Source organism: Burkholderia sp. MSMB0856 (genome assembly GCF_001524645.2).
GTDB classification, from domain to species: Bacteria; Pseudomonadota; Gammaproteobacteria; order Burkholderiales; family Burkholderiaceae; genus Burkholderia; species Burkholderia diffusa.
This window is the reverse complement of record NZ_CP013429.1, coordinates 57,672-115,342: the sequence shown is the minus strand read 5'-3', so window position 1 is coordinate 115,342 and position 57,671 is coordinate 57,672. Positions and strand designations below refer to the sequence as shown.

The 57,671-nt window shown below is 64.4% G+C and carries 49 protein-coding genes and 1 pseudogene (1 of these 50 only partly in view); 15 read left to right on the top strand and 35 right to left on the bottom strand.

The genetic code is table 11. The features are described from left to right. Positions 1–210 carry the start of an electron transfer flavoprotein-ubiquinone oxidoreductase gene (locus WS87_RS29200; protein ID WP_442861420.1) on the bottom strand. 1,419 nt of this gene lie to the left of the window's left edge, so the window shows 210 of its 1,629 coding nt (coding positions 1–210); it begins with the start codon at positions 208–210; its stop codon lies off the left edge, out of view. Between the two features lie 79 nt (positions 211–289). After that, complete coding sequence (locus tag WS87_RS29195; RefSeq protein WP_059817188.1) at positions 290–2,080, bottom strand: acyl-CoA dehydrogenase; 1,791 nt, start codon at positions 2,078–2,080, stop codon at positions 290–292. On the opposite strand from WS87_RS29195, the gene WS87_RS33775 reads away from it, so the two are divergent. The 4 genes from WS87_RS33775 (at position 2,079) to pntB (ending at position 6,580) form a co-directional block, all read left to right on the top strand. Further along, on the top strand, positions 2,079–2,480 hold the full coding sequence (locus WS87_RS33775) for a hypothetical protein (RefSeq protein WP_159085717.1): 402 nt from the start codon (positions 2,079–2,081) through the stop codon (positions 2,478–2,480). The genes WS87_RS29195 and WS87_RS33775 overlap by 2 nt on opposite strands. 45 nt (positions 2,481–2,525) lie before the next feature. Continuing rightward, positions 2,526–3,116 carry a dimethylsulfonioproprionate lyase family protein gene (locus WS87_RS29185; protein WP_059817193.1) on the top strand — a complete coding sequence of 197 codons (591 nt, stop codon included), beginning with the start codon at positions 2,526–2,528 and terminating at the stop codon, positions 3,114–3,116. A 433-nt stretch (positions 3,117–3,549) separates the two neighbouring features. Further along, the gene (locus WS87_RS29180) at positions 3,550–5,151 is read left to right on the top strand and encodes a Re/Si-specific NAD(P)(+) transhydrogenase subunit alpha (protein ID WP_059817196.1); all 1,602 of its coding nucleotides are present in this window, start codon (positions 3,550–3,552) and stop codon (positions 5,149–5,151) included. Between the two features lie 13 nt (positions 5,152–5,164). Beyond that, positions 5,165–6,580, top strand: a complete 1,416-nt coding sequence (pntB, locus tag WS87_RS29175; protein WP_059525900.1) for a Re/Si-specific NAD(P)(+) transhydrogenase subunit beta — start codon at positions 5,165–5,167, stop codon at positions 6,578–6,580. 211 nt (positions 6,581–6,791) lie between these two features. On the opposite strand, the gene WS87_RS29170 is transcribed toward pntB, so the two are convergent. Then, positions 6,792–7,694 (bottom strand): LysR family transcriptional regulator, encoded by a 903-nt coding sequence (locus WS87_RS29170; RefSeq protein ID WP_059817199.1) that lies wholly within the window; start codon positions 7,692–7,694, stop codon positions 6,792–6,794. Positions 7,695–7,793: 99 nt separating this feature from the next. On the opposite strand from WS87_RS29170, the gene WS87_RS29165 reads away from it, so the two are divergent. From WS87_RS29165 to WS87_RS29130, 8 genes are all read left to right on the top strand, one after another. After that, entirely contained in the window at positions 7,794–8,744 is a 951-nt protein-coding gene (locus tag WS87_RS29165; RefSeq protein ID WP_059817201.1) for a ketopantoate reductase family protein, read from the top strand. Continuing rightward, entirely contained in the window at positions 8,741–9,133 is a 393-nt protein-coding gene (locus tag WS87_RS29160) for a VOC family protein (protein WP_044848449.1), read from the top strand. The genes WS87_RS29165 and WS87_RS29160 overlap by 4 nt, the downstream gene beginning before the upstream one ends. Before the next feature lie 2 nt (positions 9,134–9,135). Beyond that, the gene (locus tag WS87_RS29155; protein WP_059692469.1) at positions 9,136–9,594 is read left to right on the top strand and encodes a MaoC family dehydratase; all 459 of its coding nucleotides are present in this window, start codon (positions 9,136–9,138) and stop codon (positions 9,592–9,594) included. Continuing rightward, a complete protein-coding gene (locus WS87_RS29150) occupies positions 9,594–10,814 on the top strand; it encodes a CaiB/BaiF CoA transferase family protein (RefSeq protein ID WP_059817203.1) in 1,221 nt (406 codons plus the stop codon). The genes WS87_RS29155 and WS87_RS29150 overlap by 1 nt, the downstream gene beginning before the upstream one ends. Continuing rightward, entirely contained in the window at positions 10,814–11,647 is an 834-nt protein-coding gene (gene aroE, locus WS87_RS29145) for a shikimate dehydrogenase (protein ID WP_059817373.1), read from the top strand. The genes WS87_RS29150 and aroE overlap by 1 nt, the downstream gene beginning before the upstream one ends. Positions 11,648–11,666: 19 nt before the next feature. After that, entirely contained in the window at positions 11,667–12,110 is a 444-nt protein-coding gene (gene aroQ / locus WS87_RS29140) for a type II 3-dehydroquinate dehydratase (RefSeq protein ID WP_059525932.1), read from the top strand. Positions 12,111–12,317: 207 nt separating this feature from the next. Then, entirely contained in the window at positions 12,318–13,745 is a 1,428-nt protein-coding gene (locus WS87_RS29135; protein WP_059817205.1) for an MFS transporter, read from the top strand. A gap of 136 nt (positions 13,746–13,881) precedes the next feature. Continuing rightward, complete coding sequence (locus WS87_RS29130; protein WP_059817207.1) at positions 13,882–15,114, top strand: MFS transporter; 1,233 nt, start codon at positions 13,882–13,884, stop codon at positions 15,112–15,114. Positions 15,115–15,271: 157 nt separating this feature from the next. Here the strand turns inward: WS87_RS29130 and WS87_RS29125 are convergent, their stop codons facing one another. Then, entirely contained in the window at positions 15,272–16,441 is a 1,170-nt protein-coding gene (locus WS87_RS29125) for an AraC family transcriptional regulator (protein WP_059817210.1), read from the bottom strand. Further along, positions 16,441–18,075, bottom strand: coding sequence for an AMP-binding protein (locus WS87_RS29120; RefSeq protein ID WP_059817375.1), 1,635 nt, complete (start codon positions 18,073–18,075; stop codon positions 16,441–16,443). Before WS87_RS29120 ends, WS87_RS29125 begins: the two co-directional genes overlap by 1 nt. Positions 18,076–18,395: 320 nt before the next feature. Between WS87_RS29120 and WS87_RS29115 the strand changes: the two genes are divergently transcribed. Next, the gene (locus WS87_RS29115) at positions 18,396–19,496 is read left to right on the top strand and encodes an AraC family transcriptional regulator (protein ID WP_059817212.1); all 1,101 of its coding nucleotides are present in this window, start codon (positions 18,396–18,398) and stop codon (positions 19,494–19,496) included. Positions 19,497–19,532: 36 nt separating this feature from the next. On the opposite strand, the gene WS87_RS29110 is transcribed toward WS87_RS29115, so the two are convergent. The 16 genes and pseudogenes from WS87_RS29110 to WS87_RS29040 form a co-directional block, all read right to left on the bottom strand. Further along, positions 19,533–21,026 (bottom strand): sensor histidine kinase, encoded by a 1,494-nt coding sequence (locus WS87_RS29110; RefSeq protein ID WP_059817214.1) that lies wholly within the window; start codon positions 21,024–21,026, stop codon positions 19,533–19,535. Then, positions 21,026–21,745 (bottom strand): response regulator transcription factor, encoded by a 720-nt coding sequence (locus WS87_RS29105; RefSeq protein WP_059525868.1) that lies wholly within the window; start codon positions 21,743–21,745, stop codon positions 21,026–21,028. The genes WS87_RS29110 and WS87_RS29105 overlap by 1 nt, the downstream gene beginning before the upstream one ends. A 294-nt stretch (positions 21,746–22,039) precedes the next feature. After that, positions 22,040–22,660, bottom strand: coding sequence for an HD domain-containing protein (locus WS87_RS29100; RefSeq protein ID WP_059817216.1), 621 nt, complete (start codon positions 22,658–22,660; stop codon positions 22,040–22,042). Between the two features lie 63 nt (positions 22,661–22,723). Then, positions 22,724–23,773 (bottom strand): patatin-like phospholipase family protein, encoded by a 1,050-nt coding sequence (locus WS87_RS29095; protein ID WP_059817219.1) that lies wholly within the window; start codon positions 23,771–23,773, stop codon positions 22,724–22,726. Between the two features lie 92 nt (positions 23,774–23,865). Then, positions 23,866–27,321 (bottom strand): adenylate/guanylate cyclase domain-containing protein, encoded by a 3,456-nt coding sequence (locus tag WS87_RS29090; RefSeq protein ID WP_059817222.1) that lies wholly within the window; start codon positions 27,319–27,321, stop codon positions 23,866–23,868. A gap of 128 nt (positions 27,322–27,449) precedes the next feature. Beyond that, the gene (gene hutC / locus WS87_RS29085; protein ID WP_059525795.1) at positions 27,450–28,205 is read right to left on the bottom strand and encodes a histidine utilization repressor; all 756 of its coding nucleotides are present in this window, start codon (positions 28,203–28,205) and stop codon (positions 27,450–27,452) included. A gap of 50 nt (positions 28,206–28,255) precedes the next feature. Next, entirely contained in the window at positions 28,256–29,749 is a 1,494-nt protein-coding gene (locus WS87_RS29080) for an HAL/PAL/TAL family ammonia-lyase (protein WP_059817224.1), read from the bottom strand. Between the two features lie 7 nt (positions 29,750–29,756). Then, positions 29,757–30,548: an ABC transporter ATP-binding protein gene (locus WS87_RS29075; protein ID WP_059817227.1), complete on the bottom strand. Its 792-nt coding sequence runs from the start codon at positions 30,546–30,548 to the stop codon at positions 29,757–29,759. A gap of 28 nt (positions 30,549–30,576) precedes the next feature. Next, positions 30,577–31,323, bottom strand: a complete 747-nt coding sequence (locus WS87_RS29070) for an ABC transporter permease (RefSeq protein ID WP_059525789.1) — start codon at positions 31,321–31,323, stop codon at positions 30,577–30,579. A 12-nt stretch (positions 31,324–31,335) separates the two neighbouring features. Beyond that, positions 31,336–32,058: an ABC transporter permease gene (locus WS87_RS29065; RefSeq protein WP_059817229.1), complete on the bottom strand. Its 723-nt coding sequence runs from the start codon at positions 32,056–32,058 to the stop codon at positions 31,336–31,338. Between the two features lie 92 nt (positions 32,059–32,150). Next, positions 32,151–33,011 carry a transporter substrate-binding domain-containing protein gene (locus tag WS87_RS29060; protein ID WP_059525785.1) on the bottom strand — a complete coding sequence of 287 codons (861 nt, stop codon included), beginning with the start codon at positions 33,009–33,011 and terminating at the stop codon, positions 32,151–32,153. Between the two features lie 295 nt (positions 33,012–33,306). Next, entirely contained in the window at positions 33,307–34,848 is a 1,542-nt protein-coding gene (locus tag WS87_RS29055) for a UxaA family hydrolase (RefSeq protein ID WP_059817231.1), read from the bottom strand. Between the two features lie 71 nt (positions 34,849–34,919). After that, positions 34,920–35,600 carry an MFS transporter gene (locus WS87_RS34360; RefSeq protein WP_059817233.1) on the bottom strand — a complete coding sequence of 227 codons (681 nt, stop codon included), beginning with the start codon at positions 35,598–35,600 and terminating at the stop codon, positions 34,920–34,922. Between the two features lie 82 nt (positions 35,601–35,682). Continuing rightward, a pseudogene (locus WS87_RS34355) lies at positions 35,683–35,925 on the bottom strand (MFS transporter); the annotation flags it as partial. Between the two features lie 244 nt (positions 35,926–36,169). Further along, complete coding sequence (locus WS87_RS29045) at positions 36,170–37,282, bottom strand: D-mannonate oxidoreductase (RefSeq protein WP_059817377.1); 1,113 nt, start codon at positions 37,280–37,282, stop codon at positions 36,170–36,172. A 17-nt stretch (positions 37,283–37,299) separates the two neighbouring features. Next, a complete protein-coding gene (locus WS87_RS29040) occupies positions 37,300–38,316 on the bottom strand; it encodes a zinc-binding alcohol dehydrogenase family protein (protein ID WP_059817235.1) in 1,017 nt (338 codons plus the stop codon). 378 nt (positions 38,317–38,694) lie between these two features. On the opposite strand from WS87_RS29040, the gene WS87_RS29035 reads away from it, so the two are divergent. After that, positions 38,695–39,396: a FadR/GntR family transcriptional regulator gene (locus WS87_RS29035; protein WP_059817238.1), complete on the top strand. Its 702-nt coding sequence runs from the start codon at positions 38,695–38,697 to the stop codon at positions 39,394–39,396. A 124-nt stretch (positions 39,397–39,520) separates the two neighbouring features. On the opposite strand, the gene WS87_RS29030 is transcribed toward WS87_RS29035, so the two are convergent. After that, positions 39,521–40,579: a porin gene (locus WS87_RS29030; protein ID WP_236873293.1), complete on the bottom strand. Its 1,059-nt coding sequence runs from the start codon at positions 40,577–40,579 to the stop codon at positions 39,521–39,523. A 460-nt stretch (positions 40,580–41,039) separates the two neighbouring features. On the opposite strand from WS87_RS29030, the gene WS87_RS29025 reads away from it, so the two are divergent. Then, on the top strand, positions 41,040–41,777 hold the full coding sequence (locus tag WS87_RS29025) for a helix-turn-helix transcriptional regulator (RefSeq protein WP_059817240.1): 738 nt from the start codon (positions 41,040–41,042) through the stop codon (positions 41,775–41,777). A 63-nt stretch (positions 41,778–41,840) separates the two neighbouring features. Here WS87_RS29025 and WS87_RS29020 read toward each other — a convergent pair whose 3' ends face one another. The 13 genes from WS87_RS29020 to mdlC all read right to left on the bottom strand — a co-directional run bounded on the left by WS87_RS29020 (position 41,841) and on the right by mdlC (position 57,485). Continuing rightward, positions 41,841–42,548 (bottom strand): ABC transporter ATP-binding protein, encoded by a 708-nt coding sequence (locus WS87_RS29020; protein WP_059817242.1) that lies wholly within the window; start codon positions 42,546–42,548, stop codon positions 41,841–41,843. After that, positions 42,545–44,320, bottom strand: coding sequence for a branched-chain amino acid ABC transporter ATP-binding protein/permease (locus tag WS87_RS29015; protein ID WP_059817244.1), 1,776 nt, complete (start codon positions 44,318–44,320; stop codon positions 42,545–42,547). The genes WS87_RS29020 and WS87_RS29015 overlap by 4 nt, the downstream gene beginning before the upstream one ends. Next, positions 44,298–45,143, bottom strand: a complete 846-nt coding sequence (locus tag WS87_RS29010) for a branched-chain amino acid ABC transporter permease (protein ID WP_059817246.1) — start codon at positions 45,141–45,143, stop codon at positions 44,298–44,300. Before WS87_RS29010 ends, WS87_RS29015 begins: the two co-directional genes overlap by 23 nt. Positions 45,144–45,147: 4 nt before the next feature. Beyond that, entirely contained in the window at positions 45,148–46,332 is a 1,185-nt protein-coding gene (locus WS87_RS29005) for a substrate-binding domain-containing protein (RefSeq protein ID WP_059817248.1), read from the bottom strand. 36 nt (positions 46,333–46,368) lie between these two features. Beyond that, a complete protein-coding gene (gene iaaH / locus WS87_RS29000; RefSeq protein ID WP_082750579.1) occupies positions 46,369–47,790 on the bottom strand; it encodes an indoleacetamide hydrolase in 1,422 nt (473 codons plus the stop codon). A gap of 172 nt (positions 47,791–47,962) precedes the next feature. Then, on the bottom strand, positions 47,963–49,195 hold the full coding sequence (locus WS87_RS28995; protein WP_218929489.1) for an MFS transporter: 1,233 nt from the start codon (positions 49,193–49,195) through the stop codon (positions 47,963–47,965). 96 nt (positions 49,196–49,291) lie between these two features. Continuing rightward, positions 49,292–50,344 carry a carbon-nitrogen hydrolase family protein gene (locus WS87_RS28990; RefSeq protein ID WP_059817251.1) on the bottom strand — a complete coding sequence of 351 codons (1,053 nt, stop codon included), beginning with the start codon at positions 50,342–50,344 and terminating at the stop codon, positions 49,292–49,294. Between the two features lie 152 nt (positions 50,345–50,496). Then, on the bottom strand, positions 50,497–51,456 hold the full coding sequence (locus WS87_RS28985; RefSeq protein ID WP_059817253.1) for a helix-turn-helix domain-containing protein: 960 nt from the start codon (positions 51,454–51,456) through the stop codon (positions 50,497–50,499). 83 nt (positions 51,457–51,539) lie between these two features. Beyond that, a complete protein-coding gene (locus tag WS87_RS28980; protein ID WP_082750581.1) occupies positions 51,540–52,685 on the bottom strand; it encodes an alpha-hydroxy-acid oxidizing protein in 1,146 nt (381 codons plus the stop codon). A 93-nt stretch (positions 52,686–52,778) separates the two neighbouring features. Further along, on the bottom strand, positions 52,779–54,125 hold the full coding sequence (locus WS87_RS28975; RefSeq protein ID WP_059817257.1) for an MFS transporter: 1,347 nt from the start codon (positions 54,123–54,125) through the stop codon (positions 52,779–52,781). Then, entirely contained in the window at positions 54,122–54,364 is a 243-nt protein-coding gene (locus tag WS87_RS28970; RefSeq protein ID WP_059817259.1) for a hypothetical protein, read from the bottom strand. Before WS87_RS28970 ends, WS87_RS28975 begins: the two co-directional genes overlap by 4 nt. A 24-nt stretch (positions 54,365–54,388) precedes the next feature. Continuing rightward, positions 54,389–55,840, bottom strand: coding sequence for an aldehyde dehydrogenase (locus WS87_RS28965; protein WP_059817261.1), 1,452 nt, complete (start codon positions 55,838–55,840; stop codon positions 54,389–54,391). A 55-nt stretch (positions 55,841–55,895) separates the two neighbouring features. Then, positions 55,896–57,485: a benzoylformate decarboxylase gene (mdlC, locus tag WS87_RS28960; RefSeq protein ID WP_059817383.1), complete on the bottom strand. Its 1,590-nt coding sequence runs from the start codon at positions 57,483–57,485 to the stop codon at positions 55,896–55,898. Between the last annotated feature and the right edge of the window lie 186 nt (positions 57,486–57,671).

Genomic DNA, 57,671 nt, shown 5'->3' with positions numbered 1-57,671 from the left:
CGCGCCCTGTTCCTTCCAGTCGGGAAACAGCTCGGTGATCGCGCGCGGATCCATCACCGCGCCCGACAGGATGTGCGCGCCGATCTCAGAACCCTTCTCGAGCACGCACACGCCGATCTCGGTGCCTTTCTCGGCGGCCAGCTGCTTGAGCCGGATCGCGGCCGACAGCCCGGCCGGGCCGCCGCCGACGATCACGACGTCGTATTCCATCGATTCGCGCGGGCCGTATTGCGCGAGCAAGTCCTGTGTGGTCAAAATCCTGTCTCCTCCTGCGCCCCGACCGATACGGTCAGAACTGGTCTTCCGTCAACGCGAGCACGCTCTCGTCGCCCTTCGCGCCGACGATCGACGCTTCGAGCCCGCCTGCCTGCACGAGGACGTGTTCCGCATAGCATTGCGCGATCGCGATCTTCGCATCGAAGAACGCCGTGTCGCTCGCGCGATTCGCGTGCGCCGCCAGCAGCGCGCGCGCCATCTGCCATCCGCACAGCACCACGCCCGCCAGCTTCAGGTACGGCACGCTGCCCGCGAACACCGCGTTCGGATCCTGCTTCACGTTCGCGACCACGTAGTCCACCACCGTCGACAGCGAGCGCGCGCCCTTCTCGAGCTGCGCCTTCATCGACGCGGCCGCCGCGCCGTCGACCTTGCCGAGCGCGGCGACGGTGTCGCCGATCTCCGCGATCAGCGCCTTCGCCACCGCGCCGCCGTCGCGCATCGTCTTGCGGCCGACCAGGTCGTTCGCCTGGATCGCGGTCGTGCCTTCGTAGATCGCGAGGATCCGCGCATCGCGGTAGTACTGCGCGGCGCCGGTTTCCTCGATGAAGCCCATCCCGCCGTGCACCTGCACGCCGAGGCTCGCCACGTCGTTCACCATCTCCGTGCTCCAGCCCTTCACGACCGGCACCAGATATTCGTAGATTGCCTGATGACGCGTGCGTGTCGCCTCGTCCGAATGGCGGTGGGCAATGTCGCTGTGCGCCGCTGCGACATACGCGAGCGCCCGTGCGCCCTCGGTCAGCGCACGCATCGTGCCGAGCATGCGGCGCACGTCCGGGTGATGAATGATCGTCACCGACTGCCTGGCCGACCCGTCGACCGGGCGGCTCTGCACGCGCTCCTTCGCGAATGCCGCGGCCTTCTGGTATGCGCGGTCGGCCACGCCGATCCCCTGCATCCCGACGCCAAAGCGCGCGGCGTTCATCATGATGAACATGTATTCGAGGCCACGATTCTCCTCGCCGACCAGGTAGCCGATCGCGCCGCCGTGGTCGCCATACTGCAGCACCGCCGTCGGGCTCGCCTTGATCCCGAGCTTGTGCTCGATCGACACGCAGTGCACGTCGTTGCGCGCGCCGAGCGAGCCGTCTTCGTTGACCAGGAACTTCGGCACGATGAACAGCGAAATACCCTTGACGCCTTCCGGCGCGTTCGGCGTGCGCGCCAACACCAGGTGGACGATGTTGTCCGCCATGTCGTGCTCGCCCCACGTGATGAAGATCTTCGTGCCGAACACCTTGTACGTGCCGTCGCCCTGCGGCTCGGCGCGCGAGCGCACCAGCGCCAGGTCGGAGCCGGCCTGCGGTTCGGTCAAGTTCATCGTGCCGGTCCATTCGCCCGAGATCAGCTTCGGCACGTAACGCTGCTTCTGTTCGTCGGTGCCGGCCGTCAGCAGCGCCTCGATCGCGCCGTCGGTGAGCAACGGGCACAGCGCGAACGACAGGTTCGACGCGTTCAGCATCTCGATGCACGGCGTCGCGATCAGCTTCGGCAGCCCCTGGCCGTCGTATTCGGCCGGATGCTGCAGACCTTGCCAGCCGCCTTCGACGAATTGGCGGAACGCGGCGCCGAAGCCGGGCGTCGCCGTCACGACACCGTCCTTCCAGCTGCTCGGGTTGCGGTCGCCCTCGACGTTCAGCGGCGCCAGCACTTCACCGCAGAATTTCGCGGATTCGTCGAGCACGGCCTGCGCGGTGTCGTAGCCGGCTTCCTCGAAGCCAGGCAACTGCGCGACGGTGTCGATGCCCGCGAGTTCCTTCAGCACGAACAGCATGTCCTTGACAGGGGCGTTATAGCTCATGGTCGATGTTCCAAATCAGGCGGTGAATGAGGCGCACGGCCCGGGCGGCTGCGGCAAAACCGGCCAGCGCCAGGCGACGTCGTGGCCCATCGTAATGCCGCGCCGGCGGTTTTCCATTGTCATATCCGGCCCACATGGTGACAAAACCGGCCACGTGATGCGCGAGGCGATGGCGGAAACGAGTGTCCGGGCGGCGGGTTCGGATGCCGATTTCGGCACAAGCCACGCGCAATCGGCATGCCGGCCGGACGGGCTGGCCGGCGAAGCCGAAGACCGGGAGTTGATGATGCAAAGTCGCCGAAGCCGCCTCGGGGCGGACGGCAGCCACGGCGAGCACATGGCGGCCGGTGCCAAATCGGCCGTCCTTTTTCGCTGTCCGGGCCGGCACGTTTCTGCGTAGACTTTCGTGTCATCAGGCCAAGCGAGCACGGGAGCAGAGACCAGGATGAGTGAACGCCCGAAAGACATCGCGGATTTCGTCCGGGTTGCCGGCGCGCTGTTCGAGTCGGACACGCTTCCGCCCGCGGCGCGCGCATTCGCGCCGCACGTATTCGCACGGCTGCAGACCCCGTCGGACAACGGAACGCGGCTCGCGGTGCGATACCCCGCATGCGAATGGCTCGACCCGGCGCTCGAGTCGGTCGCGCGCGTGAGCCCGACGTTCGCCACTGTCGCACGGCTGATCAAGTCGCTCGAACCCGTGATCGGATGGTCGCGTCGCACGTCGGGCAAGGACGGCAGCCCGAACTACGTCGACGGGCACGTGAACGGGATGATCTGCGGGCCCGGCGGCGCGGAAAGCCGCGACGACATCCAGCTCGGCTTCTCGTTGATGATGCCCGACGTCAGATATCCGGATCACGGTCACGCACCGGAGGAAGCGTACGTGCTCATGACCGCCGGTGAATTCCGGCAACAAAACGGCGCGTGGTTCGATCCCGGGATCGGCGGCGGCATCCACAACGCGCCTGGCGCACTGCATGCGATGCGCTCCGGCAGCGCGCCGTTCCTCGCGATATGGTGCCTGCTGAATTGATCCGACGGATGCGCCTGCGACACACAGCGCGCCGTTGCCCTACCGGTCGGTCGGAATCGCCAATGGGGAGCCGGCCATGGGAACCCGCGCAGGAAGCCGGTTATGGGAAGTCCATGCAATCCCGCCGCGCGGCAGCGCCGCACCGTGGCAGCAGTGGCCCGATCGCATCGTCAACATCCATTCGGCCGACGCGATATCGCCCGCGCGTGGATAAAACGCAACAGAACATCGGAAGACGCGTTCGACGCATTTGTGCCCTCGATAGCCCCGTCGTTATGCGGCATACTTTATCCGCATTCAGCGAACGGTCGTTCTATTCTTGACGCGAACTCTCGCACGCGCCACTAAACACGCACATGATTCTGGTACCTTGACGCACCGGCCCGCGCGCTTCGCGATGGCCCTCACCGATCTATCACCCATCGTTCACACTATGACATTACAGATTGGGATTCCTCTGGAGACAGCCACTCAGGAACGGCGCGTTGCGACCGTCCCCGAAGTGGTCGAGAAACTGATCAAGCTGGGTTTTACGGTGGCCGTCCAAAGCGGCGCCGGGGCCGGCGCGAACTTTGACGACGACGCGTACCGCGCGGCCGGTGCGAGCATCGCCGCCAGCGCCGCCGAGCTCTGGTCCGGCAGCGACATCGTGTTCAAGGTCCGCCCGCCGAGCGCCGACGAAGTCGCGCTGATGCGCGAGGGCGGCACGCTGATCGGCTTCGTGTGGCCCGCGCAGAACCCCGAGCTGATGCAGCAACTGGCCGCGAAGCGCGCAACGGTGCTGGCGATCGATTCGCTGCCGCGCACGCTGTCGCGCGCGCAGAAGATGGACGCGCTCACGTCGATGGCCGGCATCAGCGGCTATCGCGCGGTGATCGAGGCCGCGCATGCGTTCGGCCGCTTCCTAAACGGCCAGGTCACGGCAGCCGGCAAGATCCCGCCGGCCAAGGTGTTCATCGCCGGCGCCGGCGTGGCCGGTCTGGCCGCGATCGGCACGGCCGCGAGTCTCGGCGCGATCGTGCGCGCGAACGACACGCGCGCCGAGGTGGCCGACCAGGTCAAGTCGCTGGGTGGCGAGTTCGTCAAGGTCGACTACGAAGAGGAAGGCTCGGGCGGCGGCGGCTACGCGAAGGTGATGAGCGAAGGCTTCCAGCAGGCGCAACGCGCGATGTACGCGCAGCAGGCCAAGGACGCCGACATCATCATCACCACCGCGCTGATTCCCGGCAAGCCGGCGCCGAAGCTCATCACCGCCGAGATGGTGCAGTCGATGAAGCCCGGCAGCGTGATCGTCGACATGGCCGCCGAACAGGGCGGCAACTGCGAACTCACGGTGCCCGGCGAGGCGGTCGTGCGCCACGGCGTGACGATCGTCGGTTATACCGATCTCGCATCGCGCCTGTCGCGGCAGTCGTCCACGCTGTATGCAACGAACCTGCTGCGCGTGATCGAGGAGCTGTGCAAGGCCAAGGACGGCACGATCAACGTCGACTTCGACGACGATGCGATCCGCGGCCTCACCGTGATCAAGGAAGGCAACGTCACCTGGCCGCCGCCGCCGATCAAGCAGGCGGCCGTCGCGCCCAAGCCCCCGGCAGCGGCACCCGCGGCGGCCGCGCCGGCGAAGTCGAAAGGCCACGGCCACAGCGGCGAGCCGATGTCGGCCAAGGCGCTCGCGATCGTGTTCGCGATCGGCGCGCTGGGGTTCCTGCTGGTCGGCCAGTTCGCGCCGTCCAGCTTCCTGTCGCACTTCACGGTGTTCGTGCTCGCGTGCTTCGTCGGCTATATGGTGATCTGGAACGTCACGCCGTCGCTGCACACGCCGCTGATGAGCGTGACCAACGCGATCTCGTCGATCATCGCGATCGGCGCGCTCGTGCAGGTCGCGCCACCGCTGGGCGAACTGGCCAATGCCGGCGACCGTCCGTCCGGGCTGATCCTGGGCCTGGCGGTGGGCGCGCTCACGCTCACGGCCGTCAACATGTTCGGCGGCTTCGCGGTCACGCGCCGCATGCTGGCGATGTTCCGCAAATAAGGGGACGACAACAATGACATCCAACCTGACTACCGTCTCCTATATCGGCGCCGCGATCCTGTTCATTCTCAGCCTCGGCGGGCTGGCCAATCCCGAGACCGCCCGCCGCGGCAACCTGCTCGGCATGATCGGCATGCTGATCGCCGTGCTGGCCACCGTCGCCGGTCCGCGCGTGTCGGCCGCGGGCATTCCGTACGTGATCGCGGCACTCGTCGTCGGCGGCGCCGTCGGCCTGTACGCCGCGAAGAAGGTGCAGATGACGCAGATGCCGGAACTGGTCGCGCTGATGCACAGCCTCGTCGGCCTCGCGGCCTGCCTGGTCGGTTTCGCGAGCTATATCGACACGTCGCTGCAGTTCACCGGCGCGGAGAAGGCCATTCACGAGGTCGAGATTTATGTCGGCATCCTGATCGGTGCGGTGACCTTCGCGGGCTCGATCATCGCGTTCGGCAAGCTGTCGGGCAAGATCGGCGGCAAGCCGCTGCTGCTGCCGGCACGGCACTGGCTGAACCTGGCCGCACTGCTGATCGTGATCTACTACGGCCGCGCGTTCCTGCATGCGGAAACGATCCAGGACGGCATGCTGCCGCTCGTCGTCATGACGGTAATCTCGCTGCTGTTCGGCGTGCACATGGTGATGGCGATCGGCGGCGCGGACATGCCGGTCGTGGTGTCGATGCTCAACAGCTACTCGGGGTGGGCGGCGGCGGCCACCGGCTTCATGCTCGGCAACGACCTGCTGATCGTGATCGGCGCGCTGGTGGGCTCGTCCGGTGCGATCCTGTCGTACATCATGTGCCGCGCGATGAACCGCAACTTCATCAGCGTGATCGCGGGCGGCTTCGGCAGCGGCGCGGGCGCACCGGCGGCAGCCGGCGGCGGCGCGGCACAGCCGGCCGGCGAGGCGGTCGCGGTGAGCGCGGCGGAGACGGCCGAGCTGCTGCGCGAGGCCAAGCGCGTGATCATCGTACCCGGCTATGGGATGGCCGTCGCACAGGCCCAGCACACGGTGTTCGAACTGACGAAGCTGCTGCGCGAAAAGGGCGTCGACGTGCGTTTCGCGATCCACCCGGTCGCGGGCCGCATGCCGGGGCACATGAACGTGCTGCTGGCCGAAGCGAAGGTGCCGTACGACATCGTGCTGGAAATGGACGAGATCAACGGCGACTTCCCCGAGGCCGACGTGTCGATGGTGATCGGCGCGAACGACATCGTGAACCCGGCGGCGCAGGACGACCCGTCGAGCCCGATCGCCGGCATGCCGGTGCTGGAAGTGTGGAAGGCGAAGACGTCGATCGTGATGAAGCGCAGCATGGCTTCGGGCTATGCGGGCGTCGACAATCCGCTGTTCTACAAGGACAACAACCGCATGTTGTTTGGCGACGCGAAGTCGATGCTCAACGAAATCTTCGGTGCACTGAAAGCCTGAGTACGGCCACGCGCGCGGAGCGGGCAGCACGCCGCTCCGGCGCCGCGTGGCCTCGATACGCCGTCACGGACGCCGAAACCGGACGACGCGCAGCCCCACCTTCCCTTTTCCCATTGCGCCGGTTTGGTCACCGCTTGTGGACAACGGAGTCGCGCACGAAACCGATCGTAGTGTTTTGCACGCCGTCCATCGCGAACGCCAAATCCGCAGATCAATGCGACGCACCGAACAGTTGAATCACGACGCCGCGCAGCCACCGATTGCCCGCCTCATGGTGATATCGCGCATGCCAATGCTGCCGTACCGCAAACCCGTCGACCGGGATCGGGCACGCATGAACCGCCAGATCGTTCGCCTGAGCCAGTGTCTGGCCGATATGACGGGGTAGCGTCGTGATCAGGTCGGTCGTCTGGACGATCGCCCCCAAACCCAGAAAACCCGGCAACTCCAGCACCACGTCGCGCTCGATGCGCGCCTGCCGCAGCGCCTGTTCAAGGAGCTGCGCGCCCGTTCCCGCCGTAATGGCGACATGTCCTTCCGAACGATACTGCTTTGCTCCGAGGCGACCGCGAATCCTCGGGTGATGCCGATTGGCCAGACAGACCCAATCCTGGTCGTACAACTTCTGTTGATAAATGCCGCCGCCTAGCCACGGCACATAGCCGATCGCGAGATCGGCTTCGCCGGATTCGAGCGCGCGCTCCGTATTGCCGTCGATCCGTGCGGCTTCCAGCCGGACGCCGGGCGCCTGCGCGCGGACATGGGCCAGCAGCCGCGGAAGCAGCGTGATATGGCTCGCGTCGGTCATGCAGATGCGAAACCGTCGCTGGGCCGTCGCGGGATCGAACGCGATCTCCCAAGCCGTGAAGCGCCGCAGGGATTCGAGAATTTCCCGGCATGGCCCGATCAGCGCGTCGGCTTGCGGTGTCGGCGCCATGCCGCCGGGCGTCCGGATGAAGAGCGGATCGTGCAGGTGTTCCCGCAAGTGCCCGAGCCAGATGCTGACCGTCGGCTGGCTCTGGCCCAGTTGCTCGGCGACGCGCGTGACGCTGCGCACGTCGTACAGGAGATCGAAAAGCTGAAGCAGCTTCAGGTCGGGCAGGTCGGCAGGCATCGTGACGTTATTGTCCGTGGCAATGACGCCATTGTATCCATTGCATTGTCGACATGAGCGGCGACTCCTATCGTGATGCCATACGTCAAGGAGACACCATTGAAAATAGCAATTCTGGGCGCCGGCGCGCTGGGCTGCGCGATCGGCGCCACCCTTACCCAAGGCGGCCACGAGACCTGGCTGATCGACCGCTCGCCGGCACACGTCGACGCAATGCGCCGTGACGGCCTGCGCGTCGACGACGCGGGCGGCACCCGCCACGTACGCGTCCATGCGACGACCCAGGCTGCCGATGTCGGCGTGGCCGACCTGGTGGTGGTGCTGGTCAAGTCGTTCCACACCGATGCGGCCATCCGCGGCGCCCAATCGCTGGTGGGGCCGGATACCACGGTGCTGTCGCTGCAGAACGGCCTCGGACACGAGGACATCCTGATCGACGTCGTCGGCCGCGAGCGCGTCCTCGCGGGCAAGACCTACGTCGGCGGCGTGCTGCGCGGCGCGGGTCATATCGAATCCGGCGTGATCGGCAAGTACACCTATATCGGCGAACTCGACGGCCGCATCACACCGCGCGTGCAGGCGATCGCCGCGGCGTTCGATGCCGCCGGCCTCGCCACGACGATCAGCGACAACATCGTCGGCACGATGTGGGACAAGCTGCTGGTCAACGTCGCGACGGGCGCGCTGACGGGGCTGACCGGCCTCACCTACGGGCAGCTTTACGACGAGCCGCTGCTGAAGGCGACGTCGCTCGCGGCCGTGGCCGAGGCGATCGCTGCGGCGCAGGCGGCCGGCGTCAAGCTGTCGATGACCGATCCCGAACAGGCCTGGACGCTCGCCGCTGAAGGGCTGCCCGCGTCCTTCAAGACGTCGATGCTGCAAAGCCTGGAGAAGGGCTCGATCACCGAGATCGACTTCATCAACGGTTCGGTCGTGCGCTGGGGGCAGCGCTACGGCGTACCGACCCCGGTCAATGCGACGCTCGTCGCCTGCATCAAGGGACTGGAACGCGCGATGGCCGACCGCCAACGGCAGGAGGCCACCGCATGAATGCCACGAAAGCCTATCTCGAACACGTTGCGATCTGGGTGAAGGACATCCGCTGGCACATCCGCTTCTTCGAGGACGTGCTCGGCATGACCCTGCGCGAAGTGGACGGCACGCTCGACGCGCCGCGGCAGTACTGGACGCTCGGCGGCCTGCAGTTCATCCACGCGCCGGAACACGATGGTCCGGAAGGCCGGCTCGCCCATCTCGGCGTGATGTGCGAAGACCTGGAAGCCGCGCTGGCCGCGGCGCAACGGTTCGGTGTGACGGAGATGCCGCAAGGGCGCAACTGGCTGCGCCTGCCCGACGGGCTTGCCGTCGAACTGATCCAGGCGAGGCCGGCTTCTTGCGTCGCGCAGGCGCTGGCCATCAACCCGCGCGCGGAGGCATGACCATGACGATCGTCGAGAAATACTGGGACGACGCCCGCGAGGGCGACACGTGCACGAGCCCGAGCTACACCGTGACGAAGGAGCGCATTCTCGCGTACGCCGACCTCACCGGCGACCATACGCCCGTCCACGTGGACGAGGAATACGCGAACGCGAGCCATTTCGGGTGCCTCGTCGCGCACGGGCTGTTCGGCTTGTCCATCGCCGACGGCCTGAAGACGCAGAGCGACTATCGCTTTCTGCCGGGCATGTCGCTCGGCTGGACGTGGGATTTTCTGCTGCCGATCAAGGTCGGCGACGTGCTGCACGTGAAGTTCCGCGTCGGCTCGATGCGGGCCAGCAAGAGTCGTCCGGGATGGGGCATCGTCGTGCTGCCGTCGGAGTTGATCAATCAGGACGGTCAGGTCGTTCAACACGGCGAACATCGTTTGATGGTGCCGCGCCGCCCGGAGGCACTGTGATGCAGGCTCGCCCACTCGAAGGCATTCGCGTCGTCGACTACAGCCACTTCCTTGCCGGGCCGTATGTCGGGCGCTGTCTCGCGGCGCTCGGCGCCGAAGTCATCAAGGTCGAGCGTCCCGGATCGGGCGACGCCGGACGCCAGCACGCGACCGTGCTCGACGACCAGCAAAGCGGCTACTTCCTGCAGCTCAACATGGGCAAGCGCGGCGTGAGCGTCAACATGAAGGACGCGCGCGGCAAGGCATTCATGCAGCGCCTGTGCGACTCCGCCGACGTGTTCATCGAGAACTATCGGCCTGGCGCGCTGGACAAGCTCGGGCTCGGCTATGCCGAATTGTCGGCGCGCAATCCGGGCCTCGTCTACTGTTCGATTTCGGCGTACGGGCATACCGGCCCCGATGCGCATCGCGCGGGCTTCGGGCTGATCGCGGAAGCCAAGAGCGGAATCATGCAGATGGTGGGCACGCCGGGCGAGCGGCCGCCGCTGCTGCGCATCTCGCTCGGCGACATGTACACCGGCATTCATGCGGTCGCGGCCATCAACGCCGCGCTGCTGGGACGCGTGAAGAGCGGCCGCGGGCAACACATCGACATGGCGCTGTACGACACGCTGGTATCGATGCACGAATATGCGGTGCAGTGCTACACGCTGCAGGGCGTGCTGCCCGAGCAGACCGGGCACGACATGCCGACCTCGACGCTGTACGGCGTATTCCGTGCCGCGGACGGCGATCTCGTGATCGCCGCGCAAGTCGACGACGCGTGGAAACGCTTCGCAGAACTTATCGCGACGCACGGCGGCCCGGCGGAATTCGGCGCCGACACGCGGTATCACGACAGCACCGGACGCAACGCGCACCGCGCGGAGATCCTGTCGGTGGTCGAGCCGTGGGTGGCCGCGCGTTCCGTCGCGTCGGTCCTCGAACTGCTGGACGGCATCGACGTTCCGTGCGCGAAGGTGCAGCGCATAGACGAGGTATTGAACGATCCGCAGATCCAGGCAAGAGGCATGGTCGTCGAGCAACAGCATCCGCGCTACGGCACGCTGCGCCTGCCCAACCTGCCGTTCCGGTTTTCCGATTGCGATACGACGATTCGCGACGTCGCACCCGATCTCGGGCAGCACAACGCGGAAGTTGCGCGCGCCCTCGGGTTCGATCCGGCCGAAATCGACGCGATGCAGGCCGACGGCGTCCTCTATTCAAAAGCGAGCCAATGATGACCGACCAATACGCGGTGATCGGCAATCCGATCGGGCACACGAAATCCCCGCTGATTCACGGCCTCTTCGCGCAGGAGACGCGGCAAGACCTCAGCTATACGGCCATCGAGGGGCCCGTCGAGCCGGCAGGCGCTTTCGCTGCCGCGGTTCGTGCGTTTTTCGAGGGCGGCGGCAAGGGCATCAACGTCACGGCGCCGTTCAAGCTAGACGCGTTCGCGATGTCGGACGAACGCAGCGAGCGGGCGCGGCTCGCGGGCGCGGCCAACGCGCTCAAGTTCGACGGCGGCCGCATCCTGGCCGACAACTTCGACGGCATCGGCCTGGTTCGCGATATCGAGACGAACCTCAATCTGCCGATGGCCGGCAAGCGTGTCCTGGTGCTCGGCGCAGGCGGCGCGGCGCGCGGCGCGCTGTTGCCGTTCCTCGAAGCCGGACCGGCCGAACTGGTCATCGCGAATCGCGACGTCGACAAGGCGCGCGCATTGGTCGCGCAAGTTGCCGGACGCGGTCCGCTCGTTGCCAGCGGCTACGCAGACCTCGCACGAATGGGGCGTTTCGACGTGGTCGTCAATGCGACGTCGGCCAGCCTGACCGGCGACCTGCCGCCGGTCCCGCCGAGCGTGTTCAGTCCGACCGGCACGGCCTACGAACTTGCCTACGGCAAGCGTCTGACGCCGTTTCTCCGGCTCGCGAAAAACGCAGGCGTACACGGAATTGCGGACGGCGTCGGCATGCTGGTCGAGCAGGCGGCCGAAGCGTTCGCGTGGTGGCGCGGCGTGCGCCCCGAGACCAGTTCGGTGATCGATCGGCTGGCCGTGCCCTTTGATTGAACACGCAATGGAGATTCGCATGAAGAAGATCCTGATGCTGCACGGCATCAATCACAACATGTTCGGCAAGCGCGACCCGGCGCAGTACGGGACGATCACGCTCGCGCAGATCGATGCACAACTGCAGGCGCTGGCGGAGGAACTCGGCGTACAGGTGGACACGTTCCAGACGAACAGCGAAGGCGCGATGTGCGAGCGCATTCATCGCGCCTTCGAGGAAGGCCAGGATGCGGTGCTGATCAACGCGGGCGCATGGACGCACTACAGCTACGGCATTCGCGATGCCCTTGCCATCCTCACGTGCCCGATCGTCGAACTGCACATGTCCAACATTCATGCACGCGAGCCGTTCCGGCATCACTCCGTCTTCGCCGAGATCGTCAGCGGGCAGATTTGCGGTTTCGGTGTCCAAAGCTATCTGCTGGCGCTGCGGGCCGCGGTCTCGGCGCTCGGCGAGGCATAAGCCGATGCCCGCATCGGCTGCCGATGCGGGACCGACGCACATGCGCAACCGTGCCCGCGTGCACGGCATTGCGCACCGCGGTTGTTCGCCGTGCGTCGTATCGATGGACCTCGGTCAGGTCACACAACGGAGTCGATACATCGGGCAGTGACGACTCCCCGCATCACACGCGTTGCCCGGCACACATATCAATATCTGGAGACGACGATGACCACGACCTTGCGAGACGAGCCCCGCGGCAGGCACCAATCGAGAAAGGCCGCCTTCAGCGGCTGGATCGGCTCGGTGCTCGAATACTACGATTTCTTCATCTACGCCACGGCATCGGCGCTGATCTTCCCGCAGATATTCTTTCCGCACGGCAGCCCCACGACCGCCATCATCGCGTCGCTGGCCACTTACGGTGTCGGCTACGTGTCGCGCCCGATCGGCGCGTTCGTGCTGGGCCATCTCGGCGATACGCGCGGACGAAAAACCGTCCTGCTGTTCTGCATGTTCCTGATGGGCATCTCGACCGTCGGCGTCGGCCTGCTGCCGACCTATCAGCAAGCCGGGCTGCTCGCGCCGGCCTTGCTGGTGACGCTTCGCCTGCTGCAGGGTTTCGCCGTGGCCGGCGAGATCACCGGCGCGAGCTCGATGATCCTGGAGCACGCGCCGTTCGGCCGGCGCGGATACTTCGTCAGCTTCACGCTGCAGGGCGTGCAGGCCGGGCAGGTGCTGGCCGCCGCCGTGTTCCTGCCGCTCGCCTACTACATGCCGTCCGCGCAATTCGACAGCTGGGGCTGGCGCATTCCGTTCTTGCTGAGTGCGCTGGTCATCGTTGCGGGTTTGATCATTCGCCGTCAGGTCGACGAGTCGCCGGCCTTCGATGAAGCTGTACGTAACCAGTCGCAAGCCGGCTCGCCCGTCGCCGACGCTTTCCGGCACCACTTTCCCGACATGGTGCGCGTTGCCTGCATGTCGATGATGAACGTGATTCCGGTCGTCGCCACGATCTTCGGCGCAGCCTATGCGGTCCAGCCGGCGTATGGCATCGGCTTCCAGAAAGACATCTATCTCTGGATCACGGTGATGGGCAATATCGTTGCGATGATCGTGATTCCGTTCGTCGGCAACTTGTCCGACAAGGTCGGACGCCGGCCGCCGATCATCGTCGGCGCGCTGGCGGCCGGCCTGCTCGCTTTCGCCTACCTGTATGCGATCAGCATCCGCAACGTGCCGCTCGCATTCGCGATGTCGATGCTCATGTGGGGGGTGGTGTACCAAGGCTACAACGCGGTATTTCCCTCCTTTTACCCGGAACTCTTCCCGACCCGCACGCGCGTCTCGGCGATGGCGATCGCGCAGAACCTCGGCACCGCGGCCACGGCGATGCTGCCCGCGCTGTTCACGGCGGTCGCGCCGCCCGGCGCACACCACGTCTGGCTGATCGTCGGTGGGATCGCGTTCGGCATCACCGTGATTGCGTCGCTCGCAGCCGCGAGCGCACGCGAGACCCATCGCGTCCATATGAACGACCTGGGGCAAGCGAACGCTCGACCGGTCGACAAGGCAGAATACGACCGGCTGCGCGTCGCTGCGATGGCGCGCCATCGCGTCGTGCGCGAGCACGTGCCGGGATCGCTGGGCAGCTAGCCGGCGCTCGACGGGGCGTCGCGTTCGGCGCCCCTTCCGCCGGGCATTGCCGGCTTGCTGTCTCACCCTCACCGGCAGAGCTAACTCGCGTTGCCGCTGTCTTCACCCGATGCCCGATACCGTACCGAAAACCGTCATGCCGGACACCACGCGCCCTGCTCGCCTGAACTTCGCGCTCATGTTGCCGCTTCTGCTGGCGGCCCAGCCGGTGGCGACCGACAGTTACCTGCCGGCGCTGCCTGAAATCGCCGCGACGCTAGGGTCCGCCAGCGTTAGCCTGACGGTTTTCGCATTGATATTCGGTATCGGGCAATTGCCGATGGGCAGTCTTTCCGACCGATACGGCCGCCGCCCCCTGTTGCTGAGCGGTCTTGCGCTCTATGCGCTGGCCGCGCTCGCGGCGGCGCTCGCGTCGAGCGCAGCAATGCTGGTCGCTGCTCGCGCGATGCAGGGCTTTGCCATGGCCGCGATCCTGGTATGCGCGCGCGCGACGGTTCGCGACCGGTATTCGGCAGCCGACGGCCCGTACGTGATGGCGCGCGGTTTCATGGGCATGGGGATGATGGCGTTCTTCGCGCCGATTCTCGGTGCGTATGTCACGCAGCAGGCCGGATGGCGATGGGTGCTCGGGGGGATGAGTCTGTATGCGTTCGGGCTGCTCGTCATGTGCTGGTACGGCTTCGAGGAAAGTTTCTCCCGAATCGCGTCGAGCCGTGGCTCGACCCGGGACGTGCGCGAAATATTCAGCAATGCCACGTTCAGGGTATGGGCGCTGCTGGCCGCGTCGACGTACACCGGCATGTTCTGCTTTCTATTGCTGTCTCCCGCAATCTACATCCGGTATCTCGGCCTGTCGCCACAGCGATATGGGTGGATACCCGCGAGCGGTACGCTCGTCTATGTGCTGAGCACGTATGGCTGCCGCCTGCTGCTGCGACGTCAAAGCATGCTGCGAACGGTGCGACAAGGTGCAACGTTGAGCCTATCCGGCGCGGTGATTCAGGCGTTGGGCTGTGCGCTGCTTCCCGGCAGCATCTGGCCGCTGCTCGTGGGGCATGGCGTGTATTGCCTCGGCCACGGAATCCATCAGCCATGCGGGCAGGCAGGGGCTGTCAGCAGCCTGCCTCATCTTGCGGGCCGCGCGGTATCCTGGTCCGGCTTCATCATGATGTTCTTCGCTTTCAGCGTGGGACAGACGGCAGCGGTTTTCACCGATCCGCGCTATCAACTGGGCGCGTGGCCAATGGTGGTGCCGATGCTCGTCGTCGGCGTGACGCTGGTGACGATCGCGTTTGCCTGGCTGCCGAAAATCATCCACACGACTTCGGCCGTCAGGCAATCCGGCGCATCGGCGAGTTCGAGCAGCTAACCGGGCCGCGGTGCGTGCGTGCGAAACGCGAGGCCGACGCGCTCGCCCTGCCCGTCGAATTCGTGACGGCGAACGACGCGCGATGACGGGAGCCGTCCATGGGACCGCACGAAGGATGCCGGTTATGGGAACGGGTTCGAATGCACCGCGCGACGCGCTACGCGCGCCGCCGGTAAGTGCCCGGCGTGCTGCCCGTCCAGTGGCGGAACGCGCGATGGAACGCACTCGGATCGTCGAAGCCGATGTCGGCGCCGATCGCCGCGATCGTGTCGAGCGTGTCGGTGAGCCGCTGGATCGCGATGTCGCGTCGCAGTTCATCCTTGAGCGCCTGAAACGTCGTGCCTTCCGAGGCCAGATGGCGGCTCAGCGTGCGCACCGAACAATGCAGATGCTCGGCCGCCTGATCGATCACCGGCAGGTCGGGCAGCGCCGCCGACAGATACTGCCGCACGCGATGGCAGACGAGCTGCTCGCTGAACGATTCGAAGATCCAGTCGCCGGGCGCGCGCGCGAGGAACTTGCGCAGGTTGCGCTTGCTTTGCCGGATCGGCGCGTCGAGGTAGTCGGCGCTGAAGCGCATCAACGTGCGTTCGCAGTCGAACTGCACGGAGCCGGTGAACAAGTACAGATGCTCGACCGCATGGCGCGGACGCGGGCACGCGAACTCGATCTTCAGCAACGGGATTTTCTGCCCGATCAGCCAGGAACACACGCCGTGCACGAGCTTGAGCATCAATTCCTGGCCGAGCGCGCCGATCGGGCCGACGACCGGGTTCGGCCGCAGCAGCACCTGCGCGACCAGACCATCGCGCTTCGATTCGACGAAGAAGTCGTCGAGCAGGATATGGAAGAACTGGCCGAAACGATGCAGCGCCGTTTCGAGGTTGCGCGCATCGAGCAGGCTCAGGCACAGGTACTTCAGCGTGCCGCCGCGCAGCGGGCGCGAGAAGATGCCGGGCATCTCGTCGTCGAGGTCGATCGCGAGCGTGCGGTACAGCGTCGAGAACTGCTCTTCCGTCACGCGCGCATGCGGCTCGCCGAGCAGCTCGAGCGGAATGCCGGCACCGCGCAGGTAGCGTTCGACCACGTCGCACTGCGCGCCCGCACTTGCCAGGAAACCGTTGACGAGCGAGATCGGCACCGTCGCGCTCGGCGACGGCAGCGCACGCCCGGGTTGGGCGGAAGGTGAGTCTGAACCGGTCATCGCGTCCCCGTCGGTCGAACCGCTCGCATTGTACTTGAGCGGCCCGGACCGGGCCTTTGGCGCCTTCGGGGCTTGCGGCGTGCCGGCCCGCGCGCCGTCGGGCGCGCGGCGCTTCGGCGCCATCAGTCGGCGCGGCTGAGTTCCCGGCGCAGGATCTTGCCGACCGTCGACTTCGGCAGCCGGTCGACCAGGCGGATCAGCTTCGGCACCTTGTAGCCTGCGAGGTTCGCGCGGCAGTGCGCGACGATCTCCGCTTCCGTTACGACCGCGTCCGGCGCGAGCACCACGAACAGCTTGACGGCCTCGCCCGTGCGCTCGTCCGGCACGCCGATGCACGCGCATTCGGCCACGCCCGGCAGCGAAGTGGCCGCAGCTTCCACCTCGTTCGGATACACGTTGAAGCCCGACACGATGATCATGTCCTTCTTGCGATCGACGATCTTCAGGAAGCCGGCCGCGTCGAACACGCCGATGTCGCCGGTGCGGAAGTAGCCGTCCGCGGTGAACGCGGCCGCATTCGCGTCCGGCTTGCGCCAGTAGCCGCCCATCACCTGCGGCCCCTGCACGCAGATCTCGCCCGCCTCGCCGATCCCGACCTCGCGATCCTGGTCGTCCAGCAGCTTCACGTCGGTCGACGGCAGCGGCAGGCCCGTCGTGCCGGTGAACGCATCGATCGACTGCGGATTGAACGTGACCACCGGCGACGTTTCCGACAGCCCGTAGCCTTCGCGGATGAAGTTGCCCGTCACCGCCTTCCAGCGCGCGGAGATCACGTCGATCACCGCCGCGCCGCCGCCGGCCGACAGCTTCAGCCGCGACCAGTCGACTTCCTTCAGCCGCGGATGGCCCGCGAGCCCCGCGTACAGCGTATTGACGCCGACGAACACGGACGGCCGCGCGGCCTTCAGCACGTCGATGAAGGCGTCCATGTCGCGCGGGTTCGCGACGAGCCAGTTTTCCGCGCCGATCGCGAAGTAGGACAGGAAGTTCACCGTCAGCGCGAAGATGTGATACAGCGGGATCGCCGTGACGACGACCTCCTCGCCCGGCTGACGCGCGGCCGGCACGATCGCCGCGAACTGCTCGATGTTCGCGACCAGGTTGCGGTGCGACAGCGCGGCGCCCTTCGACAGCCCGGTCGTGCCGCCCGTGTATTGCAGCAGCAGCAGATCGGCACCGCCGAGCGCGGCCGGCTCGAAGGCGAGCGATTCGCCGGCGGCGATCGCGTCCGCGAGCGGGATCGAGCCGGGCGGCAGCGCGTCGCACGCGCCGGCCGGCGCATCGACGACGCCGAAATCGCCGCGCCCCACGCTCAGCACGGTTCGCATGCGCGTCCTGCCGACCACGTCGGCGAACGTGCCCATCGATCCGCCGCACACCACGGCTACTTCGACACCCGCGTCGTTGAGCTGATGCTCGAGTTCGTGCGCGGTATAGAACGGGTTCACGTTGACCTGGATCGCGCCGATCCGCGCGACCGCGACGAACACCACCGGAAAGGCGAGCACGTTGGGCAGCATCACGGCCACGCGGTCGCCCTTGCGCACGCCCACGACCTGCTGCAGGTAGGCGGCGAGCGCGGCCGACAGGCGGTCGACGTCGGCGTAGCTCAGCGTGCGGCCGAACGCGCGGAATGCGGGGCGATCGGCGAAGCGGCGCATCGCTTCGTCCAGCAGCGCGGTTACGGAAGGATGGCGATCGGCATCGATCTCGGCGGGGATCGAGCCGTACGACCCGATCCAGTGTCTCTTCGTCATGTCCTGCTCCTCGGGGGACGGCGCCAGGCAGCGCCGTTCGCACGGCGGCCCGCGCATCGGATGCGCATGGGCCGTCGCCTGACCGGCGACTATCGCCCGCCAAAGGGGCTTTGAAAATGATCCGGGCGGTCGAAAAGATGATCGAAACGGACACGCGAGCGTGCGGCGCGCCGCCAGCCGCGGCTTGCGCTCGCGCGTCGGTTTGCCGTCGTCGGGCCGTGCCAGCCCGTGCGCATCAGGGTGAACCCTATGGCGCGCCCGCGCGTTCCGGCGCAAAATCGCGAACCCGGAACGATATCGAATCGGACGCAGAACCAGTCATGCCGCGCAGTGCGCCCTTGACCCCGACGGCCGCCGGCGCCGCCCCGCTGCCGGACGCCCCGCTCGCTCACGCGTTGCGCGAGAAGCGCTTCTCGCCGGCCAAGCTGGCCGTGCTCGTCGGCGTCGCCCAGGAACTCGGCCTCGACCCGGCCGCCGTGCTCGACGGCACCGGCCTGTCGCCGGACGCCGTCACCGACCCGTTCACGCTCACGTCGCAACTGCAGTTCCTGACCGCCGCGCGCAACGCGATCGGCCGCTATGACGGCACCGATCTCGGCGTGCGCGTCGGCCACCGGCTGCATGCGTCGAGCTATGGAATGTACGGCTACGCGATGCTGTGTTCGGAATCGCTCGCGCATGTGTTCGATTCGGCAGTCAAATATCACCAGCTCGCGAACGGGATGCTCGCGATCCGCTGGGTCGAACAGGGCGACACCGCGTCGTGGCTATTCCCGGATCCGCACGAAGCCGCGCTGCCCGAGCCGGACCTGCCCCTCTACCGCTTCCTGATCGACATGCAATTCGCGCTGCACGTGACGATCATCAAGGATGTGATGGGCGCGTGGTGCGTGCCGGCCCGCGCGCAGTTCGCGCAACCGCGGCCGCCGCATGCGGCGCTGCTGTCCGATGCGCTCGAATGCCCGATCGCGTTCGACCAGCCGCACCATGTGTTGAGCTACCCGGCCGCGTGGCTCACGCGCGCGCCGCAGCTCGCGAACCCGATCACCGCCGCGCAGGTGTCGTCGCACTGCGCGCGCCTGCTCGACGAATTGCGCAGCCAGGCCGGCGTCACGCGGCGCGTCTACCAGGAACTCACGCGCACGCCCGGACAATTCCCGGACATCGACGCGATCGCCGACATCCTGTGCATGACGTCGCGCACGCTGCGCCGCAAGCTCGACGCCGAAGGCACGTCGTACAGCGAGTTGCTGACGAGCGTGCGCAAGGCGCTCGCGATCGACTACCTGAGCACCACCACGCTCAGCACCGAGGACATCGCGTTGACGCTCGGCTTCAGCGACGCGGTGGGATTCCGCCACGCTTTCAAGCGCTGGACCGGCACGACGCCGAGCGACGTGCGGCGCAAGCGCGGCGGATAGGCGCTGTGCACAAGGGGGCGCGTAGCGCCACCGGTCTCAGCGCGCCTCGCCCGCCCCCGGCTGCGCGATCGCCAGCGCGAACTCGAACACCGCGCCGCGCCCGTCCCGGTCGACGAGCCGGATTCCGCTGCCGTTGAGCGCCAGCATCCGGTGCACGATCAGCAGCCCGAGCCCGCCGCGCGTCGTCGCACCGCCGCTCATCGGCCGCTGCGGCCGCTGGAACAGCCCTTCGCGCCGCGCCGGCGGAATCCCTTCGCCGGTATCCGATACGGTCACCACCACGCGGTCGTCCTGCGGCGTCAGCGCCACTTCGACTTCGCCATGCTGCGGCGTGTGCCGCAATGCGTTGTCGAGCAGGTTGGTCAGCACGCGCTCGATCATCCCGAGATCGGCCGACACGACCGGCACGCGCGGCGGGATGCGCGCATGCAGCGTGACGCCGCGCGACTGCGCGGCGAGTTCGAACTTCTCGAATACGTCCTGCACGAGATCGACGAGCGAGAACGGCTCGCGCTCGGCCTGCACGCCGCCCGATTCGAGCCGCGCGAGTTCGAACAGCGCCTGCGCGAGCCGGCCGACCTTCGTGCTCTGCGCGAGCGCGATCGACAGGTAGCGACGGCGCTCGGACTCCGCGAGCGCGTCGGACTTCAGCGACAGCGTTTCCAAATAGCCGTGCAGCGAGGTCAGCGGCGTGCGCAGGTCGTGCGAAATGTTCGTGATCAGTTCGCGCCGCTGCTGGTCCTGGCGCGTCAGCGCGCGCCACTGGTCGCCGATCCGGTCGGCCATCTGCGCGAACGCGGATTCGAGCACCGCGATGTCGTCGCCGCGTCGCCCGGGCGGCGAACGCGGCACCGGCGGCTGCGTGTCGGGCGCGGCGTTCGCGTCGAAGCGGCGCATCGCATCGGTCAGCCGGCGCAGCGGGCGCGTGATGAAACTGAACGCCGTCAGGCCGGCGAGCAGGCCGAGCAGCGCGACGACCGCCATCGACCACAGCGTCGTGCGCAGCACGTTGCCCGCGTCGACCCGCGCGGCCAGCCGATCGTGCGCTTCGCCGAGCAGCACCACGTAGATATAGCCGGACGGCGGCTGTCCCGCCCGCTGCAACGGCGCGGCGCTGAACACCTTGCGCGCGTCGGGGCTGCGCGGATCGTCGCCGAGGATCGGCAGCGGCTCGCCCGCGATGAAGCGCTGCACCGGCGCGAGATCGACGCGGTCGCGCTTCACGTGGCCCGGCGGCGCGTCGTCGCCCTGGATGCGCCCCGCGTTGTCGAGCAGGTACACCTCGACGCTCGGATTCACGCCCATCAGCTGGCCGAACAACGTGCGCACGGCGTCCGGGCGCAGCCCGTTCGCGTCCATCAGCGGCGTGCTGCTCGCGATATGCGCGGCGAGATCGCGCGACAGGCCCTGCACGACTTCCTTCTCGCGCATGTCGTTCGCGCGGATCTGCAGCCACGCCGACGCGCCCGAGCACGCGAGCAGCAGGATCGAGAACACGAGCGACAGCCGCTGGGTGAGGGTCAGCTTCATCACGCGTCCCGCTGATCCGGCGCGGCGAGCTTGTAGCCGCGTCCCCATACGGTGAGGATGCGCACGGGTTCGGCCGGATCGGCCTCGATCTTCGCGCGCAACCGGTTGATGTGGGTGTTCACCGTGTGTTCGTAGCCTTCATGCTGGTAGCCCCACACGGCATTGAGCAGGTCCATCCGCGAGAACACCTTGCCCGGATGCCGCGCGAAGAAATACAGCAGGTCGAACTCGCGCGGCGTGAGGTCGATGCGCGCGCCGTCGACGGCAGCTTCGCGCGCGATCGGGTCGATCGACAGCCCGGCCACGTCGAGCGTGCCCGCGTCGATCCGCGAATCGCGCGCGAGCGCATCGACGCGCCGCAGCAACGCCTTGACCCGCGCGACGAGTTCGAGCACCGAGAACGGCTTCGCGAGGTAGTCGTCGGCACCGAGTTCGAGGCCGAGAATGCGGTGCACCTCGCTCGAGCGTGCGCTCGTGATGATGATCGGCGTGTAGCGCGCCATCGCGCGCGCGCGCCGGCAGATTTCCAGGCCGTCGACGCCGGGCAGCATCAGGTCGAGAATCAGCGCGTCCCAGTTGCCCTGTTCGAGCAGGCGCAGCCCTTCCGTGCCGTCCGCGCTGTGGACCACTTCGTAGCGCTCGTCGCGCAGGTGGAGGCTCAGCACGTCGGCGATGTCGGCATCGTCCTCGACGATCAGGATACGTTTGGGGTGGTCCATGGCGGTCGGCGGCGGCACGTCGTTATGGCTCTCAGGTTGGTTTCGCAGGTTCGTTCCGGCCGCCCCCGGGCGGGAGGGCGGGTCCGGGGGCGAATCGCGGCAGCAATGCCGCGCTGCCGCCATTGTGCAAAATTTTGCGTCGGGGAGGGGTCACAAATCGTTTAAGTTTGGCTCGCGAGCGGGTGGAGGGGGTAATACCGGCACGACGTTCCATTCCGGCCCCGAAAATCCAGGCGCCGCTCGCCCAGGCTCGAGCATCGCCTGGATCGATTGTCACGTCGGCTCGGCAGTCCGTCATCCCGATTCCGGAACCGGCAAGCCCAGCCGCCAGTTCAAGTTCCTGCGCGCCTGCATTTCGCAACGTGTGTAGAAGAAGTCCGTCAGATAGATGCGCGGACGCACGAGTAGCCCGCGCAGAATGGCCCGCTCATGAAGGTCGTAGGCCCTGTCGTCAAGATCGGGACGCTCTGCCCGCAGACGCCGGCCGTCTTCGCGAAAACGGCCGCGGGAAGCGCCGAGCACGGCCAGGTCGATGTCGCAGACGAAACGGGTATCCAGCCCCGCGGCAATACCCGAGTGGGTCGTCGCGAGAATCATCGCGCCAATTTGGTCGCACGCGCGGATGCGCCCCGCCGCACGGCGCTGGAACCAGTCCGCGCTGTTCTGCTCGTTGTCCTTCGCGCCGGGCACGAAGATCACGTCATGGAACCACAGCGCGAGTTCGACGGCGTCCGGTTCGGGAATCGATTCTCGTGCGAGGTCGAGTTGGCGCAAACAGCGCCGGACATGCACGAGCGTATGGTAATGGCGCGCCGGCTCCGTATAGCATCGCGCGAGCATCCGATAGACATCCTCGGCATGTGCCCCGCCGCTGCACGACCACAACGCGACGAACCGCTCCTGCATCCGGCTCACGTTCGCTCCTTGGGCCGGGGCGGCTGCACGTGATCGCCCCATGCCGACATTACCGCGATGCGTTCAGAGAAATTCCCTGCGGATGTCGATGCTCGACCGCTGCCCGATGTTTCCGTAGTGATGCGCGAGCCATGCATCGGCTTCGCGCCGCCCGTGATCGTGCAGTTCGCTGAGAAATGCCCAATCGGCGTTGTACTTGCTCGATACGCTCAACGCGCACATCGCGTCGTCGGCGCGAATCGAATGGATCAGCATTTCCTTCATCTCGCCGCGATCGATCGTGCCCTGCTGGATCAGGTCGGTGACGAACGCGATCGCTCGCATCTCGCGCATCAGCGACGAGTTGAAACTGATCTCGCTGATGCGGTTGAGGATTTCCGCGGCCGTGATCGGCACGCCGCGTCGCACGAGCGGATTGATGTGCACGATCACGACGTCGCGGGTCGCGCAGTTGTAGATGAGCGGATAGATGGCCGGATTGCCCATGTAGCCGCCGTCCCAGTAATACTCGCCATCGACCGAGACCGCCTGGAACAGTGTCGGCACGCATGCTGATGCCAGCACCGCGTCGGCACTGACATCCTCGCCCGTGAAGAGGCGTATCTTCCCCGTCTCGACGTTGGTCGCGCACAGGAACAACCGGATCGGACAATGCTTGCGCAGTGCACCGAAATCGACGTGGCTTTCGAGCACTTCGCGCAGCGGATTCAGGTTGTTCGGATTGAACTGATAGGGCGAAAAGACGCGCAGCATCATGTCGGCGAACGCGTAGAGCGGCGAGTGATCGAGCCCGAAGCTGTGCGTGCCCTTGAGCCACGGCACCCAGCGCAGCGGGTTGTAGTGCTCCGCCGATCGCGCGACCGCCTGCCAGAAGTCGTGCAGCGCCTGACGCGCACCGTCTTCGCCGCCTTGTTGCAGCCCGTACGCGAGTACGGCGGCGTTCATCGCGCCGGCGCTGGTTGCACTGACACCCTCGATTTCGAGCCTGCCGTCTTCGAGCAGCCGGTCCAGCACGCCCCAGGTGAAGGCACCGTGCATCCCGCCCCCCTGCAAGGCAAGCGCGATCTGCTTGCGCGGCAGATCGTTGCGGCGTCGTGTGTGCGTGATCGTCATGCCCGCCTCCTTGGTTCTTCGCTATACGGAACAATGGCAAGTCATGGACGGTGCGTCGTCACGCGATAGGTCGTCGTGCGCCGCCGGTCCGTTCATCCTGCGCGCGCGTCCAGTGCATCCAGCAGCGCCTTGGCCTCTCGCAGATCGCGCGTGTCGAAGCCTTCCGTGAAACTGGCGTACACGTCGGCCAGCGCCTGCCTTGCCTCCACGGTCTTCCCCTGCCGTTGCAACAACCGCGCCAGATCCGACGCTGCTCGCAATTCCAGTGCTCTGGCACCCTGCCCGCGCGCTCGCGCGATCGCCCGATGAAAACAGTCAACCGCTTCGTCATCGCGTGCGGCGGGAGCCCCCTCCTTGCCCGCCGTGCCGGCCAGATAAATTCCCTTGAGCCGGTACAGCTCCGCCTCGTAGCAATGCTCGCCGGAGTGCTCGACGATCGTCGTTGCCTCTTCCAGCATGTCCAGGGCGGCCCGCTCGTCACCCGCGCGCCAGCAACTGTCGGCGAGCAACGCGAGACAATAAGGCCGCTGATCTTCGCCGCCCGCTGCCCGCTGCGCGTCGAGGCCCAGCCGCATCTGCTCGGTGCCGTCCTGGATGTCGCCTTGCGCGCTCATCGACCAGCCTCGCAAAAGCGTCCCCCACGCGAGCCAGTACGGCAATCCGTGCTCGGTCGATACGGCAATGACCGCTTCCGCGCGCTCGGCGGCAAGCATCGGCTCCCGCCTCAGTTGATGCAAGTGCGCCGTGTAGGTCAGACTGAACGCCAGCGACGGCCCATAAGAAAGGCTCCGTGCGAGCGCAAGTGCCTCGACGCTGCGCTTGAGCGCCTGATCGGGATACCCCTGAATCCACAAGGTCAGCACAAGGAAACTGAGCGCCCGGATACCGGGATCCACGCCGTGTGCGAACACATGCGCCTGATGCTGCTCCGGATCGTAGATAGCAAGGGCCTGTTCCAGGTGTGCGCGAGCCGTGCCGAAATCACCCTGCAGAAAGAAGCACGAGCCCAGTGCGCTGTGCGCCTCGATGAGGAAGCCTGGATCGTTCGCATCCCTTGCGGTTTCGAGCATCTGCTTGCCGAGATCGGTCGCGAGCGCATACTCGCCGCGCACCACGTGGTACATCCGCAATCCCAGCTGTGTCGCAAAGCGTTGCGATGCCTCGCCCGTGCGATCGCACAACTCGAGCGCGCGCGTATAGGTCGCACCCACCTCCGTCGCGCCATACCCGCGCACGTCCATCAGGACCGGCCCGAGGGAAAGCAGCAAAGTCAGTTCCCAATGCGCACGCATGGGTGTATCCGGCAGACCCTTCAGCAACGCAAGCGCCGCTCCCAGGTGATTCATCGCATCGTGATGGGCGGCATGGCGCAGCGCCTGCTGCGCCGCGCGATGCAGGTATTCGACAGCCTTGGGAATGTTCCCGCTCTGACCGTAGTGGTGCGCAAGCTCGCTGCAGTAATCGGCGATGCGTGTCGGGAACAGCGTCTCGATCGCCTGCGCGGTGCGCTCGTGCAGCGTGGTGCGCCGCTCCGTCAGCAACGAGCGCCCGGCCACCTCCTGGGTCAGCGCGTGTTTGAACGAGTAATTGACTTCGGGAAACGCGGGGCGCTCGTAGATGAACTCCGCTGCCTCCAGGTGGGCGAGCTGACGACGCAGTTCGTCGTCGCGCGCCGGCTCCTCACCGCAGATTCGCCGGATCAGACTGAACGGGAACTCGTGACCAATCACCGCGAGCGCCTGCAGCAGTTCCTTTTCCTCGATGGGGAGGCGATCGATCCGGGCAGCTAGCACGCCCTGCACGGTGGTGGGAATATGCAGCGTCGCCGGGGTCTCGACGATGTGATAACGCCCGGCATCGCCGAGCAGCGATTTCTCTTCTACAAGCGTCTGGACCACTTCCTCCATGAAGAATGGGTTACCCTCCGTCTTCTCCAGAATGAGCTGCTTGAGCGGCACGAGCGTGCGATCCTCGCCGAGCAGAACCGTCAGCAGTCCTTGCGCATCGGACGGGCCAAGCGGTTCGAGCCGGATCCTGCTGCAATGATCCGCGCCGGCCCATTCGGGCCGATACTCGGGCCGGTAGTTCACGAGAAGCAGGATGCGTGCGTCCGGCACGTGGTCGATCAGGTAGGTGAGAAACGCTTCCGTTTCGCGGTCCAGCCATTGCAGATCCTCGAACAGCAAATGGACCGGCTGATTCTGGCTCTCTCGCACGAGAAGCTGCCTGATCGCGTCGAAGGTGCGGTCGCGCCGGATCTGCGGATCCATGTCGACGAGTACCGACCCGCCCTCGCCGATTCCAAGCAGATAGAGGACGTAGGGCACGAGATCCTCGAAACTTCGCTCGAGCGCGAGCGCCTTGCCGATGACCTTTTCCCGGCAACGCCGCTCGTCGTCCTGCGTCGTGATCTGGAAATAGTTCTTCAGGAGTTCGATGAGTGGCAGATTGGGAAACGCCTTGCCGTGCGAGACCGAGAATGTCTCCAGCACCAGCGCGCCACGTCGCGAGCGCTCCTTGAACTCGTGGAAAAGACGAGACTTCCCGACACCCGCCTCCCCCACGACGCCGACGACGCGCCCATGCCCGCTCCTCATTGCCTCCAGCGCGCGATTCAGATGCTCCATTTCCGTCTCGCGACCGACGAACCGTGCGAGACCGCGATGTGCCGCCAGTTGCAGGCGCGTGCGCAACGCACCCAGGCCGAGCACCTCGTAGACGCATAGCGGCGCGGGAATTCCCTTGAGTTGTGTCGCGCCCAGCGCCTTGAACTCGAAATAGCCTTCGGCGAGCTTGTGGGTGAACTCGCTGACGAGAATCGATGTGGGCGCGGCGATGCCCTCGATCCGCGACGCGATGTGGATCGTATGCCCGAGCGGATCGTATTCGGTGTGCAGGTCGACGGTGCGGATGGAACGGACGACGACCTCGCCCGTATGAACGCCGACGCGAATCTGCAGAGGAATGCCTTCCTGCAGACGAATGCGGTCGCCATGCTGCCGCATCGCCTGCTGCATGCGCAATGCGGCGAACAGCGCGCGCTGCGCATGGTCTTCGTGGGCGATCGGTGCGCCGAACAGCGCGAGGATGCCGTCGCCGAGCGATTTCGCGACGTACCCCTCGTAGTAGTGGACCGCTTCCATCATCAGCTCGACCACGGGCACGATCAGGCGATGCGCCACTTCGGGATCGAGATCGTGAATCAGTGCGGTCGACCCGGCCATGTCGGCGAACAGCGCGGTAACGGTCTTGCGCTCGCCGGCTGGCTCGCCGCGCGCTTCCATGGCGGCGTGTTCGGCCCGGATCCGCTCGGCAAGATGATCGGGCGTGTAATGAATCGGGGTGGCCGGCGGTTCCCGGACCGACGGTCGGGCAAACGACGGCGCGGCGGCGGGCGGTGCAAGCGACGCTCCGCAATTGCTGCAGAAGCGGGCCGCCGGCGCTGCCTCATGCCCGCATTGCGGACACGTGCGGGACAGCACGGCCTGACATTCCTGGCAGAACCTCGCACCGGGAGGATTCTCGGACCCGCAAATGGTGCAGCGCATAAAACCCTCTTCCAGCCAAGGGTCGACCTCAAAACATTATGCGCCACTCTCTGCGGAGAATCAGGGCGGCAAGCGTGTTCGTGCGTGCCGACAGGGGAAGAACGAATGGCCAGACAGCCTTTACATCCCTACATCTTCCCCGCCAGATGAAACCGCGACGCCGGATGCCACAGCCTGACCGACGTGGCGACGTGTTCGCCGACCCACGTGCGGCGCCTCAACACGAGACACGGCTCGCCTATTTCCATCACGAGATGCCGACGCACCTGCGCATTGGGTTTCTCTGCATAGATCCGGAACTCCGCGTGCTGGATCGGCGCCAGTCGCACCATGTAGTGGTTCGGCGTCTCGAGCGTGAAATCCTGCTCCAGATAGGCGGGAAACAAGGCCGGATTGACGTAGCGATCCTCGAACTGGATCGGCTCGTCTTCCTCGAAATGCACGATGCGTGAATGAAACACGGGCCCGGACCGCAGCCCGAGCGCCTCGATCGCGTCCGGGTCGACGCTGCGCTCGATCAGCAGCACGCGCGCGCTGTGCCGATGACCGCGTTCGGCAATCTCGTCCGCGATGTTGCGGATTTCCAGCACCGTCGATTCGTAATGCCGGCGCTCGACGAAGGTGCCCGCGCCCTGGATGCGGGTCAGCACGCGTTCGGCCGTCAGTTCCCGCAGCGCGCGCGACACGGTCATCCGGGCCACGCCGAATTCCTTGACCAGTTCGGCCTCGGTCGGGATCGCGCCGCCGGGTTTCCAGTCGCCCTTCGCGATCCGCTCGACGACGTAGCGCTTGATCTGTTGATAGGCCGGCAATGCGCGCGCCGGCACGGCATCGCCCAATGCCCTCGCCGGTCGTGCGGAAGGTTGTCGTTCCGTTTCGTTCATGCGCCCTCGACCGAATGAATGTTGGATGATCCGCCAGTCGCCGCCCGACGCTACCGCAGCGACGGCGGTTCGCCCGCGACGATGCCGGCTGCGATCGCGATGTCGTCCGCAAGCGGCCGGTCGTCGTGATAGGCCGGCACGCGTTCGCGCACATATCGCCACAGCGCATCGGTCGACGAGGCGGGCGCCGCTCCGTTCGCCTGCAGATCGTATGCCTGCGCGGCGGCAAGCAGCTCGATCGCGAGCACGCGCGTCGCATTCTCGATGATGTCGAGCGCCTTCAGCGCGGCCGGCGTCGCATGGCACAGGTGGTCCTCCTGCAGCCCGGACGTGATGCCGCCGTCGAGGCTCGCCGGCGCCGCGATTCGCTGGTTCTGCGCGACCAGCGCGACCGCCGTGTACTGCGCGATCATGAACCCCGAACACGTGCCGCCCGGCGCCGCGAGAAACGCCGGCAGCCCGCTCACGAGCGGATTGACGAGACGGTCCAGCCGCCGCTCGGCGATTGCCGCCACCTGTGCCATCGCGGCCGCGAGGCTGTCCATCGCCAGCGCGATGCCCGCGCCGACCGCATGCGCCTGAGAATGAACGGCTGGCGCGTCGCGCGTACCGGCAACGATCGGATTATCGGTGACGGACGCAAGCTCGCGATCGACGACTTCCGCCGTCACCGCGAACACGTCGCGGGCCGCGCCATGCACGTGCGGAATCGTGCGCAGGCTGAGTGGATCCTGCGTATGCCGGCCGCTCGCCGCTGCAAGCATCGCGCTGTCGGCAAGCATCGTCCGCAAGCGCGCGCCGACGTGCCCGATGCCGGGCGAAATCCGCAGCGCGAGCGAGGCCGGATCGAATGCCGCGAGCTGTCCGCCGAGATTCTCGAAGCTCGTCGCCGCGATCCAGTCGGCCCAGTCGAGCAGCCGTTCCGCGCGGGCGAGCGCGAGCGCGGCGAGCCCCGTCACGCACGGCGTGCCGTTGACCAGGCTCAGCCCCTCCTTCGCGCCGAGCACGAGCGGTTTGCGGCCGACGCGCCGCAGCGCCTCGTCGCCGCGAATGCGCTCGCCGCGATGGCGTGCATGGCCGTGCCCGATGCAGACGAGCGCGACGTGCGCCATGTGGGTCAGATAACCGACCGAGCCGTGCGCCGGCACCTCCGGCAGGCAATCGTGCTCGAGCAGCGCGACGAGCTGTTCGACGACATCGGCATGCACGCCCGAATGCCCGTGCGCGAAGTTGTTGATCGCGGCCGCGATGATCGCGCGCGTTTCGGCCGCGCCGAGCGGCATGCCGACGCCGACCGCATGGCTCATCAGAATGTTGCGCGACAGCGTGCTCTGCTGCGCCGGCGACACGATCACGTCGCACAGCGCGCCCACGCCGGTATTGACGCCGTATGCGCGAATCCCGCGCGCGACGATCTCGTCGACGAGTTCGCGCGCGGCGACGACACGCGCGCGTGCGTCATCGGTCAGCGCAAGCGGCTCGCCTGCCGCCACTGCCGCAACCTGTCGCCAGTCGAGCGGCCGTGCCGCACGGAATACGGTCATGGCAGCCTCAGTTCGATGTGCGGTCGTGGTGGCTCGACACGAACTGCCGGAAGCGTTCGGAGCACTGGCCGCCGAACAGGTCGTCGGGCGCGCCGTCCGAGTCGACTTCGCCCTGATGCAGGAACATCACGCGATTCGATACGTGCCGTGCGAAGCCCATTTCATGGGTGACGACCAGCATGGTGCGCCCCTCCTCCGCGAGCGAACGCATCACGCGCAGCACTTCGCCGACCAGCTCCGGATCGAGCGCGGACGTCGGTTCGTCGAACAGCATCACTTTCGGATGCATCGCGAGCGCGCGAGCGATCGCGACGCGCTGCTGCTGACCGCCCGACAGGTGCGCCGGATAGTAGCCGCGCTTGTCGGCGAGGCCGACGCGCGCCAGCAGCGCCTCGGCCTCCTCAACCGCTTCCGCGCGGCTGCGCTTTTGCACGCGCAGCGGCCCCTCGACGAGGTTGTCGAGCACCGTCATGTGCGACCACAGGTTGAAGTTCTGAAAGACCATGCCGAGCTGGGAGCGGATCCGGTCGATCTGGCGCCGGTCGCTCGGATGCAGCTTGCCGTCGCGCGCGCGCCTCATCGCGAGCGTTTCCCCGCCGAGCGCGACGGAGCCGTCGTCAGGTGTCTCGAGCAGGTTCAGGCAGCGCAGGAACGTGCTCTTGCCCGACCCGCTCGCGCCGAGGATCGAGATGACGTCACCCTCGTGCGCGTCGAGCGAAATGCCTTTCAGCACATGATGATCGCCGAACGACTTGTGGATGTTCTTGACCGACAGCGCAACGGGAGCAGCGGTGTTCATCGGATTCTCCTGGAAAGGATGGGGACGCTCAGGATGCGACGCGCCGGGGATTGCGCGTCGCCGCGACGGACGCGCCGGACGGCTTGGGCGCGCGCAGGTGCCCGGAGAGCCGCCATTCGAGCGCGCCGAGCAGGCGCACGACGATGAAGTTCAGGGCCAGATAGATGACGGCGGCGCAGACGAAGACCTCGGTCGTCCGATAGGTTTGCTGAATGATCTGCTGCGCGACGCCCGTCACTTCCCACACCGTGACGAGGCTGGCCAGCGCGGTCGACTTGACGAGCAGCACGGCTTCGGTCGAGTACGCGGGCAGGCACTGGCGCAGCGCGATCGGGCCGATCACGCGCCGCAGCAGCGCGAAGCCCGACAGCCCGATCGAATAACCGGCCTCGATCTGCCCGACCGGCACGGCCATCAGACCGCCGCGCAGGATTTCGGCCGTGTAGCCTGCCGTACACAACGCGAGCGACAGCACCGCGCACACGTACGGCTCGCGCAGCAGCGGCCACATGAAGCTTTCGCGGATCACGCCGAACTGGCCGAGCCCGTAATACACGAGGAACATCTGGATCAGCAGCGGCGAGCCGCGAAACACAAGGATGTAGCCACGCGCGAAGCGGTTCGGCAGCCAGTGCGGCGACACGCGCATCGTGACGATCACGAGCGACAGCAGGCCGCCGAGCACGAGCGACGCGAAGAACAGGCCGAGCGTGGTCGGCACGGCCGCGAGCAGCTGGCGCAGCGTATCGAAGAGAAAGTCGAAATCGATGGACATGCACGTTCTCCGTCAGTTGCGCGCGAAATTGCGGCGGAACGACCGGCCGACGATCGCTTCCGCCCGGTTGAACACGCGGTTCGACAAGCCCGTCATCAGCAGATACAGCGCACCGCCCGCAACGAAGAACACGAAGTACTGGTGAGTCGAATTGGCGGCGATCTGGCTCGTGCGCAGCAGCTCGGCGAGGCCGGTGACGGAGATCAGCGCCGAATCCTTGAGGCTCAGTTGCCACACGTTGCCGATACCGGGCAGCGCAAAGCGCAGCACCTGCGGAATCAGGATGCGGCGCAGCACCATGCTGCTCGGCATGCCGATCGAGCGCGCCGCCTCGAGCTCGCCCTTCGACACCGCGAGCACCGCCGCGCGATACACCTCGGCCTGATAGGCGCCCGAGATCATCCCGACCGCGAGCGCGCCGATCACGAACGGCGGCACGCCGATGAAGCCTTCCGCGCCGAACCACTGGCCGACGGCCGTGACAAGCGTCGAGCCGCCGAAGTAGAACAGATAGATGACGAGCAGTTCCGGCACGCCGCGAAACACCGTCGTGTACAGGTCGCCGAGCAGGCGGGCGCTGCGGTGGCGCGACAGCTTCGCCGCCGCGATCGCCGCGCCGATCACGGCGCCCACCGCGAGCGCGGCGAGCGTCAGCGCGACCGTCATCAGCGCCGCGAGCAGCAGCACACCGCCCCAGCCTTCGGTTCCGAAGCCGAGCATTTCAAGAATCGCCATGCGTGCCTCCCGGCAAGCGTTGAGTGAATCTGCGGGATGCGTGCCGCCGCGCGTCGTTCGAATCGCTTACGCGGCGGCCGCCGAATACACGCTTACGGCGTGACGTCGGTCTTGAACCACTTGTCGGCCAGCTTCTTCACCGTGCCGTCCGCGAGCGCCGCGCCGATCGCCGTGTCGAACTTCGTCTTCAGATCGGCATCCTGCTTGCGGAACGCGAGGCCTTCGCCCGGCCCCCAGATCGGCCCGCCGAGCTTCGGCCCCGCGAGCACGATCGACGCGTTGTCCTTCTTCGTGTTGTTCGCCGCGTAGTACGTGACGTCGTCGAACGACGCATCGATGCGTCCGGCGACAAGGTCGAGATCGCGCTCGGGCGAGGTCTTGTACACACGAATCGACGCGATGTCCTTGAAGCTGTCGTTGATGAACTTCGTATAGACGGTGCCCGACTGGATACCGATCGTCTTGCCCTTCAGCTGCTTGCGCAGCGCGTCGACGGTGGGCTTGTCGGCGTTCGCGTCACCCGTCAGCTTGACCATCGGCGCGCCCGGCGCGGCCTTCGGCAGGATCTTGGTATCGGTGACGGCGAACGTCGCGGGCGTCGCCGCATACGGACGCGAGAACAGCAGGATCTTTTCGCGCTCCGGCGTGATGGAAATCGCATCCATCAGGATGTCGAACTTGCCGGCCTGCAGGCCGGGAATCATCCCGTCCCAGTCCTGCGCGACCATGTTGCACTGCACCTTGATCCGCTCGCACACGTTGGCGAGCAGCTCCGGTTCGAAACCGCCCAGCTTGCCGCCCGGCAGCGTGAGGTTCCACGGTGCGTAGCCGCCTTCGAGCGCGACCGTCACCGTCTTCCATTCCTTTGCCTGCACCGGTGCGGCGAGCGTTGCCGCTGCTGCCGCGATGACGCCGATCGTCCTGATTGCCCACTTGATGCGCTTGCCGTTCACGAGAGTTCTCCTTGCGTTGAAGTGCGTCATCCCTTCGGTGCAGCAAGCCGCCTCAGGAATTTGTCTATACAAGCATGCAAGAAGAAAAACAGCGAGACAAGCAGCGATCAAAAAAAACCGCGAAAACGCGGGAAATCCCCTAATTTAGGGGCTCTGACGTGCCTCGTTGCGGGGAATTCAGGCACGCAGTTGGTGCATGCCGGACGATCCAATCGGCAGGATGACTAGACAAATCCTGAATTCGATCGCACGGCACAGGCAGAGGGAACCCCCGCCGCGGAGGGCAAACACGCGGCTAGGTGATCACGCCAACCTGCCAGGGTACGAATTCGTTCTGGCCGTAGCCGTGCAATTCGCTTTTCGAGCGATTGCCGGACGCGCAGTCGAGCATGCGCTGGAAGATCGTGGCGCCAAGCTGGTCGACACTCGACGTGCCGTCGATCACGCCGCCGCAATTGATGTCGATATCGTCTTCCTGACGCATCCACAGCGCGGTATTCGTCGCAAGTTTCAACGACGGCGCCGGCGCACAGCCGTACGCCGAACCCCGCCCCGTCGTGAAGCAGATCAGGTTCGCGCCCGACGCGACCTGCCCCGTCGCCGACATCGGGTCGTAGCCTGGAGAATCCATGAAAACGAGGCCGCGCGCATCGATACGCTGCGCGTATTCGTATACGTCGACGAGATTCGTGGTGCCGGCCTTCGCGATCGCGCCGAGCGATTTCTCGAGGATCGTCGTGAGCCCGCCCGCCTTGTTGCCGGCCGACGGATTGTTGTCCAGCGCAGCGCCGTGACGTGCGCAATAGGCTTCCCACCACGCGATGCGCGCGAGCAGCTTTTCGCCGACGTCGCGGCTGACGGCACGCCGGGTGAGCAGATGCTCGGCGCCGTAGATTTCGGGCGTCTCGGAAAGGATCGCCGTGCCGCCCTGCCGCACCAGCCGGTCGACGGCAGCCCCCAGCGCGGGATTCGCCGAGATGCCCGAGTAGCCGTCCGAGCCGCCGCACTGCAGCCCCACCACGAGATGCGCCGCCGGCATCGCGACCCGCACCGCGCGGTTCGCATCGCCGAGCATCTCCGTGACCATCGCGATACCGCGCTCGATCGTTTTTCGCGTGCCGCCGCTCTCCTGGATCGTGAAGTGGCGCAGGCGCGCGGCGTCCGCATGCCCGCCTTCGCGCAGCACGTCGCCGATCTGGTTGGTCTCGCAACCGAGGCCGATGAACAGCACCGAGTGGAAATTCGGATGCGCGGCGTAGCCCGCCAGCGTGCGCCGAAGGATCGCGATTCCGTCTCCCCGCGAATCGATCCCGCAGCCGAGCCCGTGTGTGAGCGCGATCACGCCGTCGATGTCCGGATAGTCGGCCAGCGCCTGCGGGTTCACCTCTCGCCGGAAATGATCGGCGATCGCACGCGCCACCGTGGCGGAGCAATTGACGCTCGTCAGTATGCCGATGTAATTGCGCGTCGCGATCCGTCCGTCGTCGCGGCGAATGCCCATGAAGGTCGCCGGCGTGTCGTCGAGACGCGTCGGACTCGCGGCGGCGCCGAACGCGTGCTCGCGCGCGAACTCGGCCATGCCGAGGTTGTGCACGTGCACATGCTGACCGCGCGCGATCGTCTCGCGCGCGACGCCGATGATCTGGTTGTAGCGCCTGACCGGCTCGCCCTTCGCGATGTCGCGCACGGCGACCTTGTGACCCGGCGGAATCAGCCCGGACACAGCGAGCGCCTCGGACGCGATCAGGTCGCCGGACACGAGCTGCCGCGTCGCGATCACGACGTCGTCGTTCGGATGCAGGCGGATCGCGACCGGCCCGGTGACGGGAAAGGACATGACAGTGATCCTGGATTGAAGATGGGTTGATCGGCGCCGGCAAGCCGCCTTGCGGCGCGCCGGCGAACGCTTCAGCGATGCGAGCCGGCCCGCGCGCCGCCCGGCGCGCTGTCCGCGCCCGCGTGCCCCATGCCGCGCAGCGAGCGCAGCAGCAGCACGCTGACGAAACACAACGCCGCGACCACCACGAAGCCGGTGCGCGAATCGTGCGACGCCGCATCCGCGAACGCCTTGATCTGCGGCGACACGAAGCCGCCGAGATTGCCGATCGACACGATGAACGCAATGCCGCTCGCGGCGCCCGTCCCGCCGAGATAGCGCGTCGGCAGGCACCAGAACACCGGCTGGCACGCGACCAGCCCCGGGATCGCGATGCAGAAGGCGAGCAGCGCCAGCACCGGCGTGTTGATCACGGATATCGATGCGAACGCGAGAATCCCGACCGTCAGCATGCCGGTCGCGACCTGCAGATGGTTGTCGTGGCGATCCGCGAAGCGCGTCGCGACGATCATCGCCGCAATCGTGCACAGCCACGGAATCATCAGCAGCAATCCGATTTTTCCATCGATCTGGGTGCCCATCGTCGCGGCGAATTTCGACGGCAGGTAGAACGCGAGCGGCGCATTGCCGATCTGGATGCAGAAGTACGCGGCAATGAAGGTCAGCACGCGACGGTCCTTCAGCACGCCGAACACCGTCGCGGACAGGTGCCGCGATTTCGCGCGCTCTTCCGCATCGAGCGTGTCGCACAATGCGCGCTTCTCGTCGTCGGTCGCCGGGAAAGAATCCGGCCTCCGCCGCGCCGAGCAGGAAGCGGATCGTATAGAACTGCGTCGGCGTATGCGCGAACATCATTGCCGCCGAGACGAAGCCCCACGTCACCATGATCCGGCTCATCCACACGCGTGCGCCGATGCGATTCATGATGAGGTTGCTCGGCACTTCGAACAATGCATAACCGATGAAGAAAATGCCGGCGCCGAATGCGAATGCCGCATCGCTCAGGCCCGTGTCGGCCTGATAGGCGAGCTTCGCGAAGCCGACGTTCGCGCGATCGATGAAGGCCAGCGCGTACATCAGCGTGAGGAACGGCAGGAGCCGGACGGCGGCCTTCCTGACCGCCGTGGCAAGGTGCTGCGATTGCTGCGGATCGTGATTCATCGCTGTCTCCGGTTCGGTTCTTGTCGTGATGCCTGTTCGATTACGCTCGCCATTCGGGCCCGTCCCGGTACGCAAATGCATCGAGCGACGCCGGCTTCATCGTGACGCCGTAACCCGGCGCCTCCTGCGGCATCTTCTGGACGTCGGCCCGCACGCCCGCTCACCCGAGCGCCGCGATCAGGTACGGCTGCGCGACCGGCAGCTTCAGCGCGCGCGCCATGTCGACCACCGGGCGCAGGCGCCGTGTCTTTTTCACGTCGTGATTGCCCGCGATATCGGCCAGCCGGTGCGCAAGGAACGGGTTCAGGAAGCGGTCGCGCACCTCATCGAGGTAGGCCAGCGCCGCGTCGCGCTCGCCGAGCGCATCGAACACCGGCATCACCTCGTCGCTCCACACCGCCTCGAGCGGCGTGCGGTACGCGGGATCGTCCATCGCCGCGCCAACCGTCATGTCAGGCGCGCCGCCGCGCGTGCGCCATTGCTCCGCGAGCACCGTATGCCCGAGATTGAGCAGCAGCAGCTTCTGGCGCTCGTAACGTTCGAGATCGTCGGTCACGACGATGTCCGGGTGCTCGCACGGCAGCGTCATCCCCGCCGTGCGCCGCACCGCCCACAACGCATACGGTTCGGCGATCGCGCCGACCGGGTGAATCGGCTCCGACACGATCCGGTCGACGAGCGAGTTGACCCACACGCAGCCGTCGATCAGGTAATCGACGAAGGCCGCGTCCGCGCGCCAGCCCCGTGCGACGGCGACGACCAGGTCGCGCAGCGTGTCCCCATTGCGCGCGACGAGTTCGCACGGCAGCAGCGTGACGGGCGCCCCGCCCGCGCGGAAGCGCTCGTGCAGCAGCACCGCGAGCTTCGCCGCGAAACCGCGCGGCGCGCGGTGGCCGGCCAGAAGATCGGCCCCGTCGTCGTCGAACAGCGCATAGCCGCTGTCGCCGGTGTTGGACACGATGGCCCGGACCTCGCCTGCCACGCGCTCGCGCAACCGCGCCCAGTCGTCCACCGCATGCAACGCTTCCGTGATCGCCGTGCAGTCGACCTCGCGATCGATCGTCTCGCCGTGCCGCCGGCCGCGAATCCGCACCGGGTAGCGCCCGCTCGCGCGCAACGCATCGATGCGCGCACGGCTTTCCGCGCTCGACGTCGTCTGCACCACGGTGATCGCGCCGAGCGCGCGACCGGCGGCCAGCGCTTCCGACACGAACAGGTCGACGTGCGCCTGGAGAAAGCGGCTGGTGCCGAACTGCAGGATCGGATTGCCCATCGGTTCGCGCTCCGCGTTCAGCATTCAACGAGCGCCTTGATCACGCCGGCGTCCGGTTCGAGGAGTTCCGCGAACCGGTCAGGCAGGTCCGCGAGCGTCAGCGCGTGCGTCTTCAGCGCGTCGGTCGGCACCCGCCCCGCACGCATCGCGTCGAGCACCGTTTCGAAATCGGCCGGCGTCGCGTTGCGGCTCGCGAGCAGTGTCGTCTCGCGCTTGTGGAATTCTGGATCGGAGAACGAAATGCGGCCCTTCACGAGCGAGATCAGCACGTACTTGCCGCCGTGCGCGACGAAGTCCAGGCCGCGCTCCATCGCCGCGAGATTGCCGGTGGCGTCGAACACGACATCGAAGAATTCGCCGTCGGTCAGCGCCGCGAGGCGCTCGACGTCGGCTCCGCTCGTGTCGAGCGGCACGGTGGCGTGCGCGCCCAGCGCCGTCGCGCAGACCGCCAGCCGGTCCGCGCGGCCGTCGAGCACGCAGACCCGCGCGCCGCGCAGCGTGGCGAAGATCAGCGCGGCCATGCCGATCGGGCCCGCGCCGACGACCAGCACGCGTTGCCCGGACCGGACCTCGGCACGCGCGACCGCGTGCGCGCCGATCGCGAGGAATTCGATCATCGCGGCCTGGTCGAGCGTGACGCCGTCGGCCGCGAATACGAAGGCCTGCGGCACGGCGAGGTATTCGACCATGCCGCCGTCGGCGTGCACGCCCAGCACCTGGATCCGGGTGCAGCAATTGGTCTTGCCCGCACGGCACGCGACGCACGTCCCGCACGACAGATACGGCATCACGTAGACCTGGTCGCCGGCCTTGACGCGCGCGCCCGCCGGTGCGGTCTCGACGACGCCGGCCAGCTCGTGCCCCATCACCCTCGGATAGGCGAGGTACGGCTGGTTGCCGGTGAAGATGTGCATATCGGTGCCGCATACACCGACCCGCTTCACGCGGATCAGGACATCGTCGGGGCCCGCGGCCGGCACCGGGCGCTCGGCAACGACCAGACGACCGGGTTCTTCACAAATGACGGTTCTCATCGGTATCTCGGTAATGGATGAAACAGGACGGTGCGGCGCGTGCCACCGCCAAATTGGCCTGACCAGACACAGACTATTGGCCTGGCCTTAATTGGTCAAGCCAATTGGCAGGATATCCAGAAAAATCCCTAAAAGGCTCGGTGGCAAGTGCATGTCGCATGGTTCGGATATTTCCATCCTTCCTCGCTGCCATTGGACGTTAAGCGAAATCGACTGGCATACCGACCGGCCGGATGTTTGGTAAGGCCAATTTGCCCGCTCAGCCCGTAGCGATATCGGACGAAGCTCTTAACGCCGCGCCAATTGGTCAGGCCATTCAAAGTGAAGTAGACTGATCGCTTCGGATCGGACAACCGCGCGACGCGGCAAGGGGGAGCATTGCTGGACCAGTTCAAACAGGTGGATACACGCCGCCTGTATCAGCGCATCGCCGACCAGATTCGTTCGCTCATCGAAGAGGGGCGGTTCGCCGACGGAGAACGCCTGCCGCCCGAGCGGGATCTGGCTCAGCAGTTGGGCGTATCACGCCCGTCGGTTCGCGAGGCGCTCATTGCGCTGGAGATCGAGGGCATCGTCGAAGTCCGGATGGGCTCCGGCGTGTTCGTGTGCCCTCCCGCGAAGGCGTCGAATGCCGCGGCGACACCGCTGGGCGAAAATCCGATCGAACTGATGAGCGCCCGCGCCGCGCTGGAAGGCAGCGTCGTCGAACTCGCATGCGCACACGCGACGCCCGAACGGCTGGCGCCCGTGCGCCGCGCGGTCGAGGCGATGCGGTCCGCCATCGCGGAAGGCCGTTCCCCGCTGGCGCACGATCGCGAATTCCACGTCGCGATTGCAGCGATGACTGGCAATTCGGTGCTGGTCCGGCTGGTGGGCGAGCTGTTCGACGGACGCCACAGTCCGATCTCCTCGCGCGTCAGCGCGCGCACCGAAAGCAGGCAGACGTGGGCAAAGGCGTTCGACGAACACGAGTCCATTCTTCACGCGCTGGAAAACGGCGAGGTGCTGATGGCCCAGGCGGCCATGCGCACGCATCTTTATGCGTCGCAACGACGCTGGCTGGAACAGGAGCGAAACTGATTCGGGCGGGCCGTCACATGAAACACGTGCGGCCCGTGCACCGAACGGGCCTGAAGGCTGGTATCACTGCATCCAAGTTCAGATTGGCGAACCTTCAGTTCGCCATCGGTCTTAACCAGCACGGTCAGAACTTGTGCCGAATGCCAATCCTGGCCGCAGTCTGAAAACTCGTGCTGGACGGCGATCCGAGCGCTGCTTCGATTTGAGCGCCGTGTGCATGATCATGCGCGAGCGCACCAACGAAATAAACGTCCGTGCGTTTGGAAATGAAGTAATCCGCGCCGATGGTTACCTGATTCGCGCTGCCGACCCCGTTGTTGCGCTCTTGAAACTGGAACCCTGCGCCAAGCGAAATATCGGGCCTGACGAAGTAAGTCACGCCACCGTCATAGGTCAGCGCGCGAGCCTTGGTGCCGCTGCTCAACTGGACATCGGTCACTACGCCGAATATCTGAGCCTTCCCCAAGCTGTAAGTTGCGCCGCCAGCGTATTCCGTCAAATTCGCGGAATTTGTCGCGTTGTGCTGCTTGAAATACGACAGCGACGCTGCGAGCCCACCTTGGCTGTAGTTCAGCAGAAAATTCATCGAGCTGTTGGTGCCCAATGAGCCGGCGACATTGCCGAAACCGTGCATGGCGCCGACACTGAAGCCCGAAATCGTTGGCGAAAGATACTTCACCGAGTTGTTGACGTTATCGCCCCACAGCCGGTTATCAAGCGTGTACCCGCCAGCAGCATACGCAGGGATTCCCCACCCCAGGATACCCGCCGCCGTGTTTCCCGCGATCGAGTACGCCGGGAAAATATCGCCAATGAAGTCGTATTGCCGCCCGAGCGTCAGCGTCCCGAAGCGCCCATCAAGGCCTACGAAGGCTTCGCGATTGAACAACAACCCGTTTTGCGCCAAGGCCCCGTTGGAAAGTTGAAAGCCGCTTTCGAGCGTAAAGATCGCCTTGAGCCCGCCACCCAGGTCCTCTTTGCCAGTCAGCCCCCAGCGATCTCCCTGCGAGGACCCGGACGCAAATTGCACGAGCGCGCCATGCCCCGTGCTCGATGTCGCATTGTTCGTGTACGTCACGCCAGCATCGATCAGCCCGCACAGCGTCACTGACGACTGCGCATGCGCCGCGCCGCACCCAACCGCGGCGCAGACAACCATGCTTCGCTTGATGAGCATATTCATATCGCTTTCCTAATTTTATGGAGTAGTTTTCGTTGACGAGAATGACTGAGGAAAACGTCCCGCCGGAAGTGCATCGGAATCGTTTTGTCAATGGGCAGGCGTCTCCGGGTAATCCTCCAGCTTGCCTCGCTACAACGAACAGTCTCAGCACGTCCGCTTCCCACTGTGCGCCTACTCTATGAGCCGCTTTTTTTGAGCCCCATCGTTAGAAATGTCGACACGAACATCCTGGCCCGCCCCCTCGCTCACGAAGGACGAGGGCCCCGGCGAGCGTCGCTTTTTTTGATCTGCATGCATGCCGCGGGTCCAACTGCGGCATACATGCAACGAACGGGTATAGGAAGCGAAGTTCGTTGCTGATCAGTATTTTTTCCTTGCTATTCTTGATGTGTAATGCGAAACAGTCTTTCCACCCTGCCGCGCATGCTGTCTCCTGATTCCTCTTACCGATGAGGCACCCTTGAAGCCACCAGTTCACGACCTCACGCTCGACGAACTCCGACTTTTCGGGGACATCATCGGACGGCTCGAAGAGCTCGGACCGATGGTGGATGTAAGGCGCGTCGTTTTGTCGGACTTGACCCGGCTACTGCGATCCGATTTCTGCGTCTCGTACAACTGGGATACAGAGAAAGGGACATACGTCGACCCGATTGCGGTCAATGTCGACTCCGATCACGTGCGACGCTACACAAGCTGGTACCAACACAATGACCCGATGACGGCGCAGCTCTGCAAGATGCGCAGGGCTACCTTGGTGGAGGAGGTTATGGACCGGCCCGCACTAGAGAAGAGTGCGTTCTATAACGAGTTTCTCGCGCATGATGGTTTGCATCACGGAATCAACGTGTTTGTTTTCGACGGCGAACGGCAACTCAGCGATCTGAGAATCTGGCGAACAAAGAATCGACCTGACTTCGAGATGCGCGACAAACTCGTGCTCGATGCGCTCGAGCCGTTCCTTTGCCGCGCCATCAAACGTCGTGCCGGCAGCGCGACGGGCCTCACCGACCGCGAGAGCGAGATCGCCCAACTTGTCGCGAAGGGTTGTACCGATCAGGATATCGGCCGCCTGCTCTGCATCAGCTTGTCGACCGTGCGCACCCATTTGCGGCGGATCATGGACAAGAAGGGATTCTCCAACCGCGCGGAGCTTGCTGCTTCCGTCGCCGCGACCAGAACGACCATGCCGTCATGAGTGTGGAACGGCACGGTCGACGGTCAGATGCGAGCGACGCGACCAATCGTTTGATACGAGAGACTAAACCGCCAAGACGGCTTCGAGCTGCTCGCGAGACATATCGATCGAGTCGCCCGACAACACGATCTCTCCATGATCCAAGCCGATGAAATTGTCGGCGATCGCGGTTAAAAACGTCAGATTCTGCTCGACAACCACAAACGCCGCTCCTTCAGCGGTCCGAGACTGGATAACAGATGCCATCCGCTCCAGGTTCTCCTGCTGAACACCTTCCGACGGCTCGTCGATCAGCGTGAGAGGCGACCGCTCCGCGATGATTCTGGCGAAGGAAAGCAACTTCTTTTCACCACCGCTCAGCTTCCCCGCCGGCTGCATCAAGCGTTCTTTCAGACGCGGGAAAAACTGGAACAAGTCGTCGTATGCTTCCAGACTTCTGGTCTTGAATCCGAGTGTCAGGTTGTCTGCGACGCTCAAATTGTCAAAGACAACCCGCTCCTGAGGCGCGTAGCTCATCCCTAAACGTCGCCGTTGGTGCGACGGCACGTTGCCGACTTCACCGCCGTTGACCGTGACAGCACCGGACGTGGGCTGAACGACGCCTGTCAAAGCACGCATCAGTGTCGACTTGCCCACACCATTGCGGCCGAATACACCCAGGACGTTACCCGCGGCCACCTCGCCGCTGATCCCCTTGAGCACCATCGTGTCACCATACCCAGCGACGATCGACGAAAACCTCAACATTGCTTCTCGCTGGAGCTCGCTCATTTTCTTCCTCCGGAGTAGACAGCCTTGACCTCCGCCGACATCTTGATTTGCGACAGAGATCCGACCGCGAGGCTTCTTCCCTGATGGAGGACCACCACGTTGCTGGCGATCTTTTCGAGCGCGCTCATGTCATGCTCGATCACGATGGCTGACGCCTCCAGTTCGCCGACGGTCGACGTGATCGCTTCCATCATGTGACGGGTTTCGTGCGCCGAGAGGCCGGCGCACGGCTCGTCAAGAAGCAAAAGACGCGGTTCGGTGATTGCCACCATCGCGAACTCCAGCATCTGGCGCATCCCTTGAGAAAGATCTCCCGCGCGAACCATCATATTCGATTCGAGAAACCCGAATTTTCCGAGCGTGCGAACTCGTTGAACCGAATTCCAATGCAAAGGCGCCGCAGTCAGCGTCTCATGAGGACGTATCCGATTCGCCCACAGCGCGATCTGAAGATTCTCGTTGACGGACAACTGGGCAAAAACCGTGGGAATCTGAAACTTGCGGCCGACTCCCAGTCTGGCGACCTGCCAGGCCTGAGAGGACGAGATCTCGCATCCGCGAAAGCGGATTTCGCCTGAACGGACTGGCAAACGACCCGTCATTGCATTGAATGTCGACGTCTTCCCGGCGCCATTGGGGCCAATGAAACAATTGATGACCCCGGCGCCTACCTCGAGATCGAGCCCGTTGAGAATGTTGACGCTACCCTGGCTTACTTCCACCTTCCTGAAACTAAGCAGCGTAGATTGAGGCGGCCGTACGTCAATCGCAGCGACGTCGGGAGCATCCGCCCGTTTCTCCGGAATCGCGTTCACGACGCGCAGACCCGCAATTCGGGCAAGCGCAGCAGCCGCGCCGGCCAGGCCATCGGGAAATAGTCGCACCACACCGATGAAAATCAGCGCGATCAGTACTTCCCAATAGGTAAACAGATCACGCCAGGTCGCTGCAAGCAGTCCGATCACGACGGCACCGAGTTGCGCGCCCAGCGGGCTGCGCTTCCCCCCAACGGCCGCCCAGATGACAAACTGCGCTGACAACGCCACTCCGATCGCCTGAGGACCGACGAGACCCTCGTGCGGCGCATACAGCGTCCCACCCAGACCGGCGATCGCACCCGAGAGGCCAAAAGCGGCAGCCTTCAGTTTGTGTGTCGCGAATCCAAAAAACTGGAGGCGGTCTTCATTCTCTGAAGTGGCGGCCCAGAGCGTCCCGATCGGCCTGCGGTTCAACCAGGTGATCAATGCAGTGACGACAACCGAAGCCGCCGCGATCACGTAATACAGATTTCCATACCTGTCGGTCATCGGCAGGTCAGGGATATCTGTCAACCCATTGAAGCCACCGGTTACGCCGCTCCATTGATTGGCGACCAGAAACCCCAACATGCATAGCGCAAGGGTAATCAACGAAAAGAACGGCCCACTGTCAATCCGGCGCGCAAAGACGATAAATCCGATTGCATAAGCCAGGGCCGCCGGCACTGCGATTGCAAGCGGAAGCAGAATGATCTGCCATTCGCCACCGGCCGCGGCTGCAGCGCGCAATACCAAGGCGCTGACATATGCGCCCAGCCCGAAAAACAGACTTTGGCCCAGCGGCAAAAAACCCGAATTCCCCCAGCACAAAGCAACGCTTTGCGTCGCCATGCCATACAGCAACAGAAGCCCGATCTGGTTTGCGCTGTAATCACCGGCCCACAGCGGCAAGCTGAGAAGAATCGCCGCCGTGACAACCTGGAGGGACGTTTCAACGGCGCGAGACGAGGCCATTTGGGCGACTCCACAAGAAATAGATGGACAGGATCAGAACAGCGGTATAGCCCGACGTCTGATCGATGAAACTCGACACTGCAACCTGCGTTCCTCCGATGACGAGCGCGCCTACCGCGAGACCGAGCAGGCTGCCCAGGCCACCGACAACGAGCACGAAAAACGAATTGAGCAGATAGTCGAGGCCCATGTATGGCTCGACCCGCACGATCGGTGCGAGAAGCACCCCCGCCAACCCGGCCAGCACCACACCCGTGATGAAAGTGCCGCTGGCCAGTCGGGTCGTATTGATGCCGGCCGCCTTGGCAAGAAGGGGATTCGCGACCATGCCTCGAATCCGCGCACCCGTCTGGCTGCGGCTGTACCATGCCGCGAGCCCGGCGAATGCCAGCCCCACCGCGAGCATCATCGCAAGCCGGAATGCCGGGTACTGGGTGCCGAAGAAGTCGATCGACGCGCCATCCGCACCCGCCACGTCCTGGTAACCCTTTCCGAACAATGCGACCACGCCTTCGCGGAGAAGGATCGAAACGCCCCACGTTGCGAGCAAGGTATCGAACGGCCGCTGATACAAAGGACGAACCAGCACGCGCTCGACGATCCACCCGACAGCAGCACATACGACGATCGCCAAGGGTATGGCAAGCAAGGCGGGCAGCCCGAGACGCTGCACGACGACCACCGAGTACGCGCCCAGCATGATGAACTCGCCATGCGCCATGTTCAGCACGCCCAGCAGCCCGAACACGATTGCCAGACCGATCGTCGTGAGCGCGAGGGCCGCACACGCGTACCCGAGATTGAGAATGTAGGAAAGAAGCATGACTTCAACCCACACCCGCTCCGCTCGTGCAGGTTTCGGCCGAGCTAAGTTGCGAGAACGTCTTGACGATGTCGTATCGGGCCCCTGAAGCCTTGGCGAGGAAGATGTCGGCCGTCACGTTGCGGGACTTCATCGTGACCACGCCACGCGGGCCTTTGTAACTTGCCCCATCGGAAGCCTTCATCAGATCGCCGATCGCCGCCGAGTTCGCCTTCTTGGCCATGGCGTCATACATCAGGATGCCCTCGTATGTCGACTCGCCGATGCTGCTCAATACCGCCGAAGCGCCGAATCGCTTGTGATAGCGCTCCAGAAACTGGCCGGACGTGGCGGTCGGCGTCGAGAAAAAGCCGGAAGCCGAGTAGAGGTTCCTGGAGTTGGACGCCCCGATGCCGATCAGCGTGTTTTCCTCGATCATCGTGCCGAAGCGGATCATCTTGTCGCTGAGACCGAAGCTCGCAAAACTTCTGTTGAACGTGACGGCCGACCCGCCCACCAGCGTGATGAAGACCGCATCTGCCTTGCTGTCCCGGATTTTGCCAAGCACCGCGTCAAAGTTATCGACGTCGAATGGAACGTACTCTTCGCCGACCACGGTCGCGCCGGAACCCTGAATCGCCTTTTTCGCCACTTCGTTCGACTTGCGTGGCCAGATGTAGTCGTTGCCGATCAGGAACCAGCGCTTGACCTGGTGTTTGGCGGTCAGCCACGGAATGACCGGCGTCAGTTGCTGCGCAGGCGTCTCGCCAACGAAGAACGCGCCCTTCGCGCAGTCGCCGCCCTCGTACATCGGGGTATAGAAGTAAGGCACCTGGCCTCGGAACAAACTTTCCAGCGCCGTGCGGACAGCGCTATCGTGCGATCCGACAAAGACCTCCGCCTTGTCGCGCTTCCAGAGGCGCAGAGCCGTCTGCGCCGACTCGGAAGGTGCGGCGCCAGCGTCTCCCACCAGCAATTCGAGGGGGCGCCCCAGAACGCCCCCGCGCGCATTGATCTCGTCGATTGCCATCGCTGCACAGTTCTTACAGGCCTGACCGAAAAATGCGGCCGGCCCGCTCATCGGCGCCATCAGCGCCAACTTCAGCGGCTGGTTTGCCGCGCGTACCGACGCCGGTACGAGCCCCCCGGCGCCCATCGCGGCACTTGCAGCACCGAGCGCAATACTTTTAAGGACATTTCGACGATTCATTTGCTTGCCTTTCTCGTTAAGCCGTTGCCGGATGTATCAAACGTGTGCGTCGAGACGCGGGAACGTCGCGGCACACAGAACGCGCTCCATTTGCTTGCCGATCTGCAGGATTCGCCGATCCGAATAGGGAGCACCGTCCAGCGCCAATCCAACCGGAAGCCCATCCTGCGTCAGACCCGCGGGAATGGTGATGCCGGGTACCCCTGCGTTGCTGCCTGGTTCGGTATTTCGTGTGTATGCGGCAAAGACATCGAGCGCGTCGGACCCGACCGCCACGGTTTCAGAGCCGATGTTGCAAGCCGGAATCAGGACAGTCGGAAATAGCAGTGCGTCTGCCGCCACTTCGCGAAGACACTCCACATAAGACGTGCGCGACCGCTCTCGTGCGAGAAGCGCATCGGCATATTCGGTCGCGGAGATCGCGCCGGACCCCAAGATATCGCTGACGATCCGGACCACATCCGGACTCTTGATCTGGGCAACGATCTCCGGGAACGTCACCGCCACGCCACCTGTTTCCAGATAGCGGCCCAAGGCACCGCAGAATTCGAAAAATGGGATGGTTGCGCTCTTCTGCGCACGGAAAAACGGATAACGTCGCAGGTCTACGTCGACCAGTTCGAAGCCCGCGTCCTCGAGCTTCCGCAGGGCGACTTCAAGTACCGGCCGGGCATCGGGTGACACCCCCTCCCACAACGTCGAGTACGGGACTGCCAGGCGAACGTCACGTGCGCCGTCGACAACGGGAAGCGTCGAGCCACTTCCGGACAAGATCTCGTCCAGCAACATCACGTCGGAGACGGTTCGGGCGATCGGGCCGACCGTGTCACGCGTGGGCGATATCGGTACGACTCCCTCTGAAGGATAGCGACCATGCGTAGGACGAAAACCGACCAGTCCACACAACGCCGCCGGTATTCGCACCGATCCGCCCGTGTCAGTGCCGAGCGCCGCCGGTACCGCACCACTCGCCACCAGCACCGCAGATCCACCGCTGCTTCCTCCCGGAATTCTGGAAGCGTCATACGGGTTGCGGGCCGGGCCAAAACATCCGTTGTCGTTGGTGCAGCCGAATGCGAGTTCGTGCATGTTGGCTTTGCCGGCTGCCAAAGCACCCGCTTCGATCAGGCGTGTCACGACTGGCGCGTTCGCTCGAGGTACAGCGTTGCGGAGCGCTGCCGTTCCAGCGGATGTCGGCATGCTCAAGCAATCGATGTTGTCCTTGATTGCCAACGGGATGCCTGCAAGCGACATCCGACCTGTTCGGGCAGCGAGCGATTCATCATGCGCCCGCGCCGATTGCAGCAATTTCTCCGGGTTGAAATGCACGAACCCGTTCAGCGACTCGGTTTTGACCTGTTGATCCACCAGCGCCTGAACGTATTCCAGGCAGGAGATCTCGCGTCGATCGATCGCATCTTTTGCGTCGACGACTGAAAGCTGCGGGAGGGCTGGCATCTACGTCTCTCTTACATTTCGGTCTTCGTAGAATGCGCGTCTGCTTTTTTGCCGCGCATCGTCAGAAATGATGACGCACCGCCCCTGATACAACCCCACGACCGACGTCGGCGGCATTGATCACGCGAGCTCTCCCCAACGATCTGCAATCCAACTGGTCTTTGCCAAACACTCAGACCGCATCTATGTTCGAGACGGAATGCTTCGACGTCGCGGCGGGCACCGTTTCATCGAGAAACATCCCCACGAGAGCGCTCACCAACGACACCCCCCCGACGATCAGCATCGGATAACCAAGACCGAACGTGTCGGCGAGTCCACCTGCCACCACGGGCATCAGGACCCCGCCAATGAGTTCACTGATAGCGGTCGGAACGCCTACGGCGGAGCCAGTCAGGGTGGACGGTACGGATTCGCAAGGAATCACGGCAAGAAAGAGCGGCGCGATGCCGAAGCCGAAAATCCCGGCAGCAAAGAGATTGGCGAACATGACGATCGGAGAAGCATGACAAAGCACAAACGCCAACATCAGGATGCCATAGCAAGTTGCGGAAACGACGAGCACGATACGCCGCCCGAGCCGATCAGATACCGCCGGAACAGCGATCATCCCGACAAACCCGCCGAAACCCCATCCGGAGATGATCAGGCCAACCGTGCCGAGGCTGAGGCCCACTACCTTGGTCAGATAGAGCGCGACAAACGTCGAGAAAACGAACAGGCCCGTCTGGAAAAGCGATCCGATGACCGTGGTCAGCCAGATGTTCTTGTATCTCAGCACGGCCAGGGGGCCACCCGACGCCGACCGAGCCTGTTTATCGCGACCTGCCTCCGACTTTCGCATGGTCTTGCCGATCAGGAACGTCAGCAAAAGCCCCGGGATGCCGAGAACGAAGAACACCCACTCCCAGCGCATATGCATCACGAGCTGGGTAGCGATGATCGGTCCAAGGCCGATACCCAGAAGGGGAAAAAACGATTGATGAATACCCAGATTCAAGCCGCGCCGGCGCGGCGTCGATATTTCGTCGATGGTTGCAACGCTGGCGCTGAAGACGCCCCCCTCTCCCACGCCAAGGAGGCCGCGCACAAGCAGCATGCCGTGGAACGACTTGGCGACACCGGTAAAGGACGTCATCACCGAGAAGAAGATTGAAGACCCCAGCAGAATCTTGCGACGCCCATGGCGGTCGGACAGACTCCCGAGCACCCATGTCGAAATTGCCCACGTCAACGCGAGAACCGAGGCAATGGCGCCTGCCTGCGTGTTGTTCAGTTTGAGTTCGGGCAGAAGAACCGGAAACAGATACACGATGACCAGACGGTCGAGACCAACGATTCCGAACAGCACCGCAAGAAAGATGACCATCTTCCATTCGTAGTCTCTATTTTCTTTGTAGTTCATATCGACATCCTAAATATATAGTCGTTACCGGATTGCTGTTATTTCGAATAAACGCCATCCAGTTTCAATCAACATCAATCGAGCCCGACGGTCCCGCTACCGATCTGCTCCACTTCTCGCAGGCTCGGACAAGCAGCCATCGTCCGACGATGTTTGATCATCGGCGAGCGTCCCCACAGGCGTTGTGTCGCGAATCTCGGCGAAAGGGGGCCGCGGTCGCCGGTCGATCAGCAAACGCAGAACGTCCGGCCGGGAGTAATGCCCCGCGGGATCGAAAACGCACTTCGAAAGCGATTGCGTGCCGAGATCGATATTGGCGTAGAGCAGTCCTTCTGCGGTTTCGTCGATCTTTTCGAACAGCTCCGCCCCGTCAGGTCCGTATCCAACGCTATGGCCACCGCCTGCCCGCAACAGCAGACGTTTGTCAGCGGTGTCACAAAGGCTCTCGACCATCTCTTCGGTGACGACTGTCGAAGGCGCGAGGACAAAGCAGCCGCCTTCGACGGCATAGGTCCGCGAAACCGCGTTGTTCACCTGGTGGCTCAATGCGCTGGCAAATTCGTAGAGGGAAAAGCTCGGCCACGCGGCAACGTGGACCTGTTCGCCTTGCGCATACATCGCGGCCTTGGTCAAAGGTTGCACGTGTTCGGCACAACAAAGCGCGCCGAGCTTTCCCAGCGGACTGTCGATCACGGTCAAACCACTTCCCTCACCGTCACCGAAAACCGTCCGCTCGAGGTGCGTGGGCTTGAGTTTCTGTCGTTGCAGGAGCGTTTCCCCGTCGCGACCGATGATCCATTGGGAGATATACAACGAGTGGCCCTTGCGCTCCGAGAGCCCCATCACCACCGTGATACGGTTTTTTCTCGCAGCCTCCCTCAGTGCATCGGCTTCCGGGCTGTCGTAGCTCAGCGAGTTGTCGAAGTAACGCTGAACATAGCCTTTGCTCATATACCAGGCCGGTGTACCGAGCCAGATATGGAACGGATAGCCCGGCAGCCAGACTTCAGGGAATGCGATCAGGTCGGCGCCGGCTTGAGCGGCCTCTTCAATCAGGCGTACGGACTTGTCGATTCCGGCCTGAAGATCGAGGAATGCCGGGGCGGCCTGCACCACAGCCGCTTTGTATTGGGGATGGTTGAGAGCCAAGATACTCCTCCACGACTCGCGGGACGGGAAGCCCGCAACGTTGTAGATGAAGTGTCCCGGGCCAATATGCCGGACGCTTGACTCTGACAGAACAGGATTTTCACATATGCTGCCAGCAGGCTGGACCGCTGCGCGGCCAACTCAGGGGCGATTCAAAAAGCGTCGCGATGCTTCGCACGGTAGTCGCGTGCGGACATTCCGAAGTGACGTCGAAACGTACGGCTGAAATGCGATGCATTATTGAAACCCCATGCCATCGCGATATCGGTAATCGAGCGGTTCGCGTAGGCGCGTTGCTGAAGCCACTCGCCGCACCCGTTGAGTCTGGTCGTACAGATGATCTCGCCAATCGACTCTCCGGCCTCGGCGAACAATCGGTAAAGATAACGGCTGGAAACCCCCAGCTCATCGGCGATCTGTTCGGGTCCCAGTTCCGGTTCGTGAATACGGTCTTTGATCAACGCACGTGCCCGGAGCAGATGCATCTCTTTCACGTTGGATCTGGACAGCGGGGCCGAGTTGAAATAATCGGCCAGCGCCAGGGCGACCAGATTCGCGGTCACATCGGCAAGCCTGGCGCAGCCGGCCACGACGCCTTCGTCCGACGAAAGCGCTCTGTGCAGGGACGCGACATGGTCCGCTGCGATGCGGCGGATCCCGGTCGCCGCGGGAATCCTCACTGCGGTGTGCTGCCGGCCACACGGCACCAGTTTCTCCAACGCCTTGCGTGGAAAGCGGATCGTGTAATGCTCGCCGGAGAAATGCCAGGCGAAATTGCGCGACGAGTCAAACAGCACCATGTCGGTAGGGTCGACGAATGCGGTGCGGGCATCCTGCTCGATCGCACCTCGTCCCTCGATCTGTATCGACACAAGCAGGTAGTCGTCCGCAGTGCGCCGCACTTCCTCCCAGTCATGCGCCGCAACGTGATCGACCGCCGAGATCCGTGACACGCACACGCCGTCGGTGTTCACGCTGGAGATCTCGCCACGAAATCCCTGATCGCACTCGGTCCTGAAAACCATGGGGACGCAGCTGTCCCGAACCTGATCCGCCCAGGCCAAAAGCCTGTCGTCGCGATGGTAATGATCCGTAGTAATCACTTTATTCATGGCACAAGATTCCGACTGCAAATACGCGGGATAGCTATCCCGAACCATTGCGCATCCAGAATCCGGCGTCAATGCGCAGTAACCTACGACGGTCGCTTCGAAATGTAGCTGCGATCGAGCTCACGGACCGAGCGACAACCGACGAGGGCGAGCGTTCGGTCTGTTTCGTGTTTGATCATCTCGATGACGTCGCTCGCTCCGGTTTCCCCTCTGGCTGCCAACCCGTACAAAGTGGCCCGCCCCAGCATCACGGCATGTGCGCCCAAGGCGATCGCCTTGACGACATCAGCCCCCGTCCGTATGCCACTGTCGAGAATGACCGTCGTTCCCGAGGTACTCTCGACGATTTCCGGCAGCACATCGGCGGTTGCGGGCAGGTCGGCGAGTTGCCTGCCGCCGTGGTTCGAAACGATCACGCCGTCCGCTCCGAACTCGACGCACCGCGCGGCATCTTCGGCCGTCACGATGCCCTTGACGAGGAGTTTTCCCGGCCATTCGTCCCGCAAACGGCGCAGGTCATCCCAGCTGAAGCTCGCATCCATCTGTCTGCGAAGAATCGCTGCCTGGGAGGCCGTGTCCGATGCATCGTCCGTAGCGAAATTTTTCAACTCGGGCATGCCGTTCATCAGATATGACCAAAGCCAACGCGGGTGCGATAGTCCGTCGACGGTCGCACGCGCGCTTGCCTTGAACGGCATGGCAAAGCCATTGCGAAGATCGCGTTGGCGAAATCCGTTGACCGCTACATCGGTGGTGAGGATCAAGGTCGAATATCGAGCCGTTCGGGCGCGATTGACCAGGCTCTTCGCGAGGTTGCGATGAACAACATACAGTTGAAACCACAGTTCGCCGTCAGCCCCTTTTGCCACCTCTTCGATGGACATGTTTGAAGCCGTCGATAGCGCAAAGGGAATACCGGCCTTGCCCGCCGCACGCGCAAGCGCGAGGTCACCCTTGGGCCAGAATGCGCTGTTGAGGCCCGTTGGCGCGATCACCAGCGGTGATGGAAGCCGCGTGCCCAGAAGCTCCACGGATTGCTCTCGTGTGCTGACATCCGTCAGTCGGCGTGGCAACAACTGCAATTTATCGAACGCCGAACGGTTATGCCTCAGTCCCGATTCATCGTCTGCCGCGCCTTCCAGATAGTCGAACACCATTCGCGGCAGCCGCCGTCTGGCTTCGTCACGATAGTCGCTGACGGAGAAAATGCCGGGAAATCCTGTTGTCATGATTTGCGTACTGTCAGAGTAAATCGTGATGCGAAAAACATGAGGCGCGCTGTACTCCGGTTTCGCGCGCCTCTCTCACCCTCGAGACCGAGATCAAGCGCGATTGATGGGCGGAATATGGCGACGCACGATCATCAGGCAGATGAAAACCATCGACATCGCGCCGCCAAGCATGCCCAGATACGCAGACGCCCCCCCCTGCGTGATCACGACTGCCCCTGCGAACGCGCTAAGAATCGCTCCGAGCCGCCCGAATGCGAGCGCGGATGCGGTTCCGGTCGCGCGTATCTCTGTTGGATAGACGTAGGCGCAAAGGGCGTACATCGTCGACTGAACCGCGTTCACGAAGAGGCCGTGCAAACCAATTCCGAACACCAGCAAGGTCGTGTGAGTGGAGACGTCAAGACCGCGCAGGAAAAGCGCGCTCGCGGATGCCATCAGGCAGCACACGAGCAACGGCCAGCGTGACCCGAACCGACCGATTGCCACTGCGCAGCCCAGTGCGCCAATTACGCCGCCCAGGTTGTAGGCAGTCAGACCCGAACCTGCCACCGAAGGGCTGAGACCCTCGCCAGCAAGCATCGTCGGCAGCCAGCTGAATGCACTGTAGACGGCGATCAGGTTCATGAAGAAGGCGACCCAGATTGCAAGCGTGTCACGGCCCTGGCCGTCCGCGAACAAGGCACGAAACCCCGGATGCTGTACCGCCCTCTGCTCCTTCTGATCGGCGAACACGGCGTCCGGCTGAATCGAGCGGGACATGCGGGTCAGCAGGTGACGCAGTTCGTTCCAGCGTTCGTGATGGCGGGCAAGGTAACGCGGCGACTCCGGCATGACGAGATACAGCAGGAGCGCCAGTGCCACGGGAAGCGTGCCGCCAATAAGAAAGAGCCCTCGCCAGCCATAATGTGGAAGCACAACGCTCGCGAACAGTCCAGCAAGCATGCCCCCCAGCGGTACGCAAACGATGGTTGCGGTCACTGCGAGCGTCCGCCGGCGAGCAGGCGTAAATTCCGCTGTCATGGTCGTCGCGCTTGGCAGCGCACCACCGATACCCAGTCCCGCGAAGAAGCGCAGGATTGCGATGGTCATGACGTCCGGCGATAGCGCGATCGAACTCGTCGCCAAGCCAAATACCAGCACGCTCCCAATAATTGCCCAGCGCCGGCCGAACTTGTCCGCGAAAAAGCCTGCGAATGCGCTACCTATACCCATGCCTACGAGGCCGGCAGCAACGGCGGGTGCAAATGCGTTGCGCGTAATGCCCCATTCCTTGATCAGGCTGGGAATGGCGAATCCGATGAGTTGCCCATCGAATCCATCCATCACGATCGCAAACGCGGCGAGAAAGACGACCATTCGCTGGAACGTCGAGAACGGTCCATCATCAAGGGTGCGGCCTATGTCTACGGTCGGCAGACGGAGATTGCGGTCGTTCATTTCACCTCCCCGGCCAGACCCGTGAAGCCTGAATCGCAGTCCTTGGTAATCCGCTTTCCGACGTGATGGTCAGACTCGAACGGGGTGCGATCGAGCGACAACTCAAAATTGACAATAGGCATTGCAGTCTCCTTGGGCTCATCGCCCGTCGTTCCAGGAGCGATGGCTTCTCGCCGGTATATCGTCGTTGTTTTGTTCGTGCCCACGATCCAGAGGCCCGTCTCTTCCACCGTGAGCAAGACGTGCCGTGATCGTAGCGACCATCAGAACGGATAGTGACGAGGCGTCGTTTGCACGGTAATCCAGCGCAAATCGGTAAATTCCGCGATCCCGGCTTTGCCACCGAAGTGCCCAAAACCGCTGGACTTCATTCCGCCAAACGGCATCTGCGCCTCGTCGTGAACCGTCGGCCCATTGACGTGGCAAAGCCCGGACTCGATACGCTTCGCTACCGTCAAGGCACGCGCGACGTCACGGCTGAAGACTGCCGCCGACAGACCATATTCATTGTCATTTGCGCATGCGATGGCCTCTTCGTCTCCATTGACGCGGACGATCGCCTTGACCGGCCCGAACGACTCCTCCCGATAGATATGCATGTCCGCCGTAACGTGGTCGAGCAGCGTGGCCGGCATGAGCGTGGTCTCGGATTTTCCACCGCATACCAACGTCGCACCTTTCGCCAGCGCGTCGTCGATCAGGTCGTTGCACTTCCTGACGGTCGCCATGTCTACGACGGAGCCGAGTACCACCGGCCCCTTTCTCGGATCGCCAAGCGGCAGGCTCTTTGCCTTTTCGGCCAGTCGCGCGACGAATTCATCGGCGATCTTCGTGTCGACGACGATACGTTCGGTGGACATGCAGATCTGACCGGAATTGGCGAACGCCCCGAATGCCGCGCCTTGAACCGCAGCTTCGATATCGGCATCGTGAAGAACAAGAAACGGCGCCTTTCCGCCGAGTTCAAGTACCGAAGGCTTCAGATATTTCGCGCACTGGGTTGCGATGATGCGGCCGACACGGGTTGAACCCGTGAAGTTCACACGTCTGACCGCGGGCTCGGCAATGAGCGCTTCGACAATGTCGCCAGCATTCGCCGGCGCATTCGTAACGAAGTTCACAACGCCGCGCGGCAGTCCGGCATCCTGTAACGCCTCGATGATGAGGCCGTGGGTCGCCGGGCAAATTTCGGAGCCTTTGAGCACGACGGTGTTGCCGCAAGCCAGCGGCAACGCGATGGCACGCACGCCAAGGATGACGGGAGCGTTCCACGGTGCGATCCCGAGCACGACGCCGGCGGCCTGTCGAACCCCAAGCGCGAGACTGCCGGGCACGTCCGACGGAATCACTTCGCCCGAAATCTGCGTGATCATCGCGGCAGCTTCGCGCAACCCGTCGGCCGCAAGCTTGACGTTGAAATCTGCCCACAGGCGGGAGGCGCCTGTTTCGGTTGCCATTGCCAGCGCGAAAGCGTCGCCCTTTGCTTCGAGCGCATCCGCGGCTCGATTCAGCAATGCGCGTCGCTCGCCTGGGCCCATCGCCGACCATGCGGGAAACGCTGTGGCCGCGGCGCGCACCGCGGCTTGTGCATCGGCGACGGTCGCGGCTGGCGCCATCGATGCAACCGAGTCGTCGAGCGGGTTACGGCGCTCGAATGTCGCCCCGTCACGAGCCATCGCACGCTCGCCGTTGATTAACATCGATACCTGATTCATTACTGTCTCCTGGAATATTTCTAAAAAGCCGGCCCGTCGAACCACCGACTCACGGTCAGGCCACGACAATTTCTACGAGGCGCGTTTCGCCCGAAGACAACGCGTCTTCCAGCGCGGACTTCAGCAACAGCGCGTCGCTCACTCGAACGCCCTTGCAACCCATGCTGTTGGCCAGGGAAACGAAATCCAGCCCCGGGAGGTCGGTGCCCTGTACCGGATCCGACGTGGAGAAGCCGAATACGGGCGCAAATTCCTGCAAGGCGGCGTAGCGGGCGTTATTCAGAATGACAAACGTGATCGGGAGATCGAGCTGGACGGCGCTATAGATCGCTTGCGGCGAATACATCGTCGAGCCGTCACCGATGAGGCCGATCACGCGACTGCCGGGTTTGCCCAAAGCCACGCCCACCGCGGCAGGCATGCCGTAACCCAGACCGCCGCTTGCCATCGTGTAAAACGTCTGACTGCGCGTGAATGGCAGATAACGTTGCATGACGGGACGCGAACTTGGCGCCTCCTCGACCACGATATCCGCTGCGTCGCGGACCTCGGACAGCGTCTGCAACGCATACGCGACCGACATGACCGCCGTGGGCTCGGCTCGCTCGACGACCTCGCGGGGAGCCGGTAGAGGCCGGCCATGCGGCGCCGGACGCGCGAGCAGGTCCGCGAGCCCCAAGCGAATGTTCGCCACCACCGAGGTGCCGACCGGTGTCCACGCCGCGGTAGCCGGATCGTCGATGAGCTGGTACAACGCCGCGCCATCAGGCACATGCGGCCCACTGCCTTCGACGTGATACGCAAACGCCGGCGCCCCGACGACGAAGATCAGGTCATGCCCATTCAGAATCCGAACGATTTTTTCGCGCATCGCCGGAAGGAATCCGGCGAAGAGTCGATGGTCTTCGGGGAAGCTGCAGCGCGACGACATTGGCGCGACATAAACCCGCGCATTGTGGCGCTCGGCCAACTGGATTGCCTCATTCCATGCATCGGCGCGATCGAGCTCCGCTCCGACGACGATCGCTGGCCGTCTGCAGTTGTCCAGCGCGTCACCGATCTCCGCAATCCGCACCGAATCAGGGCGGAACCGGGTGCTGACCCGTGTCACCTCGACGAAGTCGGCCGGCTGATCCCAGTCGTCGACCGGAATGGAAACGAACACCGGGCCACGCGGCTCCTGCATCGCCACGTGATAAGCACGGGCGAGCGCAAGCGGAACGTCAGCGGCACGAGCCGGTTCGATGCTCCACTTCACATAGGGCCGCGGCAACTCGGTTGCTTGCGATGCCGACAGAAACGGATCGAACGGCAGAATTGAACGGGCCTGCTGGCCGGCAGTAACGATCAGAGGCGTCCGGTTCTTGAAAGCCGTGAATATGTTGCCCATCGCGTTGCCGACGCCGGCCGCAGAATGCAGATTGACCAGCGCGGCATTGCCGGTCGCCTGGGCATATCCATCCGCCATGCCGACAACGACGGCTTCCTGCAGTCCGAGCACGTATCGGAAGTCCTCCGGGAAGTCGCGGAACATCGGTAGCTCGGTTGAACCGGGATTGGCGAACACGGACGTCATTCCGAGGCGCCGCATCAAGTCCACGACGGCATCGCGAACGGTCGGCTGCCCACTTGTGTTTCGTTGCATCTCGAGTCCCCTGCGGTTCGCCACTCAGGCTGGCGGTGATTGGATGAGCCGCAGTATGGGATTCGATGCATTGTTTGCAAATTGCCAAATAGGCTCAAAGTCATTACATTCGTGCATGTGTCGGCCTGATTGCCGGACGAGCCGAATCCGCCCGGGATCCTTGACAGTCAAGGCTATCCGCCATCA

What these genes read in the sequence shown, in the direction of transcription:
- WS87_RS33775 (WP_159085717.1), top strand. Translation starts at nt 2,079, where the DNA reads ATGGTCGATGTTCCAAATCAGGCGGTGAATGAGGCGCACGGCCCGGGC.
- WS87_RS29195 (WP_059817188.1), bottom strand. Translation starts at nt 2,080, where the DNA reads ATGAGCTATAACGCCCCTGTCAAGGACATGCTGTTCGTGCTGAAGGAA.
- WS87_RS29185 (WP_059817193.1), top strand. Translation starts at nt 2,526, where the DNA reads ATGAGTGAACGCCCGAAAGACATCGCGGATTTCGTCCGGGTTGCCGGC.
- WS87_RS29180 (WP_059817196.1), top strand. Translation starts at nt 3,550, where the DNA reads ATGACATTACAGATTGGGATTCCTCTGGAGACAGCCACTCAGGAACGG.
- pntB (WP_059525900.1), top strand. Translation starts at nt 5,165, where the DNA reads ATGACATCCAACCTGACTACCGTCTCCTATATCGGCGCCGCGATCCTG.
- WS87_RS29170 (WP_059817199.1), bottom strand. Translation starts at nt 7,694, where the DNA reads ATGCCTGCCGACCTGCCCGACCTGAAGCTGCTTCAGCTTTTCGATCTC.
- WS87_RS29160 (WP_044848449.1), top strand. Translation starts at nt 8,741, where the DNA reads ATGAATGCCACGAAAGCCTATCTCGAACACGTTGCGATCTGGGTGAAG.
- WS87_RS29155 (WP_059692469.1), top strand. Translation starts at nt 9,136, where the DNA reads ATGACGATCGTCGAGAAATACTGGGACGACGCCCGCGAGGGCGACACG.
- WS87_RS29150 (WP_059817203.1), top strand. Translation starts at nt 9,594, where the DNA reads ATGCAGGCTCGCCCACTCGAAGGCATTCGCGTCGTCGACTACAGCCAC.
- aroE (WP_059817373.1), top strand. Translation starts at nt 10,814, where the DNA reads ATGACCGACCAATACGCGGTGATCGGCAATCCGATCGGGCACACGAAA.
- aroQ (WP_059525932.1), top strand. Translation starts at nt 11,667, where the DNA reads ATGAAGAAGATCCTGATGCTGCACGGCATCAATCACAACATGTTCGGC.
- WS87_RS29135 (WP_059817205.1), top strand. Translation starts at nt 12,318, where the DNA reads ATGACCACGACCTTGCGAGACGAGCCCCGCGGCAGGCACCAATCGAGA.
- WS87_RS29130 (WP_059817207.1), top strand. Translation starts at nt 13,882, where the DNA reads ATGCCGGACACCACGCGCCCTGCTCGCCTGAACTTCGCGCTCATGTTG.
- WS87_RS29125 (WP_059817210.1), bottom strand. Translation starts at nt 16,441, where the DNA reads ATGGCGCCGAAGCGCCGCGCGCCCGACGGCGCGCGGGCCGGCACGCCG.
- WS87_RS29120 (WP_059817375.1), bottom strand. Translation starts at nt 18,075, where the DNA reads ATGACGAAGAGACACTGGATCGGGTCGTACGGCTCGATCCCCGCCGAG.
- WS87_RS29115 (WP_059817212.1), top strand. Translation starts at nt 18,396, where the DNA reads ATGCCGCGCAGTGCGCCCTTGACCCCGACGGCCGCCGGCGCCGCCCCG.
- WS87_RS29110 (WP_059817214.1), bottom strand. Translation starts at nt 21,026, where the DNA reads ATGAAGCTGACCCTCACCCAGCGGCTGTCGCTCGTGTTCTCGATCCTG.
- WS87_RS29105 (WP_059525868.1), bottom strand. Translation starts at nt 21,745, where the DNA reads ATGGACCACCCCAAACGTATCCTGATCGTCGAGGACGATGCCGACATC.
- WS87_RS29095 (WP_059817219.1), bottom strand. Translation starts at nt 23,773, where the DNA reads ATGACGATCACGCACACACGACGCCGCAACGATCTGCCGCGCAAGCAG.
- WS87_RS29090 (WP_059817222.1), bottom strand. Translation starts at nt 27,321, where the DNA reads ATGCGCTGCACCATTTGCGGGTCCGAGAATCCTCCCGGTGCGAGGTTC.
- hutC (WP_059525795.1), bottom strand. Translation starts at nt 28,205, where the DNA reads ATGAACGAAACGGAACGACAACCTTCCGCACGACCGGCGAGGGCATTG.
- WS87_RS29080 (WP_059817224.1), bottom strand. Translation starts at nt 29,749, where the DNA reads ATGACCGTATTCCGTGCGGCACGGCCGCTCGACTGGCGACAGGTTGCG.
- WS87_RS29075 (WP_059817227.1), bottom strand. Translation starts at nt 30,548, where the DNA reads ATGAACACCGCTGCTCCCGTTGCGCTGTCGGTCAAGAACATCCACAAG.
- WS87_RS29070 (WP_059525789.1), bottom strand. Translation starts at nt 31,323, where the DNA reads ATGTCCATCGATTTCGACTTTCTCTTCGATACGCTGCGCCAGCTGCTC.
- WS87_RS29065 (WP_059817229.1), bottom strand. Translation starts at nt 32,058, where the DNA reads ATGGCGATTCTTGAAATGCTCGGCTTCGGAACCGAAGGCTGGGGCGGT.
- WS87_RS29055 (WP_059817231.1), bottom strand. Translation starts at nt 34,848, where the DNA reads ATGTCCTTTCCCGTCACCGGGCCGGTCGCGATCCGCCTGCATCCGAAC.
- WS87_RS29045 (WP_059817377.1), bottom strand. Translation starts at nt 37,282, where the DNA reads ATGGGCAATCCGATCCTGCAGTTCGGCACCAGCCGCTTTCTCCAGGCG.
- WS87_RS29040 (WP_059817235.1), bottom strand. Translation starts at nt 38,316, where the DNA reads ATGAGAACCGTCATTTGTGAAGAACCCGGTCGTCTGGTCGTTGCCGAG.
- WS87_RS29030 (WP_236873293.1), bottom strand. Translation starts at nt 40,579, where the DNA reads ATGAATATGCTCATCAAGCGAAGCATGGTTGTCTGCGCCGCGGTTGGG.
- WS87_RS29020 (WP_059817242.1), bottom strand. Translation starts at nt 42,548, where the DNA reads ATGAGCGAGCTCCAGCGAGAAGCAATGTTGAGGTTTTCGTCGATCGTC.
- WS87_RS29015 (WP_059817244.1), bottom strand. Translation starts at nt 44,320, where the DNA reads ATGGCCTCGTCTCGCGCCGTTGAAACGTCCCTCCAGGTTGTCACGGCG.
- WS87_RS29010 (WP_059817246.1), bottom strand. Translation starts at nt 45,143, where the DNA reads ATGCTTCTTTCCTACATTCTCAATCTCGGGTACGCGTGTGCGGCCCTC.
- WS87_RS29005 (WP_059817248.1), bottom strand. Translation starts at nt 46,332, where the DNA reads ATGAATCGTCGAAATGTCCTTAAAAGTATTGCGCTCGGTGCTGCAAGT.
- iaaH (WP_082750579.1), bottom strand. Translation starts at nt 47,790, where the DNA reads ATGCCAGCCCTCCCGCAGCTTTCAGTCGTCGACGCAAAAGATGCGATC.
- WS87_RS28995 (WP_218929489.1), bottom strand. Translation starts at nt 49,195, where the DNA reads ATGAACTACAAAGAAAATAGAGACTACGAATGGAAGATGGTCATCTTT.
- WS87_RS28985 (WP_059817253.1), bottom strand. Translation starts at nt 51,456, where the DNA reads ATGAATAAAGTGATTACTACGGATCATTACCATCGCGACGACAGGCTT.
- WS87_RS28980 (WP_082750581.1), bottom strand. Translation starts at nt 52,685, where the DNA reads ATGACAACAGGATTTCCCGGCATTTTCTCCGTCAGCGACTATCGTGAC.
- WS87_RS28975 (WP_059817257.1), bottom strand. Translation starts at nt 54,125, where the DNA reads ATGAACGACCGCAATCTCCGTCTGCCGACCGTAGACATAGGCCGCACC.
- WS87_RS28965 (WP_059817261.1), bottom strand. Translation starts at nt 55,840, where the DNA reads ATGAATCAGGTATCGATGTTAATCAACGGCGAGCGTGCGATGGCTCGT.
- mdlC (WP_059817383.1), bottom strand. Translation starts at nt 57,485, where the DNA reads ATGCAACGAAACACAAGTGGGCAGCCGACCGTTCGCGATGCCGTCGTG.